Origin of the sequence: Marinifilum flexuosum (genome assembly GCF_003610555.1) — a bacterium.
Classification (GTDB): domain Bacteria; phylum Bacteroidota; class Bacteroidia; order Bacteroidales; family Marinifilaceae; genus Marinifilum; species Marinifilum flexuosum.
On sequence record NZ_RAPQ01000008.1, the window covers coordinates 1,695,263 to 1,752,933 of the forward strand.

The 57,671-nt window shown below is 39.8% G+C and carries 32 protein-coding genes (2 of these 32 running past the window's edge); 31 read left to right on the top strand and 1 reads right to left on the bottom strand.

Going from position 1 to position 57,671, the window contains the following annotated elements; translation table 11 throughout:
* The 27 genes from BXY64_RS06875 to BXY64_RS07010 form a co-directional block, all read left to right on the top strand.
* On the top strand, positions 1-2,774 hold the 3' portion of the coding sequence (locus BXY64_RS06875; RefSeq protein WP_120239158.1) for a SusC/RagA family TonB-linked outer membrane protein. Its footprint begins 406 nt before the window's first position; 2,774 of the gene's 3,180 nt are visible here — the last part of the coding sequence; its start codon lies beyond the left edge, outside the window; its stop codon occupies positions 2,772-2,774.
* A gap of 21 nt (positions 2,775-2,795) precedes the next feature.
* Positions 2,796-4,346, top strand: a complete 1,551-nt coding sequence (locus BXY64_RS06880) for a RagB/SusD family nutrient uptake outer membrane protein (protein WP_120239159.1) — start codon at positions 2,796-2,798, stop codon at positions 4,344-4,346.
* 88 nt (positions 4,347-4,434) lie between these two features.
* Positions 4,435-6,048 carry a hypothetical protein gene (locus tag BXY64_RS06885; RefSeq protein ID WP_147375928.1) on the top strand — a complete coding sequence of 538 codons (1,614 nt, stop codon included), beginning with the start codon at positions 4,435-4,437 and terminating at the stop codon, positions 6,046-6,048.
* A 166-nt stretch (positions 6,049-6,214) separates the two neighbouring features.
* Positions 6,215-7,681 (top strand): sulfatase, encoded by a 1,467-nt coding sequence (locus tag BXY64_RS06890; protein WP_170150600.1) that lies wholly within the window; start codon positions 6,215-6,217, stop codon positions 7,679-7,681.
* An 84-nt stretch (positions 7,682-7,765) separates the two neighbouring features.
* Positions 7,766-9,214, top strand: a complete 1,449-nt coding sequence (locus BXY64_RS06895; RefSeq protein WP_120239162.1) for a sulfatase — start codon at positions 7,766-7,768, stop codon at positions 9,212-9,214.
* A gap of 51 nt (positions 9,215-9,265) precedes the next feature.
* Entirely contained in the window at positions 9,266-10,762 is a 1,497-nt protein-coding gene (locus tag BXY64_RS06900) for a sulfatase (RefSeq protein WP_120239163.1), read from the top strand.
* 56 nt (positions 10,763-10,818) lie between these two features.
* Positions 10,819-12,312 (top strand): sulfatase family protein, encoded by a 1,494-nt coding sequence (locus BXY64_RS06905; protein WP_120239164.1) that lies wholly within the window; start codon positions 10,819-10,821, stop codon positions 12,310-12,312.
* A gap of 19 nt (positions 12,313-12,331) precedes the next feature.
* Positions 12,332-13,774 (top strand): sulfatase, encoded by a 1,443-nt coding sequence (locus BXY64_RS06910; RefSeq protein ID WP_211334425.1) that lies wholly within the window; start codon positions 12,332-12,334, stop codon positions 13,772-13,774.
* 5 nt (positions 13,775-13,779) lie between these two features.
* Positions 13,780-15,480, top strand: a complete 1,701-nt coding sequence (locus BXY64_RS06915) for a sulfatase family protein (RefSeq protein ID WP_120239165.1) — start codon at positions 13,780-13,782, stop codon at positions 15,478-15,480.
* Positions 15,481-15,483: 3 nt separating this feature from the next.
* Positions 15,484-17,034: a sulfatase gene (locus BXY64_RS06920; RefSeq protein WP_120239166.1), complete on the top strand. Its 1,551-nt coding sequence runs from the start codon at positions 15,484-15,486 to the stop codon at positions 17,032-17,034.
* Between the two features lie 91 nt (positions 17,035-17,125).
* Positions 17,126-18,892, top strand: a complete 1,767-nt coding sequence (locus tag BXY64_RS06925; protein ID WP_170150601.1) for a glycoside hydrolase family 9 protein — start codon at positions 17,126-17,128, stop codon at positions 18,890-18,892.
* Between the two features lie 9 nt (positions 18,893-18,901).
* Positions 18,902-20,704 carry a cellulase family glycosylhydrolase gene (locus tag BXY64_RS06930; protein WP_120239168.1) on the top strand — a complete coding sequence of 601 codons (1,803 nt, stop codon included), beginning with the start codon at positions 18,902-18,904 and terminating at the stop codon, positions 20,702-20,704.
* A 284-nt stretch (positions 20,705-20,988) separates the two neighbouring features.
* Positions 20,989-23,130 (top strand): sulfatase family protein, encoded by a 2,142-nt coding sequence (locus BXY64_RS06935; protein ID WP_120239169.1) that lies wholly within the window; start codon positions 20,989-20,991, stop codon positions 23,128-23,130.
* A gap of 1 nt (position 23,131) precedes the next feature.
* On the top strand, positions 23,132-24,616 hold the full coding sequence (locus tag BXY64_RS06940) for a sulfatase (protein ID WP_120239170.1): 1,485 nt from the start codon (positions 23,132-23,134) through the stop codon (positions 24,614-24,616).
* Between the two features lie 832 nt (positions 24,617-25,448).
* Positions 25,449-27,164: a sulfatase family protein gene (locus BXY64_RS06950; RefSeq protein ID WP_147375930.1), complete on the top strand. Its 1,716-nt coding sequence runs from the start codon at positions 25,449-25,451 to the stop codon at positions 27,162-27,164.
* A gap of 98 nt (positions 27,165-27,262) precedes the next feature.
* Complete coding sequence (locus BXY64_RS06955) at positions 27,263-29,701, top strand: GH36-type glycosyl hydrolase domain-containing protein (protein WP_120239782.1); 2,439 nt, start codon at positions 27,263-27,265, stop codon at positions 29,699-29,701.
* 137 nt (positions 29,702-29,838) lie between these two features.
* Positions 29,839-31,467, top strand: coding sequence for an MFS transporter (locus BXY64_RS06960; RefSeq protein WP_120239173.1), 1,629 nt, complete (start codon positions 29,839-29,841; stop codon positions 31,465-31,467).
* Positions 31,468-31,603: 136 nt separating this feature from the next.
* Complete coding sequence (locus BXY64_RS06965) at positions 31,604-33,292, top strand: polysaccharide deacetylase family protein (protein WP_120239174.1); 1,689 nt, start codon at positions 31,604-31,606, stop codon at positions 33,290-33,292.
* A gap of 12 nt (positions 33,293-33,304) precedes the next feature.
* A complete protein-coding gene (locus BXY64_RS06970) occupies positions 33,305-35,698 on the top strand; it encodes a GH36-type glycosyl hydrolase domain-containing protein (RefSeq protein WP_120239175.1) in 2,394 nt (797 codons plus the stop codon).
* A gap of 18 nt (positions 35,699-35,716) precedes the next feature.
* Positions 35,717-36,667, top strand: coding sequence for a glycoside hydrolase family 5 protein (locus BXY64_RS06975; protein ID WP_120239176.1), 951 nt, complete (start codon positions 35,717-35,719; stop codon positions 36,665-36,667).
* 93 nt (positions 36,668-36,760) lie between these two features.
* Positions 36,761-38,329, top strand: coding sequence for a sulfatase (locus tag BXY64_RS06980; RefSeq protein ID WP_120239177.1), 1,569 nt, complete (start codon positions 36,761-36,763; stop codon positions 38,327-38,329).
* Between the two features lie 12 nt (positions 38,330-38,341).
* Positions 38,342-39,706: a glycoside hydrolase family 5 protein gene (locus BXY64_RS06985; RefSeq protein WP_120239178.1), complete on the top strand. Its 1,365-nt coding sequence runs from the start codon at positions 38,342-38,344 to the stop codon at positions 39,704-39,706.
* A gap of 170 nt (positions 39,707-39,876) precedes the next feature.
* Positions 39,877-40,551: a putative quinol monooxygenase gene (locus BXY64_RS06990; protein ID WP_120239179.1), complete on the top strand. Its 675-nt coding sequence runs from the start codon at positions 39,877-39,879 to the stop codon at positions 40,549-40,551.
* 302 nt (positions 40,552-40,853) lie between these two features.
* On the top strand, positions 40,854-42,062 hold the full coding sequence (locus tag BXY64_RS06995; RefSeq protein WP_120239180.1) for an anaerobic sulfatase maturase: 1,209 nt from the start codon (positions 40,854-40,856) through the stop codon (positions 42,060-42,062).
* Positions 42,063-42,346: 284 nt separating this feature from the next.
* A complete protein-coding gene (locus BXY64_RS07000; protein ID WP_120239181.1) occupies positions 42,347-43,603 on the top strand; it encodes a S41 family peptidase in 1,257 nt (418 codons plus the stop codon).
* Between the two features lie 183 nt (positions 43,604-43,786).
* The gene (locus tag BXY64_RS07005) at positions 43,787-44,425 is read left to right on the top strand and encodes a hypothetical protein (protein ID WP_120239182.1); all 639 of its coding nucleotides are present in this window, start codon (positions 43,787-43,789) and stop codon (positions 44,423-44,425) included.
* A 187-nt stretch (positions 44,426-44,612) separates the two neighbouring features.
* Positions 44,613-45,179: a hypothetical protein gene (locus tag BXY64_RS07010; protein WP_147375932.1), complete on the top strand. Its 567-nt coding sequence runs from the start codon at positions 44,613-44,615 to the stop codon at positions 45,177-45,179.
* A 343-nt stretch (positions 45,180-45,522) separates the two neighbouring features.
* Here the strand turns inward: BXY64_RS07010 and BXY64_RS07015 are convergent, their stop codons facing one another.
* Positions 45,523-46,221, bottom strand: coding sequence for a DNA-binding domain-containing protein (locus BXY64_RS07015; protein WP_120239184.1), 699 nt, complete (start codon positions 46,219-46,221; stop codon positions 45,523-45,525).
* Between the two features lie 785 nt (positions 46,222-47,006).
* On the opposite strand from BXY64_RS07015, the gene BXY64_RS07020 reads away from it, so the two are divergent.
* The 4 genes from BXY64_RS07020 to BXY64_RS07035 form a co-directional block, all read left to right on the top strand.
* Positions 47,007-48,518 (top strand): sulfatase, encoded by a 1,512-nt coding sequence (locus tag BXY64_RS07020; protein WP_120239185.1) that lies wholly within the window; start codon positions 47,007-47,009, stop codon positions 48,516-48,518.
* 267 nt (positions 48,519-48,785) lie between these two features.
* Complete coding sequence (locus BXY64_RS07025; RefSeq protein WP_120239186.1) at positions 48,786-52,859, top strand: hybrid sensor histidine kinase/response regulator transcription factor; 4,074 nt, start codon at positions 48,786-48,788, stop codon at positions 52,857-52,859.
* Between the two features lie 286 nt (positions 52,860-53,145).
* Positions 53,146-56,163 (top strand): SusC/RagA family TonB-linked outer membrane protein, encoded by a 3,018-nt coding sequence (locus BXY64_RS07030; RefSeq protein ID WP_120239187.1) that lies wholly within the window; start codon positions 53,146-53,148, stop codon positions 56,161-56,163.
* Between the two features lie 102 nt (positions 56,164-56,265).
* On the top strand, positions 56,266-57,671 hold the 5' portion of the coding sequence (locus BXY64_RS07035; RefSeq protein ID WP_170150603.1) for a RagB/SusD family nutrient uptake outer membrane protein. It continues 106 nt past the right edge of the window; the window shows 1,406 of its 1,512 coding nt (coding positions 1-1,406); the start codon lies at positions 56,266-56,268; its stop codon lies off the right edge, out of view.

The window sequence follows — 57,671 nt, forward strand, 5'->3', positions numbered from 1 at the left end:
ATGCACTTTTACAAGGGCGTTCTTCAGGTGTACAGGTAGTATCGAATCCGGGTTCTCCGGGAGCAGCGGTAAGTGTTCGTATTCGAGGTACGAACAGTTTGCGTGGAAACAACGAGCCATTATATGTGGTTGATGGTGTTATTATTAGTTCTGCAGGTGAGGATGTATTGGATGCTTCTACTGACGCCAATGAGCTTCAGTCTCCTCAGAACGGGTTGACAGGTTTGAATCCTCGTGATATTGAAAGTATCGAAATTTTAAAAGATGCTTCGGCAACAGCAATTTACGGTTCTCGTGGTGCAAATGGTGTAGTTTTAATTACTACCAAGCAAGGACAAAAAGGCGATGGCAAAGCAAAAATTAATGCCTATGGTTCTGTGGAGTTTTCATGGATTTCGAAGAAGTTAGACATGCTTGATGGTGTAGGATATGCGAAATATCGCAATGAAACTGCATTGTTGGAAGGCAATAAAGTAAACTTCCATATCTCTCCAGATAATAAAGTGTATGACATTACTTATGTGGTAGATCCTAATACAGGAATAGAATCTCCGGTTATTGCACAGAATCCTATGGAGGATAAAAACTGGCAGGATGAAGTATATGAAATGGGAATTACTCATACCGAAGGTGTAACGGTGAGTGGTAAAGGTGAAAAGTCGAAATATTATTTTTCGGCTGGTTTTGCTGATCAGAAAGGAATTGTTGAAACTTCGCAAATTCAAAGAGGAGACCTTCGATTAAATATGACCAACGAACTAACTGATAAGTTAGAATTGGATACCAGAGTTTCCATGATTTACCAGGATGGAAGTTTTGCACAATCAGGAAGTAAATCGGGAGGAAACCGAAGCTTTACCAAGCAGGTGTTGTCGTATACTCCACTTGTAGGTTTTGGAGATGAAGATAGTGATGATCTTGATCTTGATGTTTCAAATCCATATGCTTGGCTTACTGATTACCAGGATGAAACTAAGGAGCTTAGAATTAATGCTTCATCATCGCTTACCTATGAATTGGCAAAAGGATTAAAGTATAAGATTCAGGGAGGATTGGACTATCGCAATAAAGACAGGTCAAGATTCTGGAATACAGGTGTGTTTAAAGGACAGAAGGAAAATGGTGTATTGGCCATGTCTACCCTTGATCGCTATTCTTATACAATGGATAACCTGTTGATGTATAACACAAAGTTGAATGATAACCACCGTATCAATACTACTGTTGGTGTTACTTTCGATGGAAGTCATGCAGAAGCTTCGGTATATGAGGTTACCGACTTTCCAATTAAATCATTAGGGATAGATGCTCCTGAATTGGGACGTATTATTACCCAGCCATTGGATAAGATTACAAACGAAGAGTCAATTCTTTCATTTCTGGGGCGTGTGAACTATAGCTTAATGGATAAGTATGTATTTACTGTTAGTTTCCGTGCCGATGGATCTTCTAAATTTGCCGATGGAAACAAGTATGGTTACTTCCCGGCGGCTGCTTTTGCATGGAGAATGATTGAAGAAGATTTTGTAAAAGACCTAAACGTTTTTGAGAATTTAAAGTTAAGAATGGGATGGGGACAAACAGGTAACCAGGCCATTGATGCTTATAGTACACTTAAAAACTACAATACGGTATACTATGTAGATTCCAATAATAATACATCTATCGGAAATGTGGCAGGAAACATTTCAAATCCTGATTTGACCTGGGAAACAACTACCCAATACAATGCAGGTTTGGATATGTCATTTTTCAGAGGTCGTTTGAGCCTTGTAACAGATGTTTACTATAAGAGAACAGAGGATCTTTTGCAGGAAATTCAAATTGGTTCTTCCAATGGTTTTTCAACAATGCCAATTAACAGAGGAGAGATTGAAAACAAAGGGATTGAGCTATCTCTGGATGGAATTATTATCGATAAGAAAGACATTTCATTAAATGTTGGTGGTCATATCTCCTTTAACAGAAATAAAGTAGTTGAATTGGGCTTGGATCCATCTTCGGTATGGAACAATGGAGTTGAATCGAAAGAGGTATTCTACCTAGGAAACAATGTTTCTACAGGAACATATTTTAAAGCTCCTGCCAATATTTTTATGGAAGGTAAAGCTGTTGGAATGCTTTGGGGATATAAAACCAATGGGATTTATCAGGATGAGGCAGCGGCAGCAGAAGGACCAACATACCAGGGAAATGCTAATGTGGCAGGTGATGTTGTTTTTGTTGATCAGAACGGTGATGGCAATATCAATGAATTGGATAGAACCTTTATTGGAGATCCAAACCCTGACTTTACTTATGGTTTTAATATCAATTTTAATTACAAGCGCTTTACAGCTAGTGCATTGTTTGAGGGAGTTTATGGCAACCAGATTGCCAATGGTAACTCAATGGAGATTGCATTTGCAGAAGGAAACAGTAAAAATGTACTTTCCGAAGCATATTATAATGCATGGCGTCCGGGAGCACCATCCAATTCTCACCCAAGAGTTGGTTACGATCTAAATGAAGTGTTCACCGATCGTATTGTGGAAGATGGCAGCTATTTTAGAATGAGTAATATCACTTTAGGTTACGATCTTCCGGTAGAATCTCTTGGTCTTAGTAAAGTGAACCTATATGTAACAGGACGCAACCTGTTTACCATTACAGATTATAGTGGATACGATCCGCAGGTAACAAGTTTTATGTACGACGGAACCATCATGGGAGTTGACTGGACAGGCACTCCTAATGCCAAAAGCTTTTTGGTTGGTTTAAATGTAACATTCTAAGGATCTAAAAAACGAAAAATTATGAAATTAAAGATAAAAAATATACTTTCTTTCATCTTGGTTGGAGCAATGTTGGGAGCATGTTCCTTAGATGAAGATCCAACTTTTCCTTCAGAAGAATTACTTTTTTCGGATATTGAAGGAGCGAATACTGTTTTGAATGGTTGTTATTCGGGAATGGCCGATTTTAATTATTGGGGAGCCGATTTTCACCACCTTACTGATTTGGGATCTGGATTGTACAATACAGGAAAAGATGCCAACCTAAAAGATATCGCAGCTTTAAATCCATATTCTTCTCAAAATTACGTAGAGAATGTTTGGAAAGGATGTTTCAGAGCCATTGAGCGTTGCAATGATTTAATTGCAGGTATAAACAAGAGCAGTTTAAGTGAAGATGCTACCAAGGATATGTTGGGACAAGCTTACTTCCTAAGAGCATTTACTTACTTTAATCTTGTTCGTTTGTATGGTAAAGCACCATTACGTATCGAGCCTGCCAGCAGCGAAAATGTAAATGCAGGATTGAGTTCTTCAGCTCAAATTTATGAACAGGTTATTTCTGATGCTAAATTGGCAAAAGTAAATCTGGATGAATACAGAGTAGATGGTCGCCCTACAACTTATGCTGCAAACATGTTACTTGCAAAAGTGTATATGACTCTGGCAGCTAATCAAACCAGTGCAGAAACAGAATATTGGCAGTTGGCTTACAATGAAGCAATCGAAGTGTATGGGAAATTCTCATTGGTTGCAGATTATCGTAGCCTATGGTTCGAAGAAACCAGCAACTATACTTCTGAATCTATTTTTGAGATTGCAGGAAACGTTGAAAATACACTTCGTCACCTACAACTTTTTACGGCAAGTAATGGTAACCTGGGGAGAAGTGTTTGGGGAAGAATTAAGCCTAATGTGGAAATGTATGACCAGCATGCAGCAGCTTATTCTGCCGATCCAAGAATTGGAGCAACTTTCCAAACAGAGTGGTACAAATACAATTCTACAGGAAAAGCTACACTTCAGAAAACTTATCCTGTTTTCAAAGGCAGACAGAATAAGGATAAAAGTTATCCCTTTCTTGCCAAATATTTCATAAAGAACACAGAATCTTTAAATTATAATACAAATATGAATTTGGTAGCATATCGTTACAGCGATTTGTTATTGATGCTGGCTGAAATAGAGAATGAACTGAATGGACCTGCCAATGCATATCAATATGTGAACGAAGTATTGGATCGTGCAAGAAATTCGGCAGATACACCTACGGCTGAACCAACAGACTGGACTGGCTTAAGTCAGGAACAATTCAGAGAAGCAATTATGGCAGAGTACAATTTTGAGTTGTTAGGAGAAGGACACGATTGGTTCAATGTTCGCAGAAGAGGATATGACTATTTTAAGGAAAAAGTAATTGACGCGCATAACAATACTCCAATCTATAATTTTACTAAATCAAGAGATGTTGAATATGCAGACAATGCGAGAACCATGTTGTTCCCAATTCCAGCGTCTGAAATTACGGCGAATCCTAATATTTCTGCCTCAGATCAAAATCCTGGATATTAAAACAAGTCCGAATGTATGATTGAATATGTGTTGGTCGTTTTTGGCTAGTACCAACGCATATTTATCACTAACCAAAAAATCTGAAAAAATGAAGAATTATATACGAACATATTTCATGTTTGCAGCATTGCTTGTACCTGTTTTTACAGCTTGTGATGATTCAAGTGAAATTAGTCCATTAGAAAAAGAACTATCCTTACCAGTTCTTTCAGCATATGAAACAGTGTCCTCAGGACCAAAAGAGTTGATTCAAACCGCAGAGGCAAATGTTAATGTTGCCATAGGCGATTATTCTTTTAATTTGGCAGGAGTTAGTGCCGATAGTGGTGAAGATATTAGTGCTGTATCTGATTTGTTTGGCATTGATACTGAAACAGGAGTGATATCGATTAGCTCGACAAATGGTAAGAGTGCTTCAGAACTTGCATTTGGCAGATACAGCTTTAGCGTTGGTGTTAGTCATATTGGTGGTGTAGAAGTTTTTGAAAATATTGCTGCCATCGATATTGTTGATTTGCCTTTTACCATTGCTTACAATACCAACCAGTTTGAATTGGCTTTCGGACAGTTGGGAGAATTTGCCACAGTTGCAGTAAGTAGCGACAATGAAAACCTTGAAGTATTAAGCTATGAATTAACGGCGGCTCCGGAAGGTATCGAGATTAATGGTACAACGGGAGCATTGAGTAAAACCTCTAAGAATGTACCGGCAGGAGTGCACCAGTTGTCACTAAAAGTTCAAACCAACGAAGGAGTTAAGAACTTTACAGACCTTGTTGAGTTGACCGTAGGTGACCGACCACAATTGTATTACACAAACAATGGAGTACAGTTTACAAACGTAGCGATCTCTTCATGGTCTGGCTTTAGTACTGCAATTGGAGGAAAAACTGAAGATCTGGGTACTGGTTTGTCTTACAGTTTAAAGGATACCGATATCCAAGGTTTAAGTATTGATGCCAATTCGGGTGAAATTACACTGGCAGAAGACAGCAATCTAAATGAAGGAAACTACACTGTAAATATTACAGTAGTGGATGAAGCTGGTTTTGAAGTAAACTATAATGAACTCTTTACCATTTCTGTAGCCAATAGCTGGGAACAGATTGCAATGGATGATATAGATGTATCGGCTTATGCGGATAAAGAAGCTCGTCCGGTGAATGACCAGTATGCCTATTTCGAAACAAGCAAGTTAAATGCTTCTGCAGTTGAGTTTATCTCATACAAACATGCACCTGATGGAGGTACAGGTTTTGTTGCCTACGGATGGTCTTTCAATCTTGGTAAGAACCTGGAAATTGATGCTCCATTATTGCGCGAAGTAGATATGGATGGCACTTACCGAAAAATGAAGGTTTCCTTTGGAGAAACTTCGGTTGGTAAAATTCAGTCGGATAATGTATTAAGAAGGTTTTATTTTGGATATACCAAAACAGAACTTATCGACAATTCAAACTTTGTTGATGCAGAGTGGAACTTATTAATTGATGAGAATAGTGACAAGTGGGCTGTAAATAATTATAAAACAGATTTTAAACAGATCGAAACAGAATTTGTAATTGATGATCCTGCTCAAGACAAGTTATACTTGCAATGGAGAGTAACATCTACTACACCAGCAACAGGCTTTACAAGAGCTTGCTTCAATGCTGTAAAGATTGAAGTTGTGAAGAAAACAGCTCCTGTTTTTGAAGAATAATTTCATAGAAAATCTTTTTAGGTAATCGGGAAGATGACTTGAAAAGAAATGAATAAGTAAAGGAGAGTTGAGGATGGTTTGTTCCATCATCCTCTCCTTTTTTTTAAACTTTTTTTTGAGATCCATCTCAAGGAGTGATTTCAAAATAGACCAGAACAATCTAATCATGAAACGATTAAAAAACTCCTCACTATTGTTAACTGGCTTACTAGGACTGGCAGCTACAGAATCCTGTTCCGTTCATCAGGAGGAAGTTAAGCCCAATATCCTTTACTTTCTTGTGGATGATATGGGGGGAATGGATGCCCATTATCTGGGGTCGGATTTTTATGAAACCCCAAATATGGATAGGCTGGCATCTCAGGGGGTAAAATTTACCAATGCCTACGTTAGCCATCCGCGTTGTGTTCCATCCCGTTATTCTATAATGACTGGGAAATATCCGGCAAGAATAAACCGTCCGGGGCCAGGGAAAATGAAGCTTGAAGAAGTAACTGTTGCAGAAGGTTTGAAGGAAGCTGGATACTCTACATTTTTTGCTGGCAAATGGCATCTTACGATGGGAGGAGAAAGTATGCCGGAGAATCAAGGTTTTGACTACAATATTGCAGGAGGGCATGCAGGAGCACCTATTTCTTACTTTTACCCCTATAATTCACCTGCACATCACCAGTTTAAAATACCTATTTTGGGACTGGAAGATGGTCATGAAGACGAATATCTTACCGACAGATTAACCACCGAGACAATTGAGTATTTGAAGCAACATGTTGGCAATCATCCGGATCAACCTTTTTTTGCCTTCCTGTCTCATTACGGAGTGCATGAGCCTTTTCATGCTAAGAAAGAGTACATTGAAAAGTTCAAAAGGAAATTGGATTCCATTGAATTTAAGCAGCCGGAATTTATCAGGGAAAGTCATGGTTATACTAAAATGAGGCAAGACAATGCTGAATATGCTGCCATGCTTTACAGTGTAGACGAGAGTTTAGGTAGGCTTATGAAAACATTGGAAGACCTAAAACAAATGGACAATACGATTGTAGTATTTTACTCTGACAATGGAGGATTATCAAATACAGGAACGGAAGTTCGTCCATTGGCTACCTCAAATTATCCATTGCGAGCCGGTAAAGGTCATTTGTATGAAGGCGGAGTGCGCGTTCCTTTGGTCGTAAAATGGAATGGAGTGACAAAACCAGGTTCCATTTGTAATGCATTGATTACAGGAACAGACTTTTTTCCTGCTTTTCTGGAGGCAAGTGGAATGAGCTTGCGCCCACAGGATCATTTAGATGGTCAAAGTTTTCTTTGGGCATTGAAGGGAGAACAGAACCCTAATCCACAACGAGCAATTTACTGGCACAACTGTTTGGCCAGACCATTAAGAACAGGAGACTACAATAGCACTGCGGTACGAAGGGGCAAGTATAAGCTTATCGATTTTTATCTGAAAGATTCTTTGGAATTGTATAATGTGGAAGATGATATTATGGAGAGCGAGAACCTTGCCGACAAACTACCTGAAGAGCGTGATGAGCTATTGCAACTAATTCAGGACTGGCGCAAGGATGTAAATGCGAATATGACAATGAAGGAGAGTAAAAGTACAGTAAAAGAGTACAATCATTAATTGCTCACTGAGCTGTCAAATACAATTTTGGATAAGATTAAACCTGTTGGTTTTTTATATCTTCTAAGTCTTAAAATCAAAAAAATGAATTACAAAAATATATTGCTTACCGGGATGATAGGATTGGGATTAACACCAGCCTGTATTCCTGAAAAGAAAGAAATAAAACCAAATGTATTGTTCTTTCTGGTTGATGATATGGGGTGGATGGATGCAGGCTATCAAGGCTCAAAATTCTATGAGACTCCCAATATCGACCAACTTGCTGAGCAGGGAGTACAATTTACAAATGCCTATGCTACGCACCCAAGGTGTGTACCTTCAAGGTATTCTTTGATTACAGGAAAATATCCCGCAAGGGCACAAATGCCTGGACCAGGAGAAGGAAAACTTCGTCCGGGGGATGAAGGTAAACTTAAGGCTGAAGAGCTTTGTTTGGCTGATGCTCTAAAAGCAGGAGGTTATTCTACCTTTTTTGCAGGGAAGTGGCATTTGGCAACCTCAGGAACATTCCCGCAGCATGTAGGTTTCGATATCAATATTGCAGGAGGGCATGCTGGCTCGCCAATTTCTTACTTCTATCCTTACAATGAAGGTAAACAAGCAGGAAAAAAGAATCCGATAGAGGGCCTTGATGAAGGAACCAAAGGGGAATATTTGACCGATAGAATAACGGAAGAAACGGTTGAATATATTGAAAGCCATGTCACAAATCATCCGGATCAACCTTTTCTTGCATATGTATCTCATTATGCGGTTCATGAACCATTAGAGGCTAAAGAAGAATATGTGAATAATTTTAAGCAGAAGCTAAAGTTCATGTGCTACGAAATGCCTGAATTTATCGAAGAAGGCACAGGTACTACGAAAATGAGGCAAGATGACCCAGTTTATGCAGCCATGATTTACAGCATGGATGAATGTTTGGGAAGGATTACCAAAACATTGGAAAAGCTAGGACAACTTGATAATACCATCATCATCTTTTTCTCTGATAATGGAGGTTTGTCGAACAGAGGTTTTAGGCCTAGAAGGGTAGCTACCTCCAATTATCCTTTACGAGCAGGAAAAGGACATTTGTATGAAGGGGGAGTTAGGGAACCTATGATTGTGAAGTGGCCTGGAGTTACCAAGGCAGGAACAAAGTCTGATGCAATTGTAACGGGAACAGATTTTTTTCCTACGATTCTGGAAATGGTTGGCTTGCCATTACAACAGGAAGCTCATGTTGATGGAGAGAGTTTTGCTTGGGCTCTTACCAGGGCTAAAGTCCCAAAAAAGGATAGGGCTATTTTTTGGCACTCACCAATTTCTCGCCCTCATGCAACAGGAGATGAGAACTGTAGCGCCATTAGAAAAGGGCCTTACAAGCTGATTGAGTGGTATGATGAAGGTCGAATTGAATTGTACAATCTGGAAAAAGATATTCAAGAGAATGACAATATTGCAGGTGAAAATCCTAAACTGGTTAAAGAACTCTTAGTGGAACTCACAGACTGGAAAAAAGAAGTGAATGCGTATATAAAGGAATAATTTTATAGTGACAAAAGTACTAGTTGTAGTAACTGAAAAATATATTAAATAATGAATTTGAATTTAAAATCATTATCCTGTTTAGGACTTGGATTATTGGGTGCCATGGGTGCCATGGCTGTAAAGAAGGAAAAACCAAATATATTGTATTTCCTGGTAGATGACATGGGGTGGACTGATACGGGTTATCAGGGATCAAAATTCTATGAAACACCAAATATTGACAAGTTGGCACAAGAAGGGGTTAAATTTACAAATGCCTATGTAAGTCATCCTCGTTGTTTGCCATCGCGCTATTCTATTATAACAGGAAAATACCCGGCTAGAGATTGGGTGCCAGGATCAAATGAGAAGCAATTAAAAGGAGGAGAGACTACCCTAGCTGTGCCATTTAAAGAGGCTGGTTACTCAACTTATTTTACCGGGAAATGGCATTTGGCTTCCAATGAAAGTTTACCGGAAGATCAAGGTTTTGAAATTAACGTTGGCGGAGGTCACGCAGGGGCACCTACATCTTATTTCTATCCATATAATGTTAGGAAGAGTGGTAAGCCGGGTAAGGAGCGTCCTATTCATGGATTGGATGATGGAGTAGAGGGTGAGTATCTTACCGATAGATTGACTGATGAAACCATTCAGTATTTGAAAAAGCAACATGAGGAAACACCAGATAAACCATTCCTTGCCTACGTATCGCATTATGCTGTTCATACCCCTTTTCAGGCGAAAGAGGAGTATGTGAAAAAGTTCAGAAAGAAATTAAAAACAATGCATTACGATGGACCTGAATATATCAGCGAGGGTACGGGGCAAAGAAAAATGCGTCAGGATAATGCTGTTTATGCAGCCATGATTTACAGCATGGATGAGAGTTTGGGCCGTTTGGTGAAAACCCTCAAAGAGTTGGGAGAGTACGACAATACCATTATCATTTTATTTTCTGATAACGGTGGTTTGTCGAATCGAGGAACAAATCAGCGTCAATTGGCTACTACCAATACCCCATTGAAGGCCGGAAAGGGACATCTTTATGAAGGTGGAATTCGTGAGCCTATGCTTGTAAGATGGCCAGGAGTAACCAAAGCTAGAACAGAAACTGATGCTGTTATTATCGGATCAGACTTTTTCCCAACAATGCTTGATATGGCCGGATTGCCATTGCATCCTGAAGCTCACCTTGATGGAGAAAGCTTTGTTTGGGCATTAAAAAACAAAGCAAATCCAAATCCTGATCGTGCATTTTTCTGGCATTCACCAACCGGAAGACCTCATTCAACTGGCGATTCTAACTGTAGTGCTGTTCGCCAGGGCGATTATAAGCTGATGGAATTTTTTGACCAGGGACGAGTGGAGCTTTACAATGTGAAAGAAGATATTTCTGAATCGAATAACTTAAGTGAAGAAATGCCTGAGAAAACGGCAGAGTTGTTGGAAACCCTTCATAAATGGAAGAAAGAAATTGACGCCTTTAAAAAAGTAAAGAAGGACAAAAGCAAGAAGAAGGGGAAAGGCAAAGGCAAGAAAGGTAAAAAGGTACATCGTCATTAGTAATTATCGACAAATAACTAAGGACTTGTAACGAATTACAATAAAAAACGCAATCAATGAATGGATTTAAATATGCAGTTGCAGGCTTAGGGCTGGGGTTATGCTTTAATATGGCGGCCCAAGCTCAGCAATTGCCAAAGCTAGAAAAAATTAAAAAACAAAAGCCACGTAATGTGATCTTCATTTTGACCGATGATCACCGTAACGATTTCATGGGCTTTACAGGGAAAGTACCTTGGCTGGAAACGCCTAATATGGACAAACTGGCTAAAGAAGGTGCTCATTTCAAGAATACATTTGTTACCACCTCTTTGTGTTCGCCAAGTCGTGCATCTATTTTAACTGGTCAGTATTCGCATTGTCATACAATTGTAGATAATTATGCACCAGATCCTGGCAATCTTGTTTATTTTCCACAATACCTCCAAAAAGTAGGGTATGAAACGGCTTTCCTTGGAAAATGGCATATGGGTGACCATGGTGATAAGCCACAGCCGGGTTTTGATCATTGGGAAAGTTTCAAAGGACAAGGAATCTATTACAATCCCGAATTGAATATTAACGGGGAGCGTATTCAGTATAAGGACTCAACCTACATTACGGACTTGTTGACTGAACATGCCATCGACTGGTTGGATCACAGAGACAAGGATAAACCTTTTTTTATGTATCTATCTCACAAGGCGGTTCATGCAGAGTTTGAGCCTGCCAAAAGACATAAAGGCAGATACAAAGGAAAAAAAATCACATTGCCTCCAACTTTCGACCAGACCAAAAATGGTGAATACCAGGATTTAAAATGGCCGGAATGGGTAAAGCAGCAGCGCATTAGTTGGCATGGTGTTGATTATATGTACCATGGAAATGCTGATTTTAATGAAATGGTGCAGAAATATTGTGAGACATTACTAGGCGTTGACGAGAGCATTGGTTCTGTTTTGGATTATCTTAAAGAGCATGATCTTGATGAATCTACCATGGTTATTTACATGGGAGATAATGGCTTTAGCTGGGGAGAGCATGGTTTGATTGATAAAAGACATTTTTACGAAGAGTCGGTAAAAGTTCCTTTCCTGGTTCGTTGCCCTGAACTTTTCAAAGGAGGGAAAACAATAGAGAAAATGGTGCAAAATATTGATGTTGCGCCTACTATACTGGAAATGGCTGGATTGAATAAGCCCGAATACATGCCAGGACATTCATTTACACCATTACTGAAAGGTGATGAAAGCAATTGGAGAGATCGTATTTTCTATGAATACTATTGGGAGTATGATTTTCCAATGACCCCAACCGTTTTTGGTCTGCGTACCGATCAATACAAATACATTCGCTATCATGGTGTTTGGGATAGAAATGAATTGTATGACATTAAAAATGATCCCGATGAAATGTACAATTTGATTGATAAGCCAGAACATCAAGAACTGGTGAAAGATTTAGCCAATCAGCTATATGATTGGTTGGAAAATACTGATGGTATGAATATTCCTTTAAAGCGAACAGTAAAATATCGTTGGGGTGATTATCGTCATGAGAATCAATATTAACAGGGAATAAGGTTTAGAAATGAAAAAAGAACTTCTATATATGGGGCTTTTGGCTGTAGCAGGAATGAATCCTGCACAGTCTATGGCCAAAGAGAAAGCTGAACAAGCAGAAAAGAAAAATGTACTTTTTATCATGGTGGATGATTTGCGTCCACAATTGGGGTGTTATGGACAAACTCAAATTAAGTCGCCTAATATCGACAAGCTTGCCAGTGAGGGTACATTATTCAGAAAAGCCTATTGTAACTATCCGGTTTGTGGTCCATCAAGAGCCAGCTTATTAAGCGGTCTTCGTCCGAATGCAACTCGTTATATCAATAACCAGAGCAGTGTGGAGAAAGATGAGCCTAATATTGTTCCTATTCAAAAAGCATTTAAGGACAATGGGTACTATACCGTAAGTTTAGGTAAAGTATACCATCATAGATTTGATATGGTTGAAGGGTGGACAGAAAGACCATGGCATGCAACAGACGGAGAAAAGCGCAAGGATCATCCGGATGGGTGGCGTGACTATCAAGATGAAGACAACCTTGCCCTTTGCAGAGGAAATAAGGGAAGAGCAAATTCCTTTGAGATTGGAAAGGTGAACGATGAGGATTACTTTGATGGAAAAATAGCCAACAGAGCCATTGAAAAACTGAAGAAGTTCAAGAAATCAGGACAGCCATTCTTTATGACAGTGGGATTCATAAAGCCGCACTTGCCATTTAATGCGCCAAAGAAATATTTCGATTTATATCCAAAGAATTCAATTGTGCTGCCAGGTAACTACTATGCACCTGAAAATGCACCGGAGCAATCACTTCATAATTGGTGGGAGTTAAGAGCTTATCATGATATCCCATCAAAAGATGGTAATTTGACAGATGAGAAAGCCAAAGAAGTGATTCGAGGTTATTATGCATGTGTTAGCTATGTAGATGCCATGGTGGGTAAGGTTTTGGATAAACTAAAAGAGTTGAATCTGGATGAGAATACAGTTGTATGTTTAATCGGAGATCATGGATGGCAATTGGGAGAGCACTTGTTGTGGTGTAAGCACAGTAACTTTAACAAGTCGCTGAATACTACTATGATTGTAAAAGCCCCTGGCATGAAAGGTGGTCACGAAACAAATTCTTTAGTTGAGTTGATTGACCTGTATCCTAGCTTTTGTGATTTGACAGGAATCGATGCTCCTGATCATTTGGAAGGGAAAAGCTTTGTCCCTGTTTTGAAGAATCCTAAAAAGAAATGGAAGGAAGTGGTGTATTCCAAAATGGGTGACGGTTGGACAGCAATTACTCAACAATACATCTATACAGAGTGGAAGAATAAAAAAGGCGAGACTACAGAAAGAATGTTATTCGATCATAAAAATGATCCGGAGGAAAATGTGAATGTAGTTGGTGAAGCGAAAATGAAAAAAGTAGTGGCGAAAATGTCAAAACTTTTGGGTCTATATGTTGAAGCAGAATAAGAAAGATGAGAAATCCACTGATTAAAAATACTTGCCATTGGTCGTTGTTTTTATTGGGAGGAATTGCTTTGCACTCGTGTGGTGTAAACCAAAACTCAAAGGATAATTCTTGTGAGCAACCTAATATTCTTTGGATTACTTGTGAAGATATCAGTCCCAATTTGGGTTGCTATGGTGATTCAGCTGCAAAAACTCCTGTCATTGATCAGCTGGCTGCTGAGGGAGTGTTGTTTACCAATGCTTTTGCTACGGTAGGAGTTTGCGCACCAAGCCGATCGTCTATCATTACTGGTATGTATCCTGTTTCCCTTGGAACTCATAATATGAGAACCGGAAAAGACATAACAGGAATCTCCAAGGGGAATTATAATAAGGAAACGGGTATAGTAGATCCAAAAGGAAACTCAGTACCTCAGTATTCGGCAGTCATCCCTTCTCAGGTGAAGTGTTTTACTGAATATCTGCGAAAAGCAGGATACTATTGTACCAATAATGCGAAGACAGATTATCAGTTCGCTGCACCGATTACGGCATGGGATGAAAACGATACGCAGGCACATTGGCGAAACAGACCCAAAGGAAAACCATTCTTTTCGGTATTCAATTTGAACGTGTCGCATGAATCACAAATTTGGAAGAAGAAAAACGATTCTTTACGAATAGATCCAAAGGCTCCGGCTCTTCCTCCTTATTTTCCTGAAGATTCCATTGTGCGAAAAGACATGGCTCGCAACTACTCCAACATTAGTGAAATGGATCAACAGGTTGGAGAAATTTTGGAGCAGTTGAAAGAGGATGGCCTGTTGGATAAAACCATTGTTTTTTTCTATAGCGACCATGGAGGCCCTTTGCCAAGAGGGAAAAGAGCCATTTATGATTCCGGCCTGAAGGTTCCTATGGTAATCAGGTTTCCAAAGCAAAAGCATAGAGGAGTTGTGAACAGGGAAATGGTATCCTTTGTCGATTTGGCACCTACCGTTCTTTCTCTGGCAGGAGTCGACGCTCCTGACTACATGCAGGGACAGGCTTTCCTTGGACCATACAAAGCCAAAGAACCAAGAACTGAAATATATGGTTCCAAGGATAGAATGGATGAGTTTTATGATATGGTTCGTAGTGTTCGCGATACCCAATACTTGTATGTGAAGAATTTTCATCCGGAATGGTCCTATTACAAGGATATCAAATATCGCAGACAATTGGATATGATGAATCGTTTGTTGGATTTGAAAGCTAAAGGAGAGTTGACAAAAGAGCAAAAACTCTTTTTTAGAACCAGTAAGCCAACTGAGGAATTGTATGATGTGAAAGCAGATCCTTTTCAATTAAATAATCTGGCTGAGGATCCAAAGTATAAAGCCATCATGGATAAGATGTCTGTAAAGTTGGATAGCTGGCAGAAAGTGGTTGGAGATAAGGGAAATATCCCGGAAGGAGAACTGGTAAGGCAAATGTGGCCAAATTTGGAGCAACCTGTTACAGCCAAACCTACGTTTGAAAAACTTGGTAATGCATATGAAATACATTGTGCAACGAAAGGTGCATCGGTGGCTTACCAGGTTACCCGTGATGGGGAAAGCAAAAATGCGTGGAAGCATTGGCAGGTTTATCAAAAGCCAATACAATTGAAAGCAGGAGAATGTTTACATGTTGTTGCAATTCGTATTGGCTACAAACAGAGTTTTGAGAATAAATTGAGGAAATAGAAGATGCAAAAAATAAAAAAATACATGGCCTTGGCCTTGGCAACATTGCCATTATTGGGACAAGCTCAGGAAAAAAAGAATGTCCTGTTTATTGCAGTAGACGATTTAAAACCCATTTTAGGTTGCTATGGTGATGATTTGGTGAAAACACCCAACATTGACAGATTGGCCAAACGTGGAGTAGTATTTGCCAATAACCATTGCCAGCAAGCTGTTTGTGCTCCTTCAAGAGCCAGTCTATTGTGTGGGATACAGCCAGATAAGACAAAAGTATGGGATTTGAAAACACTGATTCGAGATATGAATCCCGATATTTTAACCTTACCGCAGCACTTCAGACAAAATGGATACTTCACGACCAGTGTGGGAAAAATCTACGACAAGAGAAGTGTGGATGAACATCATGACAAAGTATCGTGGAGCGAAGTTCAAGCCTTTGAAGGAGATTATAAATATTACGACGATAAGTGTGGAGAGCCTGCTTTAGGCTATTACCAATTGCCGGAGACCAAGGAAAAAGTAGCCAAATACCGTAAGGAAGCAGAGGCTATGGGCAAGAAAGGATATGGAATTACCAAATATGCAATTTCCTTTGTTAAGCCAACTACCGAATGTGCCGATGTGCCAGACAATGCTTATGTAGATGGCGTGTTGGCCTTATCGGCTATCGATCGTTTGGAAAAGCTTTCTAAAAAGGAAGAACCATTCTTTCTGGGTGTTGGGTTTAAGCGTCCACATTTGCCTTTTGTGGCTCCCAAGAAATATTGGGATTTGTACCAGAGAGAGGAAATGCCATTGGCAAAATATCAGAAAGCAGCTGAGAACGGACCTCTTTTAGCCTATCACAATTCTGGTGAGTTGCGCTCCTATACCGATATTCCTCCTTTGAAATCTTTTTCGGATATTGAATCTGATTTGATTCCAGTTGAGAAACAAAAAGAAATGATTCATGGATACTATGCAGCGGTTTCTTATATAGATGCGCAGGTTGGTAAGGTGTTGAATGCTTTGGATTCTTTGGGATTAACAGAAAATACTGTTGTTGTTCTGTGGGGTGATCATGGCTGGCACCTGGGTGATCATGGTATTTGGTGTAAGCATACCAATTTCGAACAGGCTACCCGTAGTCCAATGATAATTGCTGACGGAGAGAATCATACTGGTGTATGCAAAACACCTACTGAATTTCTGGATCTGTTTCCTACACTTTGCGATCTGGCAAATATTGAAACTCCGGAGCACTTGGATGGGATAAGCTTACTACCTGTACTGAAGGATCCGAAGAAAGAACTGAAGCCTTATGCCGTGAGTCAGTTTCAACGAGGAAAGGCAGAAGGTTATGCTTTCAGATCGGAAAGGTATCGTTATGTGGTTTGGGTGAAAAACATGTTTAGAAACCCATCACAATTTTCAAAGGATTTAATATCTGTTGAAGAACTTTACGATTACAAGAAGGATCCTCTGGAGACCAGGAATGTGGTGAATGAGAAGAAATATAGAAAAGTGAAACAACAGATGGAGAAATACTGTTTGGATTACTTTAAAAACAGATAAATTGGTATCGCCTGCCGGATTGATCCCCTCTTACTAATTCAGCAGGTTGATATTTTTTTGAAAAGAAACAGCATTAAAAATGAAGTACAGAATGAATAAGAGCTCAATGATAAAGAACAGGAACGTGATAAAGGGTTTACTTTGTATCTGTTTGTTTCTGCTTTCCAGTGCAGTTGTAGCACAGGAAGAGGGTGAAGATATTTATTTTAACCAGCTTGGTTTTTTGCCCAATGTGGAAAAGGTAGCCTCCATTAGGGGCGTTGAGCAGGGAGACTTTCTGATTCGCAGGACTGCAAACAATCAAATTGCATTCTCCGGGCAATTGGAAAAAGCAGCTTACTGGAAAAGTTCTGGTGAGAAGATCCTGATTGCTGATTTTTCAAAACTACAGGAAGAGGGAGAATACTATTTGGAAGTTCCGGGAGGTGGAAAATCAAGTAAGTTTACCATTTCCAAAGACTGTTTCAAAAAAGTACTGAAGGCTACATCTAAAGCCTATTATTACTGGCGTTCTGCCTTCCCGATAACAAAAGAATTTGGTGGTGAATGGAACCGTCCTTTAGCCCACCCGGATACAGTGGTGTTTATTCATCCCTCAGCTGCATCAAAAAAGAGACCTGTCGGAACTGTAATTAGTGCTCCCGGAGGTTGGTATGATGCAGGTGATTACAACAAGTATGTGGTAAACTCAGGCATTACCTGTTACAGCTTGATGTCTGCCTATGAATTTTCAAAACAAAGATTCAACTCCTTGAATTTGAACATTCCGGAGTCCAATGACAACATTCCCGATATTCTAAATGAAGTGTACTATAATCTGAAATGGATGATGAGTATGCAAGATCCGCATGACGGGGGAGTATATCATAAACTAACAACAGCAAACTTTGCCGGAGAACATATGCCGCACCAGGTAAAGAACAGGAAAAGGTTCGTGGTTCAAAAAACCACAGCTGCAACATTGAACTTTGCTGCGGTGATGGCCATGTCTCATCGAGTATTAAAAAAGGATTACCCAAAGTTTGCAGATCAATGTTTGCTTGCTGCAGAAAAGGCCTGGACCTGGGCAGGAAGATATCCTGAGACCTTTTACGAACAGGAAGAACTCAATAAAAAGTATGATCCTGATATTAATACAGGAGCTTATGACAATAAAAAGCTTAAGGATGAATTTGCCTGGGCTGCAAGTGAACTGTTCCTGAGTACGAAGAATAATGAGTATCTTCATCATGCCATGAATTATTATAAAACAATTCATCATATTGCGGTACCAAGTTGGGGAAATACAGCCATGCTTGGAATATACTCCTTATTGAATAACAGAAAAAACATTCCTTTTTCAGAGAGAAAGGAGTTTCATATTTTAAATCGAAAACTATTGAAAATGGCTGATGCCTTGCTTGACTCCTATTTAAAATCGCCAAACAGAACGGCTTTCGGAAATCAGGAGGCTCACTTTAAGTGGGGATCAAATGCCATTGCAGCCAACCAGGGCATGCTTTTGTTACAGGCTTGGAGACTAACTGGCAAACAGATGTATTATGATGCTGCTTATTCAAACCTGGACTATATTTTGGGACGAAATGCAACAGGATACTGTTTTGTGACTGGTTTTGGTCATCAGAATCCCAAATACCCACACCACAGAATTTCTGCGGCAGATGGAGTAAAGGAGCCTGTGCCAGGTCTTTTGGTTGGTGGAGCCAGCAATATGAAACTACCAGCCTTACAATTTCCATCAAAGTATTCAGCAAAAAGGTATCATGATGAATACAAATGTTACGTTACCAATGAAGTCGCAATTAACTGGAATGCTCCCTTGGTTTTCCTGATTAGCGGACTAAGCAATAACTTTTAAATCTATAACATGTATCGACCGAGAAGACTAAGGATAAAACTATTTTTGCTATTTATTGGATTTCTATTCCTGACCTCCTCTTTTGCCCAGAGCAAGACGGAAGGAGAGAGAACAAAGGCCTTTGAATTTGTCCGGGAAATGGGCCGGGGAGCTAATTTTATGGCAGCCAAAATGGAAGGGCGTTTTCACTCCAATCATGATTTTCAGCTTTTAAAGAAAAATCATTTTACCCATTGTAGAATAGGGGGAAAGCTAAATCTTCATATAGGACAAGCTCCCGATTATACAGTTGATGCCGATAGAATTGATGATTTAAAGGAGGCGGCAGACATGTGTTTAGCAAAAGGACTGATCGCGGTGATTGATCCTTTGCACCTTTATAATGAGCATTACAGCGATGATCAGTTACCTGTTCTGAAGAAAATCTGGTCGCAGGTGGCTCAGGCATTTGCTTCATATCCTACTGATAAACTGGCTTTCGAAATCATGAACGAGCCGCACAAAGGCTACGATTTAAAGAGTATGATTCATGAAAGTATTGCTGAGATAAGAAAAGTGGAAGGCAATGAAGAGAGATTGGTTATTGTGTCGGGACAAGGGTTTACTACAAGGAAAGCTTTAATTAATGCTTTTGACGACGATGTATTTCCCACTGGTGATTCCTACCTGATTGGAACCTTTCATTACTACGATCCCAAAAGCTTTACCAAGCAAGGTACTTTTGGTGTGACAACCAATTGGGGGGAGAGTGGAGCAAATGATTCGGATTGGTCAGTAGTGGAAGATGCTTTTGATGAGGTTGAGGAAGCAAACAACGATTGGGCTCAACGACATCAAACGACTGTCTTACCCCTTTATTTGGGAGAGTATGGCGTGGATAATCAGGCTCCTGATGCGGATAGAAAAAGATGGCTTTCCTGGATAAGAATGCAAGCTGAAAAGCGTGGTTATTCAACCTCCCTGTGGAACATGTACAATTTGAATAGCAAGGGAATTGGCCCTTGGGAGAAGGAGCAGAAAGATGATTCTTCCACAAGGTATTTTGAGCAGGATGTGGTTGAGGTTTTAATGACCCGATACGAAATGGAAGGTGCCGATGTAAGCGGACAACTGGAAATTGTAGACGAAACGGAGAATGTTTCGGGAGAACAGTATCTTACTTATTCAAACGCACAGCATGGCGATCAGGCTATTTTGAATAGTATTTATATCCCCAAATCAGATCAATATACCTTGACCATTCGATATAAAAATCAGGATGAGCAAAATGCGGTTTTAAGCATTGCTGCTTTGGATCAGAATGGAAATAAAGTATCGGAGCAAGAGGAGGTATTCTTTCCGTCAACTGCGGATATTGAGGGATGGGGAAAGATTCTTGTGAAGCTTGATTTGGAAGCAGGAGAGGATAATCAGATTGAGCTGACAGGCCTTAACGATTTAGAATCATTACAGCTTGATTACCTCTGTATCTCTCTGGGGGAATATTTCGACAGACTTTATCCTGCGGAACAAAAAGAGGCTGATGTGCCTACTGCTGTCATTTCACCTGCTGAAGAAAGAAAAGTAAACATAAAGGTCTATCCAACCATCTTTTCAAATCATACCAATATCTATTCTAATCTGAATGGTGGTGAGAAAGTCATTTTTCAAGTGAACGATTTGTTGGGGAGGCCTATTCAAAAAGGCAGCTTACCTGCAACTAAATCGAGCTTGTTGTTGGGGCAAAATTATCAGAATGGCTATTACCTTTTGAACTTTGTGGGAGAAGGTTGGCGCAAGTGTATCAAACTGGTTAAAAAGTCAGGAATCTAAATAGCGATACTCCAGAGAGCAAATTAAAAAAGATAGTACTAGCAAATCGGACTTACTGTAGGCAGTAAATCCGATTTGTTGTATACAGTAAATTGAAAAAGCTAGTAGCAGCAAATCAAAAAAGGTGGTAGAAGTTTATCTATACCAGGGTCCCATTTTTCCAAAGACAACTTTTGGGATATTGCAGGAACCAAAAACCAACCTTCGGGAACGCATTCTTAACTTCAATGAACCATTCTTAGAATATTTTTGAGATAGAAGAATCAAAAAAATAACAAACAGATATGGATCGGAGAGTTTTTGTAAAACAATTTTCATTAACCGTCTTGGGAACAGCCTTGCTTCCTATGGGCTTATCGGCAAAAAATAAGAATTTGTGGGGGAAGAAGATTACCCCTCAAAGCTTGTTTGATGAAGGGAAACTGGATGTGATATTGCCGGAAGAGGCATTTAATCCCATGGGAAACTGGGAGCAAGCATGGAGACTTTGGATGCCTTTTAGGGGAAAGCCAGGTGAAGCTTCCGGGTATTTACATGTGACAAGAAATGTTGCAGATCATTCGGGAAAGGTAGAATATGGAGTTGAGCAGGCCATTTCAGAGAACAACCAATGGATGCATCTTACCAAGGTTGCCATCAGGGCCAGAAACAATCAGTATGGAACTCCTTTGAATTGGGAGGCTGCCACTGAATACATCAAAGCTCCGGGAAAAGGTTTTAATAAAGAAGTTGGTTCCTACCAGAGCTCAGATCTGACAAATGAAAATGAAGACATCTGTTTGAATTTTACCTTGCTTGATACGGTTCAGAGAATGAAAATGGAAGGGGTGAAAGAATTGAATTTTACGTTTTTCGATGAACTGGATAAGGAGAAGAAAAATCACAGCATCAGATACAAAGAAGACACAAGAATTCAGATTGGCGGAAAAACCGTTGAGGTTCATTGTTACGAGCAAATAGGTGAGGGAATGCTTCCCTGGATGTATTATGTAGATGACAATGGACGATTGCTTCTTGCCATAAATGGGATGCGAGTTCTCATTGCTGATGTGCAATGTAAAAGCAATTATCAGGCTACTTACCCTGAAATCAGTGAGGTTTCCATTGAGAAAAGGGCTGTACAGTCGGGAAGAAAAGGAGAGATCAGAAAGGATAAGCGTCCGAACATTCTGTTTTTAAGTACCGATCAGCAAACTTGGAATACCCTGTCGGCATTAGGAAACAAACATCTGAATACACCTAACCTGGATCGATTGGCAAACAAAGGGGTCACCTTTAGTCAATGTTATAGCCCAAATCCGGTTTGTTCCCCTACGCGTGCAAGTTGGATTACTGGATTGGCAAGCAGTGAACATGGAGTGATCAAGAACGGGAAATCGATTATTTCGGGACTGACAACGGTAGGACATACCCTTCGGGAAGAGGGATATGAAACCGTTTTTGCAGGCAAGCTGCATGTGGGTATTCCTGAATCCTATGGTGAGAAAATACCAGGTTTCGATAAGGTATTGTGCATGGGAATTGGAGGGAAAGGAACCCTGGGTGACCAGGCGGTTTCCAGTGTGGCTGTTGGCTATTTGCAAAACAGGGACCGATCCAAGCCATTTTATCTTACGGTAAACTTCTTACAGCCTCACGACATCTGTAATTGGATCAAGAGACACAACAAAAATCGCAACGACAGGCATTTGGATTCTGTACTGAATGAATTACCACCCTTGCCTGAAAATTTCAATGCAATATTAGAGGAACCTCAAAAAATGATTGTTCCCAGAAAGACGGAGTGGACCGAGACCGACTGGCGTTACTACCTGTGGGCATACTACAGGATGGTAGAAGAAGTGGATGCTGAGATTGGTCGTGTTCTGCATGCTTTGGAGGAGACTGGCGAAGCCGATAATACGGTCGTGCTATTTAATTCCGATCATGGAGAGGGAAGTGCAAGTCATCAGTCGGTAACCAAAAACTATTTGTATGATGAGGCTTGCCGCGTGCCGATGATCGTTTCTTATCCGAAAGAGTTAAGATCAGGTGTTGTCGATCATGAGAATTTACTGTCCTGTTTGGATATCGTACCTACCATTTGTGATTTTGCCGGAGCCAAAGCGCCTGAAAACTGCAGTGGAATCAGTATGCGACAACTGGCTGCTGGCAAGAAGAGAAAGCTACGCGATTTTGTAGTGTCTGAGGTGAATAATGATAATGGACGAATGGTAAGAAGCGAGGACTTTAAATTGATCGTTTATCGAAATGATTCAAACTATTTGTTTTTCGATATGAAGAATGATCCCGGCGAGACCATCAACCTGGCTCAAGACACCAAATACAGTCAGCAATTACAGGAGCATTTTACCATGCTTGAACAATGGGAATCGAAACTAACGAAAGCCCCATTTTGTAAGCCTTTTAACACGCAAATCAGTTAATATGAAGAACTTTTTTAACTCTATAATGAAACCAGCATCTGTTTTGGCATTGGCGCCTTTGCTGGCGGTATCCTGCCAAAGCAAAAAAGTACAGGAAACTCATCAGCAACAACCCAATGTCCTGTTTATTGCCATTGATGATTTAAAACCCATGTTGGGTTGTTATGGCGATAGCCTGATACAAACGCCAAACATCGATCGCTTGGCGCAAACTGGAGTAGTTTTCACAAATACTCACTGCCAGCAGGCGGTGTGCGGCCCTTCCCGTGCCAGTTTGCTAACGGGAATGCGACCTGATTTTACGAAAATATACGACCTGAAAACATTCATCCGCGATAAGAATCCTGATATCACCACGCTTCCGCAGCATTTCAAGAACAATGGATACAGCACCGCAGCGGTGGGGAAGGTTTTCGATGTTCGCTCAGTGGATCAGCATCATGATTCCCTTTCGTGGAGCGAACCTTACGAGCTTTTGGAAGGTTCCAACCCAATTGGAGAAGGATGGATCTACTCCAAAAAACGAATTAGTACCGAAGCTCCCGATGTTGCCGACAGCATAACTGTGGATGGGAAGATTTTGTTGAGGGGAAATGAGTTAATGCAGCAATTGTCCCAGCAGTCAAATCCTTTCTTTTTGGCCGTAGGCTTTCATAAGCCTCATTTGCCCTTTGTGGCTCCAAAGAAATATTGGGATCTCTATGACCGAAATGATTTTAAAGTGCATCCTTTCCAGGAAAAACCCGAAAATGCACCGGACTTTGCCTATCAGCCAGGTTGGGAAATCAGAAGTTTGTATGAAGATGTTCCTAAAAAAGGGAAGATTGCGGACAGCAAACAACTGGAGTTGATTCATGGTTACCATGCCTGTGTATCCTTTATAGACCAGCAAGTGGGCTTGTTGTTGAAACAGTTAGATGATTTAGGATTGAGAGAGAATACCATTGTGGTATTGTGGGGCGATCATGGATGGCATTTGGGCGACCATGACATGTGGTGCAAACACACCAATTACGAGCAGTCTACACGTTCTCCACTCATTGTTTCCTATGGTTACAAATATAAGGGGAGCAATGCTTCGCCTACCGAATTTGTTGATATTTTTCCTACCCTTTGTGAGTTAAGCGGTGTGAATACCCCGGCTAAACTTGATGGAACAAGTCTGCTTTCCATCATGAGTGGAGAAAAGGAAAAGGTGAAAGATGTTGCCGTGAGTCAGTTTCACAGAAATGGGAACCTTATGGGATATGCTTTTAGAAATGAGCGTTATCGTTATGTGGTATGGTTCAAAAGCAAATTCAAACAGGATGAGGTTGGTCCCTTTGGTGAGGATTTGATTGTTGCCAAAGAGCTTTACGACTATAAAAAGGATCCTTTGGAAACCCGCAACCTGATTGATGACAGTGCTTACACTTCGGCCAAAGAAGAAATGGAGCAAGTGAGTAAAGGCTACTTTAAAGAGAGTCTGAAAGCCGATCAGAATTGAAATAAAACAGAATTTTAAATACAATAACGCAGATATAGCAATGAGCGATGTCTGCGTTTTTTCATTTTTGAGATTTGCGGGTATGTCCCAGGAGATTTTTGTAAGGATTAAATTTCTGGAGGTATGTTCCTGGATCTTTTTGTAAGGATTAAATTATTTGAGGTATGCCCAGGAAATTTTTGAAACGATTAAATTTCTGGAGGTATTCCCCAGGATATTTTTGCATCGATTAAATCTCTGGAGGCATGTCCCAGGATATTTTTGCATCGATTAAATTTCTGGAAGTATGTCCCAGAAAATTTTTAGTATCGATTAAACGTTTGGAAGTATATCTCATGAAAATTTGAGTGCCAAATTTTCGCTTGGAAGTCACTTTATGGAATTTGAAACTCAAAATATCATTTGGTAATTCTTATTTCCTTCCTGAAAAAAAGCTTGAAAAACTACTGTTTTTGGTTCATCAATTTTCTTTTAAAGGATTCAAATACCATAGTTGGAAAATCGAAAAAGGAGCCTTGGTTTCCCTGTAGTAGGCTGGTATTTAGCTTTTCCAGGTGAGCTTCTTTTTTGCGGTCAATCCCGATAGATCGTAAAACCTACCTTTCCGATTCATGAGTGAACCATCTTTCGTTCCCCTCAATCTATTTTTGCTACTGTTCCTTAAAGGTTAAAAACGAGGCCTTCTACAGTGTGCCATCGTTTGTGCCGATAAGGAACAAAGGATAACGAAACTCAAAGATAATTGATAAATCTTTCAGTTGGCTGAGGTTTTTTTCAAGCAAATAGAATTTGAGAGTAAGCAGGCTGGTTGAAGGAAAAAAATAACAAATACATGAACGAAACTATAAAAACAAGAAGAAGCACAGGTCTTTTTTCAAGATCAGCTAAGAGCTTAAGTTTAGCGATGATGCCATTCTGTTTATTGGCAGGAGAAAACCAGGCTCAGGCTACTGAACCTGTAAGTAAAACCGGTGATTCGGCAGGGAAGCATATTGCCTCGCAGCAGGAAAAACCAAATATCATCTTTTTTATCGCGGATGATATGGAACGTTTTCAATTTAATTGTCTGCCAGAGGGGAAGGGGAAAAACTTAACCCCCAATATCGATCGTTTGGCGAAGGAGGGAACTGTGATGTTCGGACAGCATGTGAGTTCAGCTGTTTGTACGCCAAGTCGTTTTTCTTGTTTGACTGGTCAGTATGCAAGTCGCGCTCAAAACGAAGGGTTTTTGAAGGATACCAAGAGAATGGATGGAGAAACTGTTGTGCAATGGAATTCTTTTATGACCCCAAAATCGAATTCAATTGCCAAGCTTTTAAAGAAGCAGGGATATACCACAGGGTTTTTCGGAAAAGATCATGTAATTGAGGCAGAAGGTTGGAGAAAACTTCCTTTGGATACGGATCCTACTTCGCCGGATGCTGTGAAAGTACTGAAACGAAATGCCAAGCTGATTGCCGATGCCATGAAAAAGTGTGGCTTTGATTATGCCGGGGCAAATTATTACGATAACCCAAGCTATTTGGGACCTGAAAAGTTGAGATATCACAATCTGGATTGGATTACAGAGAAGAGTTTGAACTTTATGGATAAAGCAGAAGATCAGCCTTTCTTCCTTTACTATGCTACAACTGTTCCTCACGGACCAACAAATGCAGAACAGGCCTGGGATGCGGATCGCAGAATCACCTCAGAAGGAATTTTGGATAAAGCACCTAATGTGCAGCCAGCCAAAGAGACAATTGGTCAGCGTTTAATTGATGCAGGATTGGCAACACCGGGAAATATTCCTGAAAACAAAGCCAATGTATTGTGGATTGACGATGCTCTTGGTGCTTTAATGCAAAGACTAGAAGATGAAGGAAAGTTAGACAATACCATCATTTTCTTCTTTAGCGATCACGGTCAGTATGCTAAAGGATCGGTTTACGAAGGCGGTGTAAGTAGCCCGTCAATTGTATGGAAAAAGGGAGGATTCAAGTGTGGCAATAGAAATGAGGCCTTGGTTTCAAACATCGACTTTGCACCAACCATCTACGATATGGCCGGTGGAAAAGTTGAAAAAGTGAAAGCCTTTGATGGAAAAAGTTTCTTGCCAATTCTGGATGGAAAGAAGGAAAAGATTCACGAGTCGCTTTATTTCGAAATGGGATTCTCTCGCGGGGTGTTAATGGACAATCACAAATACATTGCTTTGCGTTACCCTGAGTATGCCATGAACTGGAGCATGAAAGAGCGTCAGCAGAAGTTGGATGACTGGAACAATTTCCGTATCGCAAACAAATTGAAATACCATTTCGATGATGCAAGTCTTCCTTTTTCACACTTGATGTTGATACCAGGAGGTGGTGATGCTGAATACCCTTCAACAAAACGCTATAAGCACTATTACGATGCCGATCAGCTTTACGATTTAAATAAAGACCCTAAGGAACAAGATAACCTGTATGAAAACGAGGCTTACAGCGCCAAGTTAAAGGGATTGAAGAAAGAGTTGAAAAAGTATTTGAACGACTTGCCGGGAATTTTCGGTGAATTTAAGAAGTAGAAATTAGTTGGTTAGAAAAGAGTAGAACTTATTCGTTAAGGTCTACTCTTTGTCCCGAAAATGATCAATCGGCAACAGAAACATTAATGACTAAGAAAATGAAGTACGGATTTTTTGATGATGAAAGAAGAGAGTATGTAATTACTCAGCCCAATACCCCATTTCCATGGATCAATTATTTAGGTAACGAGGATTTTTTCTCGTTGGTTTCTAATACCGCAGGAGGTTACAGTTTTTATAAGGATGCCAAGTTTCGTCGCTTGAACAGGTACCGTTACAATAACGTGCCAATGGATAACGGTGGGCGTTATTTCTATATCAAGGACAACGACACAATTTGGTCGCCAGGATGGAAACCTGTAAAGACAGAATTGGACAAGTATGAGTGTCGCCATGGTTTGAGCTATACCAAGATTACAGGTGAAAAAAATGGACTGGAGTCAGAAGTTACTCTTTTCATTCCACTTGGGAATTGGTGCGAGATTCAGAAAATGAAATTGACCAACAAGAGTGAAGAAGTTAAAAAGTTTAAGCTTTTCTCTTACAATGAATGGTGTTTGTGGAATGCCGAGGATGATCAAAACAATCTTCAGCGTAACCTTTCTACCGGAGAAGTAGAGATTGATGGCTCAACATTGTACCACAAAACAGAATACAAGGAACGTAGAAATCACTTTGCGTTTTATCATGTAAATGCCGATATCGATGGTTATGATACTGACCGTGAATCATTCATGGGGTTGTATAATGAAGCTTCAGGGCCACAGGCTGTTTTAGATGGAGCTCCTCGCAATTCTGAAGCCCACGGATGGTCTCCAATTGCATCTCACTATTTCGAGATTGAGTTGCAGCCAGGCGAAAGTAAAGATTTGATTTTTGTTTTGGGATACGTTGAGAATGCTGAAGACGACAAGTGGGAGAGCAAAGGCGTTATCAATAAGACAAAAGCAAAGGCACAGATTGCCAAATTTGATACTGGTGAAAAAGTAGATGCTGCCTTGGCAGAACTAGCAGCTTACTGGGAGAACTTATTGAGTATTATTACTCTTGATCACGAGGATGATAAGTTGAACCGAATGGTAAACATCTGGAACCAATACCAGTGTATGGTTACCTTTAACATGTCTCGTTCAGCATCTTTCTTCGAGGTAGGTATCGGACGTGGTATGGGATTCCGTGATTCCAACCAGGATTTAATCGGATTTGTACACCAGGTTCCTGAACGTGCCCGTGAGAGAATCATCGATATTGCTTCTACTCAGTTTCCTGATGGAGGATGTTACCACCAGTATCAGCCACTTACCAAAAGAGGTAACGATGCTATCGGTGGAGGATTTAACGATGATCCAATGTGGTTGATTTTAGGAACTGTTAGCTATATCAAAGAAAGTGGTGATTTTTCTATCCTTGATGAAATGGTACCATTTGATAATGATGAAAGCTTAGCTCAGCCTTTGTTTAATCACCTAACGGTTTCTTTCGATCATGTTATTAACAATTTAGGACCAAATGGCTTGCCATTGATCGGACGAGCTGACTGGAACGACTGTTTGAACTTAAACTGTTTCTCAACCAATCCGAATGAGTCTTTCCAAACAACTGAGAACAACACTGAAGGTTCTAAAGCTGAATCATTGATGATTGCAGGTTTGTTTGTTGTTTATGGAAACGACTATATCGATCTATGTAAGCAACTGGGCAAAACAGAAGAAGCTGAGCGTGCACAGAAAGCTGTGGATGCAATGAAAGAAGCTGTTAAAGCCAAAGGTTGGGATGGAGAATGGTTCCTTCGTGCTTACGATTTCCATGGAAACAAAGTGGGATCTGACGAAAATGAAGAAGGAAAGATCTTTATTGAATCTCAGGGATGGTGCTCCATGGCTGAAATCGGAATCGAAGAAGGCATGGTAGAGAAATCATTGAACAGTGTAAAGGAGAGATTGAATACACCTTACGGTATCGTATTGAATAATCCTGCTTTCAGCAAGTATATGATTGAATATGGCGAAATCTCAACTTATCCTGCCGGATACAAGGAGAATGCCGGAATTTTCTGTCACAACAACCCATGGATTATTATCGGGGAAACCAAGATTGGTCGCGGTAAGGAAGCCTGGAATTACTTTAAGCAAATCTGTCCTTCTTACTTAGAGGAGGTTCAGGAACTTCATAAGGTAGAGCCTTATGTGTATTGCCAGATGATTGCAGGTAAGGATGCCTACAAACCAGGTGAAGGTAAAAACAGCTGGTTGTCAGGTACAGCAGCATGGAATTTCTATGCAGTTGTTCAGTATATCCTGGGAATACAGCCAGACTATAATGGAATTAAAATAGATCCTTGTATCCCTGAAGAATGGAAAAACTATACCGTGAACCGTAAGTTTCGTGATGCAAACTACCAGATTGAGATTGTGAATCCTGAGGGTGTTTCTAAAGGAGTTAAAGAGATTTGGTTGAATGATGAGAAATTGGATACCAATGTAATTCCTGTAATGGATAAAGGAACCTGTAATAAGGTGAAAGTTGTTATGGGATAAAAGCAAGAACAAAATCAATGCTTAGTAATAATTAACTATACAGTGGATAGCCCGGCTTGGGACAGACAATTTGTCTGCCTCAGGTTCGGGCTATTGAAATACAATATAGACAAGACTTTTTAACCAAACGAAATTCTATGAATAACGAAAAAATACATATCAAAGAAAAGATTGGATACGGTTTAGGGGATACGGCCTCGAACCTGTTCTTTCAATCCTTCATGCTGTTTCTTCTGTATTTTTATACAGATGTATTCGGTATTCCTGCTGCAGCTGCCGGAACCATGTTTCTGGTGACCAGAATTTGGGATTCAGTAAACGACCCTTTAATGGGGATTTTATCGGACAGAACCAATACCAAGTGGGGAAAGTTTCGACCATATATTCTGTGGTTGGCCATTCCATTTGGAATTATCGGAGTGTTAACATTTACTACTCCCGATTGGTCTGTAGCCAGTAAAATTGTATATGCATACATTACCTATACACTTATGATGATGGTGTATACGGCTATCAATATTCCTTACTCTGCCTTGATGGGGGTGGTTTCTTCCAATCCTATTCAGCGTACGAGCTTTTCTCAGTATCGATTTATTTTTGCTTTTGCCGGGGCTTTTATTGTGCAGGGGATTACTCTTCCTTTGGTTCAACAATTTGGAGGAAACGATGATTCTGTTGTGATAGCAGAGCAGATTCAGAATGAAATTGTGATCACTGAAAAAGGAACGGGAACATCTAAAATTGAATTGGAAGCTATTGTCCCGGGTGAAGAGCCAGTTGAAGGTAAAATATCAGTTTGTGTGCTTACTCCTGAAATGTTTGCCGAAGCAGATACTGCAGGTGGATTGCTTGCCTTGCAAAAGGGGTTTGAAAAGAGAACGGTACCTGTTGCCGATTATATTGAAGGTGTTGATTTAAGCAAGGTTCAACTAAAAGTAAGTGTGGTGAATGAACGCAAAGGTTTTATGTGGGCCATGATTGTTTTGGCCACTCTGGCTGTTATCATGTTCCTGATCACTTTTGTTACTACCAAGGAGAGAGTTCAACCTGCAAAAGAGCAAAAAACATCACTTAAAGATGACATCAAAGATTTGGCAGCCAACAAGCCTTGGTGGATTTTGTTTGTGCTGGGAATCTTCACCTTATCCTATGTTTCCGTTCGAAATGGTGCCATCATGTATTACTTTAAATACTATGTGGGGAATGATGCCCTGGCCTCAGGCTTTATGATTGCAGGTACCATTGCAACCATTGCATCTATCACCTTAACAGAGTGGTTGTCGAAAACTTTCGGAAAAAAGAGAGCCTACATCTATAGCATGATACTTACCAGTGTCTTAACCGTAGCCTTCTATTTTGTTGGCAAGGACGATATTGTAGCAATGTTTGTATTACAGGTATTGATCAGTTTCGTATTTGGGCCAACGGCACCTTTGGTGTTTGCCATGTATACCGATGCGGCAGACTATTCAGAGTGGAAAACTGGGCGAAGAGCTACAGGACTGGTAATGTCGGCATCGACCATGGCACAAAAGTTTGGATGGACCATTGGTGGTGCATTGGCAGGATGGTTATTGGCTGCATTTGGTTTCAAGGCCAATGTTGAGCAGGCAGAAGGTGCTTTAACTGGAATTCAGCTAATGATGAGTTTGATACCTGCTGCAGGAAGTGTGTTGGCAGCCATCTTTATGCTGTTTTACAAGCTCGATGAGAAATTTTTAGGCGAGGTAGAAGAGGAGTTGAAATTAAGAAGAGTAAAGGCCTAAGTTTTAATTGTAAATTGAATAGGGGCTGCAAGGCGTAGAGGTTTTGTTATTTGGTAGAGCACAGTCGGTATTGACGTACTCGATTTAGCAGCCCCTCATTCACTTGAATTAGTTCGAACTTGAAAAGTTGAATTGCATGAGTAAGAGATTAATTATTTCGATTGGAATTTTCCTGCTGGCAGCTTTGTCTGTCATGAGCCAGACAATTGAACCTTTACAATCTGTTAAGACAAAGCAGAAATTGGTCGCTTTCACATTTGATGATGGGCCGAATCCACAGACTACTGCTGAAATCATGAATTTGTTTGAGAAAGCAGATGGAAAAGCCACCTTCTTCGCTATTGGGAAAAGCTTATCGAAGCATACAGCCTTAGCCAAAGAAGTATTACAAAGAGGGCATGAAATAGGCAACCACAGCATGACTCATAAGCGTCCGTCAGGAACTACTACGGCCGATGAATCGATACAGGAGATTAAAGGGTTTCAGGATATGATACAAAAAGAATTGGGATACTCGCCGAGCTTGTATCGTGCTCCTTTTTTAAAGTATGATATGCTGAATAGTGGTAGTTTGGAATCTCTTGGTTTGAAAGCTGTGAATGCTTCCGTTTATGCCAGGGATGCAAAGAAAGATGTACCTGTTGAAGGAATCGTAAAACGAATCATGGATGATGTTCATTCCGGAGCGATCATTCTTTGTCATGAGAGACAACATACTATCAAAGCATTGAAGCAGATACTTCCTCAGTTAAAGTCGGAAGGATATCAGTTTGTAACGGTATCGCAATTACTGTCTTTGGCCAAAGGTAATGTTGTTGCAGCCAATCATCCCTTGGTTAAAATTAAAGGAAGTAAATACCATTACATGAAGAATGGAGTGATGGTGTTTCCTCGTCATTCAGCCAACCTATTGGCGATGGCGAAATCCAAAAGCAAGTTTAGTCCTGTAAAAGCGCAAACAACAACAGGTGTTATTGTGTCATTTAAAACAGCCAGTCCAAAGGTAAAAGTCAACTTTAAAGTATTGGAAGGAGACAATAGGGGGCTTGTGTTTGGAATTTTTGAAAATAAAGAATTTAGAGAGGCCAAGAGTTTTGGTAAAAAAGAGGGACCCTTATTATCCTTTGATATAGAATCAGCGCATAAAGGTGAAGAGGTCACATATGAAATCAGTCTTCCGAACTGGGCCAATGTAGGTCTGGTGAATATTGAATTGGAAGAAGGATACGACTTGAAAGAAATTAAATCGGAAGAGAAGCCCGTTTATGTGGCTTACGGGAATTCCATTACTCATGGTACCGGACAGCAGGCAAGCCATCAAACCTATCCTTTTTTATTGTCCCGGGAAATGAACTGGGACTTGTATAACCTGGCAGTAGGAGGTGGGAAAACTTCTGTGCCTATGGCGGAAATGATCAGGGATGACTTTTCCAAGATCGATTACATGACCATCCTGATAGGATACAATGACTATAATGGAGAGGGAATATCAGCGAAAGAATACAGCAAAAGATTGGAGAATTTCCTGACAACCATACGTGAAAAGCACAGCCTTACCAAGCTGTTCTGTATTACACCAACCCATACAAAAACGCTGCGCAGTAAAAAGAGTGGGGAGAGTATTGCAGATTTTAGAAAGAGTATGACTCAGGTAGTGGAAAAATTTCAACAGGAGGGAGATGGGAACATTTTTCTTATCAGGGGAGAAGAGATTTCGAAACTTGCAGACCTGAAAGATGCCGTTCACTTTAATGTGGAAGGTGCCAAAAGCTTTGGCGATAAACTATCAATAGAATTAAAGAAGAAACTAGCTACTAATAACTAGAGATTGAAGAAAATGAAGTACGGATATTTTGACGATAAGAATAAAGAATATGTAGTGGAACGACCGGATACTCCGGCATCATGGACCAACTACCTGGGAGATACAAACTACGGAGCTATTATAACTAATAATGCAGGAGGATACAGCTTTTACAAATCAGCTGCTCAGGGACGATTTACCAGATTGCGTTTCAACTCTGTTCCTATGGATCAGGCAGGGCGTTATTTGTATTTTCATGACAAGGATTCCAATGATTTTTGGTCTGCCTCCTGGCAACCAGTTGGAAAGTCGTTGGAGCAATTTAAAACCGAGTGCCGACACGGAACAGCTTACACAAAAATTAGTTCAGAATATAAAGGTTTAGCCTCAGAGGTAACCTACTTTGTTCCCAGAGGAAAGGCTTATGAAGCATGGATGGTGAAGCTTACCAATAAGGGGAAGGTGACAAGAAACCTACGAGCTTTCCCTTTTGTAGAGTATGCCTGTAACTGGAATGCCGGAGATGATTTAGGCAACTTGCAGTACACGCAGTACATCGCAAAAATGTCGGTTGCTGATGGGATCATCGATCATGGATCGAATATCAATATGCCTGAAATGCCTGAGGATTTTCAGCAGAAGGATCAGCAACGTCATACTTTCTTTGCCATGGTAGGTGCAGAGGTTTCAGGTTATGATACTGATAGGGATGTATTTATAGGCAGATACAATGGCTATGGTAATCCTGAGGTTGTTCAAAAAGGTGAATGCGCAGGCTCACTGGCCGAAGGAGGAAATCCTTGTGGGGTTTTACAAACAGACATTTGTTTGCAGCCAGGAGAATCTGTTGAGTTCGCCATTGTTATGGGAATTGGAAGTGCCCAAAAAGAAGGTGCTGAAGTAAAAGAGAAATATACAGACCTATCGATTCTGAAAAATGAATTGGAAGAGTTAAAGAATTACTGGCACAGTCGTTTAGAAGTGATGCAAGTTGAAACTCCTGATGCTGATATCAACAGCATGTTAAATGTTTGGAGTCCATATAACTGTCAAATCACTTATGCATGGTCAAGAGCTGCCAGTTTAGTTTATGCTGGAGTTCGTGATGGTTTAGGTTATCGTGATTCAGTACAGGATATGTTGGGAGTGATGCACTCTGTTCCTGAAGAGGCGGGAGAACGTTTGGAACTTTTGATAACAGGTCAGGCTTCAACCGGAGGTGCGATGCCAGTAGTGAAGCCATTTGCTCATAAGCCAGGAGAAGAGAAAGAGCCTGATGCAAATGAATACCGTTCTGATGATTGTTTGTGGTTGTTCAATGCCATTCCTGAGTATGTAAATGAAACCGGGAATTTTGATTTCTACCTAAAAGAACTACCCTATGCTGATAAGGGAAAAGATACTGTACTTGGGCATTTAAGAAGAGCCATTGAGTTTAATTTAGAGCGTTCAGGAGCTCACGGTATTCCTTGTGGATTGGCTGCCGACTGGAATGATTGCCTGGTCTTGGGATATGAAGGTGAATCGGTGTTTGTAGCATTCCAATTGCGTTATGCTTTGGCCAAATACAGTGAGGTTGCCGAAAAACTGGGCTTGACAAAAGAAGTGGAATGGGCAGAGCAGGAGTTAAGAATTCTGGATAAGAGTCTGGAAGAGCATTGCTGGGATGAAGATCGTTACGTTCGTGCCTTCAGCGATAAAGGATTCCGTTTTGGAGCCAAAGAGAATGAAGAAGGTAATATTTTCATGAATCCGCAGGTTTGGGCTGTAATTAGTGGTCATGCCAATAGGGAAAAAGCCGAAAAGGCAATGAATGTCGTTCACGACGATTTGTATACTGATTATGGGATCATGTTGTGTGCACCACCATTCGAAAAATCAAATTTTGATATTGTTCGTGCCGTATTGTTCAACCCTGGAATGAAAGAGAATGCTGGGATTTTCAACCATACGCAAGGTTGGGGAGTAATGGCTGAAAGTATGCTGGGAAATGGAAACAGAGCATACAAGTATTATAAGAGCTACTTGCCTGCAGCATATAACGATTTGGCCGAGGTAAGAGAAATTGAGCCATATGTATACGCACAGTCTACACACAGTATCTTTAGCAAGCGTTTTGGTTCTTCCCGTTTACCATGGTTGAGTGGAACAGCTACCTGGGCCTATTATGCTGCAACAAGATACTTATTGGGAATTCGACCAGAAATCGATGGTTTGACAGTAGATCCTTGTATCCCGGATTCATGGGAAGGTTTTAAGGTTGTAAGAAATTTCAGAGGTGCGGTTTATAACATCTCTGTTTCAAACCCTAATCGTGTAATGAAAGGGATTGCCTGCCTAAAAATAAACGGTGAAATTATTGAAGGAAACAAGCTACCTGTTGGCGAAGAAGGCAAAGAATATCAGGTTGAAGTAATAATGGGATAACCCTAGAAATAAATAAGTATGAGACAAAAAATTCTTATTCTAATAGCTGCTCTGTTTGTATGCGGAGCAGCCCTAGCAAAAGCTCCGGTTAAGAAACACGGAAAATTAAAAGTTGTTGGTCGTCAGTTGTGCGATGAAAATGGTAGTGCTGTTCAAATCAAGGGGATGAGTTCCCATGGTTTGTATTGGTTTGCACACTGTATGAACAGAAGTTCTATGGAAGTTTTAGCCAAAGACTGGAAGGTTGATGCAGTGCGATTCGCTTTGTATCCAAAGAACTATAAAGACAATCCGGCGTATTATACCAAGCAAGTTGATGAGTTGGTAGGTCTGGCAGAAGAATTAGGGCTGTATTGTATTATTGACTGGCATGCCATGGATTCAGGAAATCCAAATAAAGTGCTGGATGATGCAAAAGTTTTCTGGGAGCACATGTCGAAAACCCATGCAGGGAAGGATCATGTGATTTATGAGATTTGCAATGAGCCCAATAAAACGACTTGGGAAGAGGTGAAGAAATATGCAAATGTGATTATTCCATTAATTCGTAAAAATGATAAGGAAACCGTTATCCTGGTGGGAACACCTGATTGGAGTTCAAACCTAGCAGCGGCGGCTAAGGATCCTTTGAATTTTGAGAATATCATGTATACTTTTCATTTTTATGCCAAGAGTCACAAAAACAGGAAGGCATTTATCGAGGCCATTCAACAAATTCCGGTATTCGTTTCGGAATGGGGTACCAGTAGCTACAATGGAGATGATGGAAATGATTACGAGAGTGCCAGAATCTGGTTGGATATCCTGGCAGGAAACAATCCGGAGCAGCTTAAAATTAGTTGGATGAACTGGAATTTGAGCGACAAACCAGAAGCTTCATCGGTATTTAAACCAGGAAGTGGTGTGCGTCAGAAATGGGATCAGTTGACTGAAACCGGAGAGTGGATTAAAAAGCAGTTTGGGAGATAACAGCAGTCAGCTATAAGCTGACCGCTGGTTGCTATAAAATTTCCATTTTTGACAATAAATTAGACTTACATAGAATACACTATAACTAAAACCATGAATAAGCATATCATAAAAAAAGGAATAGGTCTTGCAATGGCAGTTATGCCATTGCTAGGACAAGCACAGGAAAAGAAAAATGTTCTTTTCATTGCTGTGGATGATTTGAAACCTGTTTTGGAATGCTATGGTGTGGAGCAAATGAAAACTCCCAATATAGATCGACTTGCAAAACAAGGTGTCGTTTTTATGAACAACCACTGTCAGCAAGCGGTTTGTGCTCCATCAAGAGCTAGTTTGCTAACAGGTGTACGCCCTGATAGTACCAAGGTGTGGGATTTAAAAACGAAGATCAGAGATAAAAATCCTGATATTTTGACTTTACCACAGTATTTTAAAAATCAGGGATACACAACTACAGGTGTTGGTAAGATTTACGATCGCCGTAGTGTAGATGCAAAGCATGATAAGGTTTCCTGGAGCGAAAGTTTTGCTTTTAGCGGAGACGATAAGTATAGAGATCAAGAGTTGGGAGAAGAGGTTTTAGGTCATTACCAGTCTAAAGAAACCAAAGAAAAAGTAGCCTTCTATGCCTCGGAAGGCAGAAAGAAGAACAAAAAAGGAGGTGCTTTAAACAAATATGTGATGAAGCGTATCAAGCCTTCCACAGAGTGTGTGGATGTTCCCGATAATGCTTATGTAGATGGAGTATTGGCATTATCTGCCATCGACCGATTAGAGAGATTATCGAAAGAGGAACAGCCTTTCTTTTTAGCGGTTGGTTTTAAGAAACCACACTTGCCATTTGTGGCTCCTAAAAAGTATTGGGATCTGTACGATAGAAATGAGCTTCCTTTGGCTCCTTATCAGAAGTTTTCTAAGAACGGGCCTAAAATAGCTTATCACAAGTCAGGAGAAATTCAGTCGTATAGCGATATTCCTAAATTGAAGTCTTTCTCAGATATAGGTCCGGATTTGCTTCCTGAAGAGAAACAAAGGGAGTTGATTCATGGTTACTATGCATCGGTTTCTTATATGGATGCACAGGTAGGTAAGGTGTTGGATGCATTGGATTCTCTTGGATTAAGAGAGAATACGGTAATTGTTCTTTGGGGCGATCATGGATGGCATCTGGGAGATCATGGTCTTTGGTGTAAACATTCCAACTTTGAACAGGCAACACGTTCTCCATTAATCTTTTCTGCACCTGAATCACAGAAAGGAACAAAAGTGAATGCTCCATCGGAGTTTGTAGATATTTTTCCAACACTTTGTGAGCTTTCAGGTATCGAAGAGCCGGAAAATTTAGCTGGAACCAGCCTTGTGCCTTTACTTACTGGAGAGAAAAAATCTGTTAAGGAATACTCGGTAAGCCAGTTCCGAAGAGGAAAAGCAATGGGCTATGCATTCCGTACCGATAGATATCGTTATGTGGTTTGGATGGGAGAAAACTTTAGAACGACACAAGCTTTCAATAAAGATTTGATTGTTGCCGAGGAACTTTACGACTATCAGAAAGACGAGTTGGAAACTCGTAATCTGCTTAAGGATAAAAAGTATACCGAGGCGTATGATGAAATGAAGGCCATGAGTGTTGAGTTTTTTCAATCGCAGGTGAGGAACTAATTGTAAAATGTTATGAAGAGAAAAGAAGTGCTGAACAGCTACCTGAAACTACTTTTGTTTCTACTTCCCATGTTTGCTTTTTGTGCATGCTCAGGATCGTCCGGTATTGAAGATGTTGCCGAAGAGGTGGAAGAAAATATCGAAGATGGAAATTCTGATGACCACAAGGATGATACAACGGATAAAGACCGGATAGAAGGAGTGCTTTATCCTGACGAATTGGTTGCTCAAATGGGAAAGGGCTTCGATGTTGCATGGTCCGAATTCAATAAGTACATCCAAAATCATAGTGAGCAGAAGGTGATTGATATTGCCGAGGCAGGTTTTACAATGGTTAGAATTCGTGTAAATAAACCAGCTACTGAAGATCTGTTTTCCCACTTGGATGAGCATATCAATCAGTGTCTGAAACATGGATTAATTCCTGTATTGGCCTTCCATGGTCACGATGCGGAAGAAGGAGAGGATATGGAGCAGGCAAAGCAAGTTACGGTTGATTGGTGGCGTACCGTTGCTGAGCGGTACAAAGACTATTCTGAACTGTTGGTGTACAACCTATTTGTTGAGTTGAATGGTAATTTGAAAAAAGACCACCAGTTGTTGAATGAATTCTATGCAGATATTATTCCTGCTATTCGCGAATCAAATCCTTATCGAATTATCATTGTACCTCCTATAGGATTGTCGAAGCCTGCTAATTTGCAGTATATTCAGTTGCCCGATGAATCGGATCCCTTTGTAATGATGGAATGGCACTGCTATGCTGCCGGACCTGCTTTGGAAGGGAATAAACAATGGACAACAGGAACTCGGGAAGAGCGACAGTTGGTGTTGGATCACTTTCAATCTGCAGCGGAATACATGGAACAAACTGGCCGTTCCACATGGTTTGGAGCATGGATGGCCGGAAACTACAACAAGGGGAATGAGTATGATATTCCTGCTCAGGTTCAGTTTGCGACGTTCTTTGTTCGCGAATTGGCAAAAATTGGAGTGCCCTGGTGTGTAAATACCGACGATAAGTATTACGATTACCTGAACCTAAAATGGTATCCGGAGGGAGAATATGGTGGAATTCCGGTACGTGATGTCATATTGGATACAGAAAAAGTTGCTCTTTATTCTGGAGAGGGCTACCAAGGTGAAAGTTTACGTTTAAGTCCAGGTGAATATGATCAGGCTGAATTGCAGGCAATGGACTTTGACAATAAAATTTCCTCACTTATGGTTCCCTGGGGATTTAAAGTGATTGCATATACCGGGAAAGGATTTGCTGGAACTGCGCATGAATATACAAGGACAACACGCAGTTTTAGTAGTGAATTGGAGAATACAATTTCTTCATTGAAGATTATCGATTTGGAAACATACGATTAATCGAACTCAGATTTATAGATTGGCTAGTCAGCCCGCTGATTTCTTAAATGAAACAGCGGGCTGTTATTTTTTAGGGCAATTGATATTGAGCAAATAATGGAAAGTAGGTTGCCCTTTGATTCAAATCGTTGTAAATTAATGAGAACAAAAATAAATTAAAAGAATCAAAGATGACTGATGAATATGCTAATCCCAATGACCTGGTATTCTATGTGAAATATCATATCAAGCCAGAATTTATAAATGAGTTTCAGGAACGATTAATGAACGTTGTTGAAAACATGACTCAGGAAGATAGTTTTGTGAGTGCTTTTGTGCACCAGTATGCAGAAAGTGAGGGGCGTTTTTCCATGTATGAACGATGGACGGATTCTTCGAAGGATGCTTTTATGACCTATCAAATGGAAGGAAAAGATTATCGAAAAGAATATGAGAAGCGACTGCCTTTGATAAGTGAAACTCCCAGAAAGATTCACCTGTTAAAACCATTGGCCTATTGGATTAGTGCAAATGTAAAGCCATCAGAAAATGATTTGATCTTCTATGTGAATTTTCACATTAAACCAGATAAGGTTGAGGACTGGAAGAAAGCTGCTTTGCAGGTACTCAATAAAATGGCCGAAGAAGACACCTTTGTAAGTACATTTCTACATCAGGACGCAGAAGATCCTTCCCGATTTACCATTTATGAAAGGTGGAACGAACCAAGTATGGAGGCATTTGAAAAGAACCACCTGAATGCGAAAGAATATCGGCAGGTATATGAAAACATGTTGCCAAATTTAATGCAAAGTATGCGAACTTTTCGAATACTGGAGCCTTTGGGAAGTTGGATAGGGAAATAGCAGCGAATTGAACCATTCATACCGCCTGACTGAACGGAAAATCTACTTTTACTATTATTTCTATTGGTAATTTAGTATCAGGTTTATTGGCTGGTATTGTCCGTATTTTTTACAGCTTGTATTTCGATTTTGAAATATAGTATGTAGTTTTACGCGACAAACAAACACTTCCCAGGAATAGCCTACACATACATTAAAAAATCATTCTCCTTCGCAAGTGAATGCGTGAGGTGATAAAAATATGAATACATTAGAAGACTCTGTACAATACAGAAGCTTCTGACGATAGAATAGTAGATGAAATGATTAAAAAACAACTAAACTCAGTTTTGATTAAGCCTTCGGGACCGGATTGTAATTTAGGCTGTACCTATTGCTTTTATTTGGAAAAAGCGGGTCTTTATCACCAACAGAAGGTTCACCGTATGGATGAGGAAACCCTGGAGATGTTAATCCGCCAGGTTATGGAACAATCAGGACCGGAAGTGTCATTTGGATGGCAGGGAGGAGAACCTACCTTAATGGGACTGGACTTTTTCAGGAAAGTGATTGAACTTCAACAGAAATACGGAAACGGGAAAACTGTTGGGAATGGTTTGCAAACCAACGGCTTATTGTTGAATGAAGAGTGGGCCGAATTCCTAAAAGAGTACAATTGGCTGGTAGGTTTATCATTGGATGGACCACAACACATTCACGATCATTATCGTCTTACTCCAAATGGAAAACCAAGTTGGGAGATTGTCTCGAAAAATGCCAAAATGTTATTGGACAAGGGAGTGGCTACAAATGTACTGAGCTGTTTGACTGATAATTCAGCGGATCATATCGAAGAGATCTACAATTATCACAAGGAAATGGGCTTCGATTTTATGCAGTTCATTCCTATTGTTGAGACAGATAAGGAGAACCCTAGAGCGGCTGCATCTTTTTCGCTTTCGCCTGAAAAGTACGGAGAAGTACTTTGTAAGCTTTGGGATCTTTGGATCAATGATTTCCAAAATGGAATTCCTACTACATCGGTTCGTCATTTCGATTCACTTTTCCACACCTATGTGGGAATACCAGCACCAGAATGTACACTGCAGAAGGAATGTGGAGTATATACGGTAATCGAGCACAACGGCGATGTATATGCTTGTGATTTCTTTGTGGAACCTCAGTGGAAATTGGGAAACATCAAGCAAGGGAGAATCATCAACATGCTAAACTCCAAAAAGCAGCATCAGTTTGGTTGCATGAAAGCCAAATTGCCGCGTAAATGTAAGAGCTGTAGTTACCTGAAACACTGTTTTGGAGGTTGTACAAAAGACAGAATCAAAGATCCTATGGATAATGGAATGCCGCGTTTCTGTACCTCATACAAAATGTTCTTTGCTCATGCCCACACTCAACTTCAGGAGATGGGAAGAAACTGGATTGCTCAGCAAATGCAGATGCAGAAAGAAATGGAAGCTCAGCAAAGCGGAGGAACCTATAATGCTTTCAATGACTTTGTGAAAAAATCGTAGTATTGATTTGTCATCGGGTGGTTTAAGTCCAATCAAAAGCTTGTTACAGGAGAGCATCTCCAGCAAATAACACACAAATACAGAGAGTCTAAAAAATAGAAGAATGCCGATTCTGATTTTCAGAGTCGGCATTCTTTCTTATATAATATTTAATAGAAAAATATACTTGTTTGCTTTATATGTAAAATGTTTTAGTAATTTTGATAGTTCAAATGAAGGCTAAGAAACAAATAGAATGACTATTGTTTCAAGCTATTCAGCCAAGTATAAAACAACTACCATAAATGAAAAACTTAAGCTTGCTAATTATTGGATTATTATTGTTCCAATTTTGTAATTCACAAAACATTAAAAAAATAGACTGGGATTGTGACATCGATTCTCTTGCAAAAGAACTATCCGAGAAGCATTACAACTTTTTCACCGAAAAGAGTAAAGATGATTACTACAAAGCTCTCAATCAGGTAAAAACAAATAAAGATAAGCTTGATGATTTTGGAATTGCATTAAACTTACAACAGGTAATCGCAAGTTTTGGAGATTCGCATACAAGAATCAATTATGGTGAAATTATAGACAAAGAACAAGTATTGCCATTGCATTTGTATTGGTTTAAGGAAGGACTTTTTGTAATGCACACCACGCAAGAAAACAGAGAAATCCTGGGGCATCAAATACTATCTGTAAATGGAACATCGGTGAAAACCATTCAGGATAGTTTAAGTACATTAATTACTGTTGACAATCAGGCAATGGTAAAGTTTTTGGTTCCAAAGCTTTTTCCTTTGATTCAGGTTTTAAACTACTTCGGATTTGTAGAAGGACAAAAGGTAGAACTTGAACTTAAAGATCTAGAGGGGAATACGAAAAAGTACATTATGAAACCTGCCATGATGAATAGGCAGAACAGAAAAATGTTCCTGCCTGACTCATTGCCATTTTGTTTCAAAAATGAGAGAGCCTTTTTTGTAGATAACTATCAAGCCAACAACAATATTTATTATCTGCAGTACAATAAGTGCTGGAGCAAAGAGCTTGAATTAAAGTATAGAAATGGTAAAAATGCCAATAAGCTACCATCATTTAAAGAATTTGAAGACAAAGTATTTGAAACATTACAAACCAAAACAATACAGAAGATTGTATTTGATCTAAGGTTTAATGGAGGAGGAAGCTCTTCACAAGGAACATATTTTATCGAGAAACTTGCCAAGTTCTTAGATAAAAATCCTGAAATAAACCTATATGTGGTTTTGGGTAGAACGACCTTTTCTTCAGCAATTTTGAATGCAATGGATTGTAAACGATTAACAAATGCAACTTTTGTAGGGGAAGAGACAGGAGGAAAACCAAATCATTTTGGAGAAGTGAAGAGTTTTCGACTTCCCAATTCTAAACTGAGAGTGAATTACTCTAGTAAATATTTTAAGAGATCAGATGAAGATGTAAAAACTCTTGCTCCCGATTATTATATGGAGCCAAGTTTTAAAGATTTTAAAAATGGTCTTGATCCTGTTATGGAATGGATAAAGAAGCAATAATAGCTAATGATTGCAATTTCTGCTAAAGCAGAGTACGAGCTGTCAGTCGGGAACTGATAAAACAAAGAAATAAAAGAAAAATAAACACAACTTTATTAAGCTAACAAACAAGTTATGCTGCATGGAGGGAACAACTTCTAAAAACATAACTTGAGAGCTAATGGAAAAATATCAATCTAGCTAATGACAACAAACTTTACACTTCGAGATTTTCTAGTCTATTTCTCTTCAGGAGCTTTTCTAATAATAATCTTGGATTTAATTTTCTTCGAATCAATTTTGAATATCACTGAAGATTTCTTTTCGAAACATACTTTTATTAAGGAATTTGCTGGACTTCTAATAATCTTTGTTATTCCACTGATTTATATACTCGGACACATACTTCACGGACTAGGTTTCCTATCTCTGAAAATATATATAGCATTTCACTCCAAACTAACAAAATGGAATATTAGAAAGTATTGGTTTTTTGAATTTATTAGAAAAATAGTTCACTTCTTTATGTATAAGAATAAAGTTGTAAATTCTGTGTTGCTTGAGAATATGACTAATCAGACATGGAATAGTGTTGAGCAATTTTGGGAATCTTGTGCTGAATTACAGGTTAAGGACAACTTTGGACCAGCAAATTATTGGTATACATTAAATGATTTGTTTAAGGGATTATATACAACAACATTTTTGGGAACAATTATCTGCTTGTTTGTTGATAAATGGATTCTTTGTTTGATTTTTTTGGGGTTAATGTTTATTTGTCATTTTCGAGCCATTCAGTTTGCAGATTGTTTTGTTTTGACAGTGAAAAGGTTAAGTAAGTAAGTAATAAACTAAGACAGTACAACCCTAGCAGACGAGAGTTTGTAGCTCGTATCTTGCGAATGCAATAAGAATGCAAATACATTAATAAAATCCTTGAAAACGGCAATTAATTATAAATTCTGCTAAAGCAGAGTGCGAGCTACAAGCTCGCACTAGCGGGAGTGAACTGATAAAACAAAGAAGTAAAATGAAATTTATACAAGTAATATTGATTTTCTATTTGGGACTTATAATGTTCGGTTGTAATCTGCCTGAAAATAAAAAGACGACAAAAAAACATCTTGAAATATTAGAGCAATATTACAGAACTAATGATACTTATTTTCTTGAGATTCCAGCAGGTTGGGATACAGTTTATAATGTAGGTTCAATTACTTTTACAAATCCGGGATTTAAAGAACTTAATGGTTCTGAATCTTCATTTGGAATGTTTATCAGTAAGTCAATTCATTTTTCAGGAGATTCTCTGACTTTTGAAGTAAATGACTATATAAGTGGTAAGAAGAATGTATGTCAAATTGATCCAGACTATGCAGCAGCTCCGACATATGAAAGATTATCAGTATGGTATCATTACAAAGGTCAGAATGTTTACATTAATAATAGTAATGATACCAAGTATTATCCTGATTTAAAATGGAGTAACCATATAGAGTGTACAGGTGAAAAGGTATATGATAATTTGCAAACCGTTGAAGGAGTTGTTAAGGTTTTAAATGACTGGGGTATACCCCTAGCTGGCGCGAGCTTGTAGCTCGTGTCTTGCAAATGCAATAACATACAAATACAGTATTAAAAATTACAAAGGCGGCAATTGATTGCAATTTCTGCTAAATCAGAGTACGAGCTCCCACTATCAGGCTATTTCAGCTAGCTAAAGAATCCACAACAAAAAACACTCAAGCTGCTTGAGTCGCCTGCCCAAGAGGTTTGGGTCGTACTGCCCAAGTTGCTTGACTCGCCTGCCCAAGTTGTTTGATTCGTACTGCCCAAGGTGTTTGGGTAGTACTGCCCAAGAAGTTTGGGTAAGTTTAGCTTGCAGTAAAAAAGAATGCCCGGTGCATACCAGGCATTCTAAAAAGTTGAATTGAGAAGAACTACTTCGCACTCAAATCATTCGATAATCTTGCTTTTTTCAAAACTTTCGAATGGTGAAGAATAGTTCTTACTTCCAACTGAAACTTTCCGCTTGTTAATTCATCAGGAACAAAAAACATCAATTCAGATGGTTTGTTTTTAATGAAATCACTTGCTCTGGTTTCGCTCTCGTCAGCAGCAATAAAGAATACACCCTGATTGGTATCTTCTTCGTCGAACTTCAGAAATGAACCTTGAATGGATGCCATCTGTCCAGGAGTGAAGGATTCGTTCACAGCTTTGCCTTTTAAATCCACGAATTTCTCAATCACAGGTTCAGCAGTGCTTATTGCAACCTTCTTCAACTCAATTTTAGAGATGATTTCCTGTAATCTAGGCCCCGGGCTGATGTTCAGCTTAATGCTGTGGCGAGAAGGATCGAAAGAATCATTCTCATCCTTAAAAACTCCGGAAATGCTTGGACTAATCCTAAACAGATCAGTGGAAACAATATTTCCTTCCTTCACTTCCTCCACAACGGCATATTCAAATTCTTCAATAACCGATAAGCCTTCGGCTTTGGTTACAGTAGAACCTTTGCCCATCATGCGTTCCATGATTTTTTTAGCATTGGAAGTTGTACATTCTGTAACAACCGCCAGGTAATCACCCGGGTCTTCGGTCAGATGATTCAAACCTAATCCATAACGTACTGTCATGATAAGATAAGTTTTTATCACAATTGCTTTTTAAAGTAATTTGTGTTACAATTGCGATGGTTTAAAACTAGAGAATACCCTCGGAACTTTTGTTTGCAGGATCGGCTCGCCAAAGTTTCACCTGTATTTAAAAGATCCAGGGTATCTCGTTAACTATAAAAGAAAGACATTGTTTGTCTTTTGTTCGAAAAGAACAACCCAAGTTAAATAAATGTTATGACAATTCCACCTGTCAAATGTGTCAAGTTTTTCAAACTCTGTAAAATTAACTTTATTTAACATTTAAGCTTATTTATTTGTATGGGCTATGTTTTTCATGCCAGACTAAGAGCCAAATCAGGGAAACTTCGCAATGGTGTTGAATGTAAGGATACCAGGCAAAACTCTCTTCGTTTGTGATGTACATAGCTTATGAATGTGTACAGGTGAATATAGCAGGGATGATTTTGCTTCGATTTTGCAGGGTCTACATAATGATAAGAAAGATAGGGAGATAGCGCTAAGTGATGAGCTCAAAACCCCCTTGGTCGGCAATAATAAACTCCTCATTATTGTGGATTCAACCACTTTCAAAGCATCAATATTTTCCCGATGCTCAGTTTTTTTATCCAATTTGCAGCTACAGTTAAGTGTTAGATTTAGATGCGTTATTTTACTAAAAACAACATGCTGTTATGGCCTAAGTTGGTAGCTGGGCTATAAAATGAAGTATTGGTGAAAAGGGCAATAAAACAAATATTTATTGTTCTTCTCACTTTTCTTTTAATAGGAAAGATTGTTACATCATGACAAAGACATTTGGGAAGAGAGTGAGTAAAGGAATTTATATTGGCCTGTTATTTTGGTTCTTGATTGCTCACATGCCGGGTGCAGGGGCGCAAGGCAAATCATCAAACGCAAAGCCGAACTTTATATTTATACTGGTAGATGACCTGGGATGGGCCGATTTGGCCTGCTATGGATCGGATTTTTATGAGACGCCAAACCTCGATAATCTGGCAGCTGAGGGAGTACGTTTTAGCAATGCCTACGCATCGAGCCCGGTATGTTCTCCAAGCAGGGCAAGCATTTTAACGGGGAAATATCCTGCCCGTCTCGATCTTACCGATTGGATACCGGGAAGGCAGGCTACACATCGGCCAGGTAAAGGACAAAAGCTAATGTGCCAGGATTTTGCTGAAGAAATGAAACTGGAGGAATACAGCATTGCCGAGGCTTTAAAAGATCATGATTACCATACTTTTTTTGCAGGCAAATGGCACATTGGAGAGGATTCGATTTATTGGCCCGAGCACCAGGGCTTCGATATGAATAAGGGGGGATGGAAAGCCGGATCGCCCAAAGGAGGATATTTTAGTCCTTATGTAAACCCTCGTTTAAAAAGCGGACCCGATGGGGAATACCTTACCGATAGATTAACCAATGAAGCCATCCACTTTTTGAATGAAAGCAAAGAGCAGCCCTTCTTTTTGTATCTGTCCTATTACACGGTTCACAACCCATTGAATGCAAAGCCTGAAACCATTGAAAAGTATCGCAAAAAGGCAAGCAAACTAAAAGCACCTCAGAAAGAAAAATTTGTAGACCGATCGGAATGGAAACAGGTGTTGGGAAAAGGAAATTTTAGAGAGCGAATGGTTCAGGATCATGCGGTTTATGCAGCCATGATTGAGCATATGGATGAGAATGTTGGCAGGCTGCTGCAGGAAGTAAAGGACTTGAAATTGGATGAGAATACCATAGTAATTTTTACATCGGATAATGGAGGCTTGTCCACATCCGAAGGTTCTCCCACTTCCAATCTGCCTTTGCGTGCCGGGAAAGGCTGGTTGTACGAGGGCGGCATTCGTGAACCATTGATTATAAAATGGCCGGGAGTGGCCAAGGGGGGAAGTGTGAACCACAGCCCTGTGATCAATACCGATTTTTATCCAAGCATTTTGGAAATGGCCGGAATTCAAGCAATCCCTCAGCAGCATACCGATGGAGTAAGCCTGGTTTCCATGCTGAAAGGAGATGAGAAATTTTCTCGCGATGAGCTGTATTGGCACTATCCGCATTACTCGAATCAGGGAGGTCGTCCGGCAGGAGCAGTACGAAAGGGAAAATACAAGTTGATTGAGTTTTATGAGGATATGCAGGTAGAATTGTATGATCTGGACAATGATATTGGTGAGCAATCAGATTTGTCTGGTAAAAAACCGCAGCTGGTGAAAGATTTAAGAAAGAAATTAAAGGATTGGCGAAAGTCGGTGAAGGCTAAAATGCCACATCAGAATCCTAATTATCAACCATAGAGAATATCAAATGTAAGGGGAAGGATGTTTTGTTTGAAAAAGGATTGCATTTGTTTGAATTTTGGCTCGAAGCCAATAGGTTTGGAAGAGGTTGTTTCTTGTTGCGAAGGAGACAACCACTTTTTTGTTACAGCCAATTTGAAATAAGGATGAATTGTATAAATTGGTATCCTCTGTAAGCTTTGTTATTATTAAAAGTATTAATTTGAACCCATAACCAAAATTCTCTTACCCATTGGAGAATACAGACCGAAAATTTGTGAAACTATGAGAGCATTTCTTTTCTTACTATTGTTGTTGATTGCTGAACAGCTTCGTTGTGAAAACGAGGTGGTTCGATATTTAACTGTGGAAGATGGGCTAACTCAGAATGAGATTACCGGAATTGTTCACGACTCAAAGGGCTTTATGTGGTTTGCCACGCGTGGTGGTTTAAATCGTTACGATGGCTATGAGATCGTACAGTTTAAACCCAGAGTTGGAGATCCCAACAGCATATCAAATCCTTCTATCGAATGTTTGTATGAAGATTCGAAGGGGAGATTTTGGATAGGAACAAAATCAGGAGGTGTGGACATGTATGATCCCAGCAGTGGGAAATTCAGGCATTTTAGAAACGATAGCTTGTCAAAGCCTCAAATTGGGGACAATCGCATTGTTTCCATTTTTGAGCAAAGCAATGGGAACATTTGGTTTGGAGGTTGGACTGGAGGAATAAGCATCTGGAATTCGCAGACCGATTCAATTCAGTATCATTTTGAGAACCATAAGATTTCGGCCATAAAAAGTGATGATGCAGGGAACATATGGATAGGAACCAATCGGGGAGTATATCAATATGAGATAGAAGAGGAGAGGTTTGAGAAGCTCAAAATGGGTGCACATAACCGATCGGATATTAATGATCTGGTAATTGATTCGAAGAGAAATGTACTTTGGATTACTGCCTGGGATAAGGGCTTGATAAGGCACGACTTAAATAGTGGGAAAACGAAGGGATATTTGCCCGGGGGTGATTCTGAATTGAAGAAAAGGTTCAATCGAAATTCCTATTCCATACTCCTTGATTCCAAGGGAATGGTGCACATGGGAACATGGGGAGGCGGTCTGTTTTGCTTCGATCCCGATTCGGAACAGTTTAGCAAACAAGTTCTGAAGCCTCAGATGCTTGGTGAGTTGAATACCGATTACGATATTGTTCTTAAGATTATAGAGGATAAAACGGGTACCATTTGGGTAGGTACCGATGGTGGAGGGGTATGTCGTTTGAGTGAGCAGCCTCCTTTTCAGGGGATTTCGGTGTACAATGAAAGAAGAACAGGCATTGAAAATTACCACATGCTGTCCTTGCTGGAAGATAAAAGCGGAAAGCTATGGCTGGGCACCAAAGGGGGTGGACTTTACTTGTCGAATGACAGGAATAATTTTATAGAGATTAAGCCCAATGATCCTAAGAATGTTGGTCCTGATTACAAGGTGATCAAGTGCATGTGGGAGACTGCAGATGGAAAAATGTGGATAGGAAGTAATTTTGGTTTGCATGAGATCATAAGCAGAAATGGAAATTACTACTTGTCCAATTACGCCGAAACAGCAAATCTGCAAATCAGAAAGATCTTATCCATACATGAAAAAGATGGCCTTTTAATGCTGGGAACACAGCAGCAAGGCTTATGGGTTGGAGAAAAACTAAATACCAACGGGGAAAATTGGAAGCAGTATTCTACAGGCGTAAACTCTATTCTGCAGAATGAGAGAATTTCTTTTATCCGTACCGATAGTAAGAAGCGCACATGGATTGGAACCTACAAGGGAGTTTATTTTTTCGATGAGAAGCCAGGGAATTTTTCAGAGCTGAAGCTGGCAGAGAACAATCAGCTGAGTAGCGATATTATCTTGTGCTGGTGTCAGTTGGATGAGAAAACTTATTTGTTGGGTACTCCAAGCGGATTGAACCTTCTTGCTGAAGGAAACTCAGGTGAATTTCAGGTAGAGCATTTCTATCAAAAGGAGGGTTTGCCCGATGACTATATTCACGCAATAGTATCAGATGAAAAGAGGCATTTGTGGATTAGCACCAATAGCGGAATATCCAGGTTTAACCCTGACAGCAAATCATTTAGCAATTACGATGTAAGTGATGGTTTGCAAGGGAGGAGTTTTTCAGAGGATTGTGCGTTTAAAAATTCCAGGGGAGAGATCTTTTTCGGAGGAGCAAGTGGGATCAACTATTTTCATCCGGAAAATATAAAAGACAATACTGTGCTACCCAATCCGGCCATTATTAGTTTGGAAATGCACAACAAAAGGGTAATGGCAGGCGAGGAGTTGCATGGCAGAAATATTCTCGAAAAAAATATCAGCTATACCGAGGAGTTGGAGTTGACTCACAGGGAAGGTGAGTTCTCACTGACTTTTGCTGCCCTGGCATACGATGCACCTGAACGAAATAAATATGCTTATCGTCTTTTAAACTACGACAAAAGATGGAATTACTCAGGAAGCAACAGAACCGTTACATACAATCAGCTTAGGGCAGGAAAGTATGTGTTTGAAGTAAAGGCATCCAACAATCACAATGTCTGGAATGAGAAACCTGTGCGATTGCATATCAAAGTGATACCCGCTCCGTGGAAGTCGTGGTGGGCCATTGTAATCTATATCCTTATCGCTTTGGGACTGGTGGCACTAATCAGGTGGGTAGCGGTTCGTCAGAGCAGGATGGCTCATCGTCTGGAGATGGAGAGCATGAAGCTCGATCAGGTGAACGAGTTGAATGAAATGAAACTGAGATTCTTCACCAACATTTCCCACGAATTCCGTACGCCGCTGACACTGATTTTAGCTCCTGTTCAGGAACTGCTAAAGGGAGAGGACCTTCCATCCCTTGGACGAAAAAAGCTAAAGGTAATCGAACAGAACTCTAAAAAGCTATTGGGGCTGGTAGGGCAATTGCTCGACTTTAGAAAAGCAGAAACCGGTAAGATGAAAATACTGGTTCGCAAACTCGACCTGATCAAATTCCTAAACCAGGAAATTAAAGCATTTCGATCCTTGGCCGAAAGTAAGAATGTAGAGTTGTCTTTTGAACATGAAGTCAGTCAGCTGACCCTTTGGTTCGATCCTGAGAAAATTGGGATTGTTCTGAATAATCTGCTCTCCAATGCCTTCAAGTATGTTTCGGAGGAAGGACATATTGCAGTAAAAGTGAAGCGGGAAGAAGAGAAAGTGAGTATACAGGTTTGCGACAATGGTCAGGGAATTCCTGAAAGCGATTTGAAACGAATTTTTGACCGCTTCTACCAGGTAGAAAGCAACCTGAATCGCTCAAGAGGAGGTTCCGGAATTGGTCTGGCATTATCAAAGAGGATCGTGGAATTGCACCAGGGAGTGCTTGCGGTAAGAAGTACCAGAAATGTGGAAACTGTATTTACCATAGAACTGCTGTTAGGGAAAGAGCAGTATGAAGAAAACCAGGTTGAAGTGATATCAGAAAGGCAAGAGCATATGGGAGAATTTGTGCAGCCTGCTGTAGATGTGCCTGCACCCAAAAGACAGGTGAAGAAAGAGAAGGGAGAAAGAGATGTCATTTTAATTGTAGAAGATCAGGAAGATATCAACAATTATATTGCGGATATGTTGGGAGAAGACTATGATGTCATTCAAAAATTTGATGGAATAGAGGGATATGCCAATGCCATGCAGAGCATGCCTGATATCATTATTTCGGATGTGATGATGCCGGGAATGGATGGATTTGAGCTGTGTGAGAAGATTAAAAAAGAGGAAAGAACGGCTCATATTCCAATAATCCTGCTGACGGCAAAAACAGCCGATCAGTTTAAAATAAAAGGATTGACAACAGGTGCCGATGCATATCTGACGAAACCTTTCAATCCTGAAGAGTTAAAGACAAGAGTCTATTCCTTGCTGAAAAACAGGAAGATGTTGAAAGAATCTTTCAGCAAGAAAGTGAAATTGGAACCTACTGACATAGAAATCTCATCCTATGAGGAAGACTTCTTAAACAAAGCCGTACAAATTGTAGAAAAACAAATGCACGAAGCCGATTTTAATACAGAAGTACTGGCCTCTTCTCTAAACATGAGCAGCTCAACCCTGTATCGAAAATTAAAACAACTTACAGGGATGTCAACCAGTATTTTTATTAGAACGATTCGTTTAAAAAGAGCAGCTCAATTGTTGGCAGATCCACAAAAAACGATTGCAGAAATTTCGGTGCAGGTTGGTATTTCTGACTTGAAATATTTCCGCAAATGTTTTCGGGAATTATTTGGTAGTTCGCCATCTGACTATAGGCAAAGTATTGAAAAACAATAGATAAGTATGATTGAGTGAAGGTTTAGCCCTTCGCACTTGCAATAAATAACCCCTTTAAAATAGATTGATTTCCCCCTTGTTGATGAAGTATTAGATTCTAAAAAGGGGCGTTTTTCAGAGATCTTGCAAGTAGAAATTATTTGTAAGGAAAATGAATAAATCAAACTCTTTTACAGGTCAGAAAAGTGAATCGAGAAAGCTTAAGGTGCTTAATATTATTGCGTACATCTTTTTGATCGCAATTCTGGCTGTAATCTTTATTGCAATTTTAATCTAATTACTAGTTATGAAAAAAACTATGCGAAAACTAAGTCTTCTGGTTGTAGTATTGTGTGCTTTTGTCTCTATGGTACATGCACAAACACTTACTGTGTCCGGGAAGGTTTCAGATCAATCCGGAGTAGGTTTGCCCGGAGTAAATGTCGTCATTAAAGGATTTACAAGTGGAACGGTTACCGATTTTGATGGCAATTATACCATTGAAGCGGAGAAAGGAAATGTTTTACTATTCAGTTTTATTGGATACAAAAGCAAGGAAGTAGTGTGTTCGACCGAATCAAAAATCGATGTTGTTCTCGAGGAAGAGACGATCGGTGTTGATGAGGTCGTTGTTGTGGGTTATGGAACCCAGAAAAAAGCGAATTTAACGGGTGCTGTTTCTTCAATGCGAATTGATGATGCGGTGAACCAACCTGTGACCAATACCACCCAGTTGTTGCAAGGAAAAATGACTGGTGTTCATTTAACTCAAGGTGGTGGACAACCTGGTAAGGATGCTGCAACCATTCACATTCGTGGTATTGCTACCAACGGAGAATCAGGACCATTGGTGTTGGTTGATGGAGTGGAAAGAAGCCTTGGAGATGTAGCTCCATCTGATATTGAAAGTATTTCTGTACTAAAGGATGCTGCTTCGGCGGCTATTTATGGTAGCCGTGCGGCAAATGGTGTAATTCTGATTACTACAAAAACGGGTGAAGTCGGTAAATTAAAGGTAAAATACAATGCCTACTACGGATGGCAGGAAGCTAGTGTACTTCCAAAGATCATGGATGCGGCAACCTATGCAGAATTGATTAATGAAGCTACGGGAGAGGTAAGATATTCAGAGGAAGAGATTGCGAAAATCAAAGATGGATCGGATCCAGATCGTTATTCTCAAACCAACTGGGCAAAAGAGATTTTTAGAACGAGTCCGGTAACCAACCATTACCTGTCTTTTTCGGGAGGATCTGAAAAAACTTCCTATGTGTTCTCAATGAACTATATGGATCAGGAAGGGATCATGCTTGGCTCAAGTGCCAAACGATACAATATGAGAGCTAAAATTGACTCTCAAATTAAGAAGTGGTTGAAAATTGGTATTAACATCGATGGCAGTGTGAAAAATATCAAGTCTCCGCTTGATGATCTATCAGGAGATGGAGGTATCATGAGAAGAATTTATTTTGATACACCTGTTGCTCCGGTAAAATATTCAAATGGCGATTGGGCAGTACAAGATGGTAGTGAGGCTTTCTTTATTAAAAACGTAGTTTTCCGTTCTCAATTGGGGAAACATGAAGATGATCAGTACCGTTTGAATGCTAAGTTTTATGCGAATTTGAATTTGTTAAAAGGATTGGAGTTCAGAACCAATGTAGCTTATAGTTATTATAACGCTTTGGGAACTAAATTTTCTCCAACATTTTCTTTGAATGATTTGGAAGGAAATTCTGTTGTTTCCAATGACATTAATACCCTAAAAGATAATACTTCAACCTGGCACAGACTTTTGAATGAGAACATTTTAAAATACAATGTGGATTTTGATAAGCACTCCATTAATGCCTTATTAGGTCACTCTATTGAGACTTATCGCAAAGATGTCATGAACAGTCAGATTAGTGGATTTCCAAATAATGAAATTCATGAGTTAAATGCAGGTTCTATTGATCCAACAGTATCTGGTTCTGCACAGGAGTTGAAGTTACAATCTTTCTTCGGACGTGTAAACTATGCATACGATAGCAAATATCTGTTTGAAGCCAACCTTCGTATCGATAGTTCTTCAAGATTTGCTAAAGGAAACAGAACAGGTTACTTCCCATCATTCTCAGTGGGCTGGAGAGTTTCTGAAGAATCATTCCTTGCGGATGCTGAATTCCTGTCGAATTTAAAAGTGAGAGCCAGCTGGGGAAAACTGGGAAATCAAAACATTGGTAACTCATTCTATCCTTATGAGCAAACTTACAACCTGGGTCAGGATTATATTTTTACCGATGGAGCAAGTTTGGTTGGTGGTGCAGCCATTACAGGTTTAGCTAATAAAAATCTGAAATGGGAGAGTACAGAGACCTATGACCTTGGTGTTGATTTCGGTATTGGAAACAACTTCAGTATGTCTTTTGATTATTTCCATAAGAGAACCAATGATTTGCTGTTGAAGTTGCCTCAGCCTCTAAGTCTAGGTAGTGCGGCTCCTTATCAGAATGCCGGTGAAGCTGTAAACAAAGGTTGGGAAGTTTCTGGTGAATATCATGGTAAAACAGGTGATTTATCTTATTCGGTAGGATTTAACTTGTCGAGAATCCAAAATGAATGGACTGATTTGAAAGGAACTGAATTCTATCCAACCAACAGAATTCACAGAGAAGGAGAAGCCATGTTCTCTTACTACGGATGGCAGGCAACCGGAATCTTCCAAACGGATGAAGAGGTAGCCAATGCTGCAACACCTTCCAATAATGCTGCTCCTGGAGATATTATCTACAAAGATGTTAGCGGACCTGATGGCGTACCTGATGGAAAGATTGATGACAATGACCGTGTAATTATTGGGAACCCGATTCCTGAATTTACCTACGGACTGAATGGTAGTTTAAACTATAAGGGAATTGATTTCGCCTTTTTGTTCCAGGGTGTGAAAAATGTGGATCGTTACGTAAGTGGAACAGGAAACCATGCCGGAAACGGTGATAGAGCCAACTGGACTCCTGATTGGGTAAATCGTTGGACAGCTGAAAATCCAAGTAGCAAATACCCACGTCTGGGTCACAACCGAGACAATGACAAACAATCATCTTACTGGGTGCAGGATGCTTCTTACCTAAGATTGAAGAACCTGGAAATTGGTTACACTTTCCCACAAGCCTTAAGCAAGAAAGCTGGAATCGAGAGATTAAGAATTTATATGAGTGGTCAGAACCTATTGACTTTTACCGATTACAAGAACTGGGATCCTGAGAAGGCTATTGGTAACATTAGAAGTGAATCTTACCCATTGGCTAAAACCTATACTTTGGGTGTTAATTTAACTTTTTAATTGAATTAAGGAATGTTGATTTTATGAGTGTGTAACTCATAGGATTCCTCCTTATAAAGGAGATAAACAGAAGAAAAAACCTTAATGATAAATTATAGACAGATGAAAATTAAGATATTATATTTATTCATGATACTTGGGATTGTGAGTGCGTGTTCCGATGATTTTATGGATACCTCCAACCCGAATCAAATTAGTGATGGCTCATTTTGGAGCAGTAAGAGTGATGCGGAATATGCACTAGCCGGTTGCTATGATGTATTACAGAGCAAGCCAATGTATGGTGGTGGCGTTTATAATTCAGGTATTAGAGATCATGATTGTTTGAGTGATAATTCCTATAACGTATGGGAATGGATGGGACTGGAACCTATTGCTGATGGAACTACAGATCCTACTCATTGGTTTTTACAGGGATTTTGGGAAAGTGCCTACAAGGGAATTGCCCGCTGTAACAATGTAATTGCCAATGTACCTACTATTGAAAGCATGAGCGAGGATGAGATCAACACCATCCTGGGTGAAGCGAAATTCTTAAGAGCATTGTTTTATTTTAACCTTGCAAATGGATTTGGAGAAGTTCCCTTGATTCTGGAACCTCAAACCGTTGAGACTGCATCAATCGCAAAAAGTACAGTTCGTGAGATTTACGATGCAATGATTGTAGATCTGACTTTTGCAGCCGATAAGCTGGGAACAGCAGATTTTGGTCACGCCGATCAGGGTGCAGCATTAAGCTTGTTAGCCAAAGTATATCTATATGATGGAAAATTTACCGAGGCAGCAGCTACTGCTAAACAGGTTATGGATTTGGGAACTTATACTTTGTTTTCTGATTACAATACTTTATTTACACCAACCAATGAAGTGAATTCTGAGGTGGTTTTCTCAGTAAGATTTGAGAGTGGTTTGGCTGATAATAATGGGGAAGCATTTTCCGGAACTTGGGCAAAAGTACCTCAGACACATCACCAGCCAATGCCGAATTTTGTTAATGATTTTTATTGCATTGATGGATTACCTATTGATCAGTCTCCATTGTACAATGCCAATGATAAAAAATTGAATCGTGATCCTCGTCTGGATGTATCCGTAATATTCCCTGGAGAGGTTTGGATTGAAGGAGGTAGCCCATTGGCGAAAAAGAAAGTGAAGACTGGTTATGCCATGCACAAGTACATTCGCAATACCACCGAATATTTGTCTGATGGACCTCAGGATTTCTACGTGATAAGATATGCCGATGTATTGTTAATGCGTGCTGAAGCTTTAATTGAAAGTAATCAAATCAGTCAGGATATATATGATTTAATCAATGAAGTGAGAGAAAGAGTGAATATGCCACGAATCGAGGATGTTGAGGGAGCAGGTTTAAGCCAGGCAGAATTGAGAAACATCCTTCGTCATGAGCGTCGCGTGGAATTTGGATTGGAAGGAACCCGTTACTACGACTTAAAAAGATGGGGAACCCTTGAGGAAGCTACTGTTCGTGCAAATGCTGACAATAT

Coding starts and splice junctions, on each gene's coding strand:
- BXY64_RS07005 (WP_120239182.1), top strand. CDS start 43,787: ATGACAACAAACTTTACACTTCGAGATTTTCTAGTCTATTTCTCTTCA.
- BXY64_RS06960 (WP_120239173.1), top strand. CDS start 29,839: ATGAATAACGAAAAAATACATATCAAAGAAAAGATTGGATACGGTTTA.
- BXY64_RS06920 (WP_120239166.1), top strand. CDS start 15,484: ATGCAAAAAATAAAAAAATACATGGCCTTGGCCTTGGCAACATTGCCA.
- BXY64_RS07025 (WP_120239186.1), top strand. CDS start 48,786: ATGAGAGCATTTCTTTTCTTACTATTGTTGTTGATTGCTGAACAGCTT.
- BXY64_RS07015 (WP_120239184.1), bottom strand. CDS start 46,221: ATGACAGTACGTTATGGATTAGGTTTGAATCATCTGACCGAAGACCCG.
- BXY64_RS06880 (WP_120239159.1), top strand. CDS start 2,796: ATGAAATTAAAGATAAAAAATATACTTTCTTTCATCTTGGTTGGAGCA.
- BXY64_RS06990 (WP_120239179.1), top strand. CDS start 39,877: ATGACTGATGAATATGCTAATCCCAATGACCTGGTATTCTATGTGAAA.
- BXY64_RS06975 (WP_120239176.1), top strand. CDS start 35,717: ATGAGACAAAAAATTCTTATTCTAATAGCTGCTCTGTTTGTATGCGGA.
- BXY64_RS06885 (WP_147375928.1), top strand. CDS start 4,435: ATGAAGAATTATATACGAACATATTTCATGTTTGCAGCATTGCTTGTA.
- BXY64_RS06930 (WP_120239168.1), top strand. CDS start 18,902: ATGTATCGACCGAGAAGACTAAGGATAAAACTATTTTTGCTATTTATT.
- BXY64_RS07020 (WP_120239185.1), top strand. CDS start 47,007: ATGACAAAGACATTTGGGAAGAGAGTGAGTAAAGGAATTTATATTGGC.
- BXY64_RS06935 (WP_120239169.1), top strand. CDS start 20,989: ATGGATCGGAGAGTTTTTGTAAAACAATTTTCATTAACCGTCTTGGGA.
- BXY64_RS06915 (WP_120239165.1), top strand. CDS start 13,780: ATGAGAAATCCACTGATTAAAAATACTTGCCATTGGTCGTTGTTTTTA.
- BXY64_RS06900 (WP_120239163.1), top strand. CDS start 9,266: ATGAATTTGAATTTAAAATCATTATCCTGTTTAGGACTTGGATTATTG.
- BXY64_RS06970 (WP_120239175.1), top strand. CDS start 33,305: ATGAAGTACGGATATTTTGACGATAAGAATAAAGAATATGTAGTGGAA.
- BXY64_RS07000 (WP_120239181.1), top strand. CDS start 42,347: ATGAAAAACTTAAGCTTGCTAATTATTGGATTATTATTGTTCCAATTT.
- BXY64_RS06985 (WP_120239178.1), top strand. CDS start 38,342: ATGAAGAGAAAAGAAGTGCTGAACAGCTACCTGAAACTACTTTTGTTT.
- BXY64_RS06950 (WP_147375930.1), top strand. CDS start 25,449: ATGAACGAAACTATAAAAACAAGAAGAAGCACAGGTCTTTTTTCAAGA.
- BXY64_RS06925 (WP_170150601.1), top strand. CDS start 17,126: ATGAATAAGAGCTCAATGATAAAGAACAGGAACGTGATAAAGGGTTTA.
- BXY64_RS06910 (WP_211334425.1), top strand. CDS start 12,332: ATGAAAAAAGAACTTCTATATATGGGGCTTTTGGCTGTAGCAGGAATG.
- BXY64_RS06980 (WP_120239177.1), top strand. CDS start 36,761: ATGAATAAGCATATCATAAAAAAAGGAATAGGTCTTGCAATGGCAGTT.
- BXY64_RS06940 (WP_120239170.1), top strand. CDS start 23,132: ATGAAGAACTTTTTTAACTCTATAATGAAACCAGCATCTGTTTTGGCA.
- BXY64_RS06955 (WP_120239782.1), top strand. CDS start 27,263: ATGAAGTACGGATTTTTTGATGATGAAAGAAGAGAGTATGTAATTACT.
- BXY64_RS06995 (WP_120239180.1), top strand. CDS start 40,854: ATGATTAAAAAACAACTAAACTCAGTTTTGATTAAGCCTTCGGGACCG.
- BXY64_RS06965 (WP_120239174.1), top strand. CDS start 31,604: ATGAGTAAGAGATTAATTATTTCGATTGGAATTTTCCTGCTGGCAGCT.
- BXY64_RS07010 (WP_147375932.1), top strand. CDS start 44,613: ATGAAATTTATACAAGTAATATTGATTTTCTATTTGGGACTTATAATG.
- BXY64_RS07030 (WP_120239187.1), top strand. CDS start 53,146: ATGAAAAAAACTATGCGAAAACTAAGTCTTCTGGTTGTAGTATTGTGT.
- BXY64_RS06895 (WP_120239162.1), top strand. CDS start 7,766: ATGAATTACAAAAATATATTGCTTACCGGGATGATAGGATTGGGATTA.
- BXY64_RS06905 (WP_120239164.1), top strand. CDS start 10,819: ATGAATGGATTTAAATATGCAGTTGCAGGCTTAGGGCTGGGGTTATGC.
- BXY64_RS06890 (WP_170150600.1), top strand. CDS start 6,215: ATGAAACGATTAAAAAACTCCTCACTATTGTTAACTGGCTTACTAGGA.